Annotated in this window: 52 protein-coding genes (2 of these 52 only partly in view); 14 read left to right on the top strand and 38 right to left on the bottom strand. The window is 59.6% G+C overall.

Going from position 1 to position 57,671, the window contains the following annotated elements; genetic code table 11:
* From K7A42_RS07530 to K7A42_RS07515, 4 genes are all read right to left on the bottom strand, one after another.
* Window positions 1–371 carry the 5' portion of a general stress protein gene (locus K7A42_RS07530; RefSeq protein ID WP_006700454.1) on the bottom strand. 232 nt of this gene lie to the left of the window's left edge, so the window shows 371 of its 603 coding nt (coding positions 1–371); the start codon lies at window positions 369–371; its stop codon lies beyond the left edge, outside the window.
* Window positions 372–410: 39 nt separating this feature from the next.
* Window positions 411–728: a PepSY domain-containing protein gene (locus tag K7A42_RS07525; RefSeq protein ID WP_112552834.1), complete on the bottom strand. Its 318-nt coding sequence runs from the start codon at window positions 726–728 to the stop codon at window positions 411–413.
* Between the two features lie 197 nt (window positions 729–925).
* Window positions 926–1,543: a flavodoxin family protein gene (locus K7A42_RS07520; RefSeq protein WP_112552934.1), complete on the bottom strand. Its 618-nt coding sequence runs from the start codon at window positions 1,541–1,543 to the stop codon at window positions 926–928.
* Window positions 1,544–1,624: 81 nt separating this feature from the next.
* Window positions 1,625–2,032, bottom strand: coding sequence for a low affinity iron permease family protein (locus K7A42_RS07515; RefSeq protein WP_034497847.1), 408 nt, complete (start codon window positions 2,030–2,032; stop codon window positions 1,625–1,627).
* A 244-nt stretch (window positions 2,033–2,276) separates the two neighbouring features.
* Between K7A42_RS07515 and K7A42_RS07510 the strand changes: the two genes are divergently transcribed.
* The 7 genes from K7A42_RS07510 to K7A42_RS07480 all read left to right on the top strand — a co-directional run bounded on the left by K7A42_RS07510 (window position 2,277) and on the right by K7A42_RS07480 (window position 8,261).
* Window positions 2,277–2,480 (top strand): CsbD family protein, encoded by a 204-nt coding sequence (locus K7A42_RS07510; RefSeq protein ID WP_004444538.1) that lies wholly within the window; start codon window positions 2,277–2,279, stop codon window positions 2,478–2,480.
* A gap of 234 nt (window positions 2,481–2,714) precedes the next feature.
* Window positions 2,715–3,866, top strand: coding sequence for an extracellular solute-binding protein (locus tag K7A42_RS07505; RefSeq protein ID WP_034497849.1), 1,152 nt, complete (start codon window positions 2,715–2,717; stop codon window positions 3,864–3,866).
* 32 nt (window positions 3,867–3,898) lie between these two features.
* Window positions 3,899–4,747 carry an ABC transporter permease gene (locus K7A42_RS07500; RefSeq protein WP_004444540.1) on the top strand — a complete coding sequence of 283 codons (849 nt, stop codon included), beginning with the start codon at window positions 3,899–3,901 and terminating at the stop codon, window positions 4,745–4,747.
* Window position 4,748: 1 nt separating this feature from the next.
* Window positions 4,749–5,573: an ABC transporter permease gene (locus K7A42_RS07495; protein WP_004444541.1), complete on the top strand. Its 825-nt coding sequence runs from the start codon at window positions 4,749–4,751 to the stop codon at window positions 5,571–5,573.
* 9 nt (window positions 5,574–5,582) lie between these two features.
* Window positions 5,583–6,617: an ABC transporter ATP-binding protein gene (locus tag K7A42_RS07490; protein WP_034497853.1), complete on the top strand. Its 1,035-nt coding sequence runs from the start codon at window positions 5,583–5,585 to the stop codon at window positions 6,615–6,617.
* Between the two features lies 1 nt (window position 6,618).
* Entirely contained in the window at window positions 6,619–7,455 is an 837-nt protein-coding gene (locus K7A42_RS07485; RefSeq protein WP_174150438.1) for a glycerophosphodiester phosphodiesterase, read from the top strand.
* Window positions 7,452–8,261, top strand: a complete 810-nt coding sequence (locus K7A42_RS07480) for an inositol monophosphatase family protein (RefSeq protein ID WP_034497857.1) — start codon at window positions 7,452–7,454, stop codon at window positions 8,259–8,261. Before K7A42_RS07485 ends, K7A42_RS07480 begins: the two co-directional genes overlap by 4 nt.
* Window positions 8,262–8,300: 39 nt before the next feature.
* Here K7A42_RS07480 and K7A42_RS07475 read toward each other — a convergent pair whose 3' ends face one another.
* From K7A42_RS07475 to K7A42_RS07420, 12 genes are all read right to left on the bottom strand, one after another.
* Window positions 8,301–10,112, bottom strand: a complete 1,812-nt coding sequence (locus K7A42_RS07475) for an ABC transporter ATP-binding protein (RefSeq protein ID WP_174150439.1) — start codon at window positions 10,110–10,112, stop codon at window positions 8,301–8,303.
* A 4-nt stretch (window positions 10,113–10,116) separates the two neighbouring features.
* Window positions 10,117–11,901, bottom strand: a complete 1,785-nt coding sequence (locus K7A42_RS07470) for a gamma-glutamyltransferase family protein (RefSeq protein WP_112552828.1) — start codon at window positions 11,899–11,901, stop codon at window positions 10,117–10,119.
* 21 nt (window positions 11,902–11,922) lie between these two features.
* Window positions 11,923–12,795: an ABC transporter permease gene (locus tag K7A42_RS07465; protein WP_162699385.1), complete on the bottom strand. Its 873-nt coding sequence runs from the start codon at window positions 12,793–12,795 to the stop codon at window positions 11,923–11,925.
* A 12-nt stretch (window positions 12,796–12,807) separates the two neighbouring features.
* Entirely contained in the window at window positions 12,808–13,755 is a 948-nt protein-coding gene (locus K7A42_RS07460) for an ABC transporter permease (RefSeq protein ID WP_034497866.1), read from the bottom strand.
* A 67-nt stretch (window positions 13,756–13,822) separates the two neighbouring features.
* Entirely contained in the window at window positions 13,823–15,331 is a 1,509-nt protein-coding gene (locus K7A42_RS07455; protein ID WP_034497869.1) for an ABC transporter substrate-binding protein, read from the bottom strand.
* A 77-nt stretch (window positions 15,332–15,408) separates the two neighbouring features.
* Window positions 15,409–16,170 carry a FadR/GntR family transcriptional regulator gene (locus tag K7A42_RS07450; protein ID WP_034497871.1) on the bottom strand — a complete coding sequence of 254 codons (762 nt, stop codon included), beginning with the start codon at window positions 16,168–16,170 and terminating at the stop codon, window positions 15,409–15,411.
* A gap of 153 nt (window positions 16,171–16,323) precedes the next feature.
* The gene (locus K7A42_RS07445; RefSeq protein ID WP_112552826.1) at window positions 16,324–17,211 is read right to left on the bottom strand and encodes an aldose 1-epimerase; all 888 of its coding nucleotides are present in this window, start codon (window positions 17,209–17,211) and stop codon (window positions 16,324–16,326) included.
* Window positions 17,198–18,385 carry a galactarate dehydratase gene (locus K7A42_RS07440; RefSeq protein ID WP_022563876.1) on the bottom strand — a complete coding sequence of 396 codons (1,188 nt, stop codon included), beginning with the start codon at window positions 18,383–18,385 and terminating at the stop codon, window positions 17,198–17,200. The genes K7A42_RS07445 and K7A42_RS07440 overlap by 14 nt, the downstream gene beginning before the upstream one ends.
* 42 nt (window positions 18,386–18,427) lie before the next feature.
* Window positions 18,428–20,152 (bottom strand): ABC transporter ATP-binding protein, encoded by a 1,725-nt coding sequence (locus K7A42_RS07435; protein ID WP_282455032.1) that lies wholly within the window; start codon window positions 20,150–20,152, stop codon window positions 18,428–18,430.
* An 8-nt stretch (window positions 20,153–20,160) separates the two neighbouring features.
* Complete coding sequence (locus K7A42_RS07430; protein WP_004444561.1) at window positions 20,161–21,285, bottom strand: ABC transporter permease; 1,125 nt, start codon at window positions 21,283–21,285, stop codon at window positions 20,161–20,163.
* 9 nt (window positions 21,286–21,294) lie between these two features.
* A complete protein-coding gene (locus tag K7A42_RS07425; RefSeq protein ID WP_003521681.1) occupies window positions 21,295–22,281 on the bottom strand; it encodes an ABC transporter permease in 987 nt (328 codons plus the stop codon).
* A gap of 121 nt (window positions 22,282–22,402) precedes the next feature.
* Window positions 22,403–24,352: an ABC transporter substrate-binding protein gene (locus K7A42_RS07420; protein WP_282455031.1), complete on the bottom strand. Its 1,950-nt coding sequence runs from the start codon at window positions 24,350–24,352 to the stop codon at window positions 22,403–22,405.
* Between the two features lie 301 nt (window positions 24,353–24,653).
* On the opposite strand from K7A42_RS07420, the gene K7A42_RS07415 reads away from it, so the two are divergent.
* From K7A42_RS07415 to K7A42_RS07405, 3 genes are read left to right on the top strand one after another with little or no spacing between them, the layout of a single operon-like run.
* The gene (locus tag K7A42_RS07415) at window positions 24,654–25,373 is read left to right on the top strand and encodes a FadR/GntR family transcriptional regulator (protein WP_003521683.1); all 720 of its coding nucleotides are present in this window, start codon (window positions 24,654–24,656) and stop codon (window positions 25,371–25,373) included.
* Window positions 25,374–25,431: 58 nt separating this feature from the next.
* Window positions 25,432–26,313, top strand: coding sequence for an SMP-30/gluconolactonase/LRE family protein (locus K7A42_RS07410; RefSeq protein WP_112552824.1), 882 nt, complete (start codon window positions 25,432–25,434; stop codon window positions 26,311–26,313).
* 31 nt (window positions 26,314–26,344) lie between these two features.
* The gene (locus K7A42_RS07405; protein WP_022563871.1) at window positions 26,345–27,241 is read left to right on the top strand and encodes a dihydrodipicolinate synthase family protein; all 897 of its coding nucleotides are present in this window, start codon (window positions 26,345–26,347) and stop codon (window positions 27,239–27,241) included.
* Window positions 27,242–27,376: 135 nt separating this feature from the next.
* Here K7A42_RS07405 and K7A42_RS07400 read toward each other — a convergent pair whose 3' ends face one another.
* From K7A42_RS07400 to K7A42_RS07365, 8 genes are all read right to left on the bottom strand, one after another.
* On the bottom strand, window positions 27,377–29,029 hold the full coding sequence (locus tag K7A42_RS07400; protein WP_174150440.1) for an OFA family MFS transporter: 1,653 nt from the start codon (window positions 29,027–29,029) through the stop codon (window positions 27,377–27,379).
* A gap of 115 nt (window positions 29,030–29,144) precedes the next feature.
* A complete protein-coding gene (locus tag K7A42_RS07395) occupies window positions 29,145–29,489 on the bottom strand; it encodes a formate dehydrogenase subunit delta (RefSeq protein WP_112552820.1) in 345 nt (114 codons plus the stop codon).
* A 63-nt stretch (window positions 29,490–29,552) separates the two neighbouring features.
* Window positions 29,553–32,435 carry a formate dehydrogenase subunit alpha gene (gene fdhF, locus K7A42_RS07390; RefSeq protein ID WP_174150441.1) on the bottom strand — a complete coding sequence of 961 codons (2,883 nt, stop codon included), beginning with the start codon at window positions 32,433–32,435 and terminating at the stop codon, window positions 29,553–29,555.
* 4 nt (window positions 32,436–32,439) lie between these two features.
* Window positions 32,440–33,996: a formate dehydrogenase beta subunit gene (locus tag K7A42_RS07385; RefSeq protein ID WP_174150442.1), complete on the bottom strand. Its 1,557-nt coding sequence runs from the start codon at window positions 33,994–33,996 to the stop codon at window positions 32,440–32,442.
* Window positions 33,993–34,472, bottom strand: a complete 480-nt coding sequence (locus K7A42_RS07380) for a formate dehydrogenase subunit gamma (RefSeq protein ID WP_112552814.1) — start codon at window positions 34,470–34,472, stop codon at window positions 33,993–33,995. Before K7A42_RS07380 ends, K7A42_RS07385 begins: the two co-directional genes overlap by 4 nt.
* 113 nt (window positions 34,473–34,585) lie before the next feature.
* A complete protein-coding gene (locus K7A42_RS07375; protein WP_006700319.1) occupies window positions 34,586–35,509 on the bottom strand; it encodes a LysR family transcriptional regulator in 924 nt (307 codons plus the stop codon).
* A 100-nt stretch (window positions 35,510–35,609) separates the two neighbouring features.
* Entirely contained in the window at window positions 35,610–36,332 is a 723-nt protein-coding gene (locus K7A42_RS07370) for an aspartate/glutamate racemase family protein (protein WP_112552812.1), read from the bottom strand.
* Window positions 36,333–36,353: 21 nt separating this feature from the next.
* Complete coding sequence (locus tag K7A42_RS07365) at window positions 36,354–36,983, bottom strand: flavin reductase family protein (protein ID WP_022563864.1); 630 nt, start codon at window positions 36,981–36,983, stop codon at window positions 36,354–36,356.
* 129 nt (window positions 36,984–37,112) lie between these two features.
* On the opposite strand from K7A42_RS07365, the gene K7A42_RS07360 reads away from it, so the two are divergent.
* On the top strand, window positions 37,113–37,790 hold the full coding sequence (locus K7A42_RS07360; RefSeq protein WP_006700316.1) for a GntR family transcriptional regulator: 678 nt from the start codon (window positions 37,113–37,115) through the stop codon (window positions 37,788–37,790).
* Window positions 37,791–37,799: 9 nt separating this feature from the next.
* Here K7A42_RS07360 and K7A42_RS07355 read toward each other — a convergent pair whose 3' ends face one another.
* The 7 genes from K7A42_RS07355 to K7A42_RS07325 form a co-directional block, all read right to left on the bottom strand.
* Window positions 37,800–38,822, bottom strand: coding sequence for an ABC transporter ATP-binding protein (locus K7A42_RS07355; protein WP_080823115.1), 1,023 nt, complete (start codon window positions 38,820–38,822; stop codon window positions 37,800–37,802).
* Window positions 38,819–39,802, bottom strand: a complete 984-nt coding sequence (locus tag K7A42_RS07350) for an ABC transporter ATP-binding protein (RefSeq protein ID WP_112552810.1) — start codon at window positions 39,800–39,802, stop codon at window positions 38,819–38,821. The genes K7A42_RS07355 and K7A42_RS07350 overlap by 4 nt, the downstream gene beginning before the upstream one ends.
* Window positions 39,795–41,288, bottom strand: a complete 1,494-nt coding sequence (locus tag K7A42_RS07345; RefSeq protein WP_111813770.1) for an amidohydrolase family protein — start codon at window positions 41,286–41,288, stop codon at window positions 39,795–39,797. The genes K7A42_RS07350 and K7A42_RS07345 overlap by 8 nt, the downstream gene beginning before the upstream one ends.
* Entirely contained in the window at window positions 41,288–42,481 is a 1,194-nt protein-coding gene (locus K7A42_RS07340) for an amidohydrolase family protein (protein WP_112552808.1), read from the bottom strand. Before K7A42_RS07340 ends, K7A42_RS07345 begins: the two co-directional genes overlap by 1 nt.
* A 5-nt stretch (window positions 42,482–42,486) precedes the next feature.
* Complete coding sequence (locus tag K7A42_RS07335) at window positions 42,487–43,434, bottom strand: ABC transporter permease (protein WP_004444582.1); 948 nt, start codon at window positions 43,432–43,434, stop codon at window positions 42,487–42,489.
* A gap of 18 nt (window positions 43,435–43,452) precedes the next feature.
* A complete protein-coding gene (locus K7A42_RS07330) occupies window positions 43,453–44,421 on the bottom strand; it encodes an ABC transporter permease (RefSeq protein ID WP_004444583.1) in 969 nt (322 codons plus the stop codon).
* Window positions 44,422–44,661: 240 nt separating this feature from the next.
* Entirely contained in the window at window positions 44,662–46,227 is a 1,566-nt protein-coding gene (locus K7A42_RS07325; protein ID WP_174150444.1) for an ABC transporter substrate-binding protein, read from the bottom strand.
* Window positions 46,228–46,386: 159 nt separating this feature from the next.
* Between K7A42_RS07325 and K7A42_RS07320 the strand changes: the two genes are divergently transcribed.
* The gene (locus K7A42_RS07320; protein ID WP_112552806.1) at window positions 46,387–47,922 is read left to right on the top strand and encodes an amidohydrolase family protein; all 1,536 of its coding nucleotides are present in this window, start codon (window positions 46,387–46,389) and stop codon (window positions 47,920–47,922) included.
* Between the two features lie 189 nt (window positions 47,923–48,111).
* On the opposite strand, the gene K7A42_RS07315 is transcribed toward K7A42_RS07320, so the two are convergent.
* The 7 genes from K7A42_RS07315 to K7A42_RS07285 all read right to left on the bottom strand — a co-directional run bounded on the left by K7A42_RS07315 (window position 48,112) and on the right by K7A42_RS07285 (window position 55,935).
* Window positions 48,112–49,176, bottom strand: coding sequence for a porin (locus K7A42_RS07315; RefSeq protein ID WP_044458912.1), 1,065 nt, complete (start codon window positions 49,174–49,176; stop codon window positions 48,112–48,114).
* 451 nt (window positions 49,177–49,627) lie between these two features.
* Window positions 49,628–51,802, bottom strand: coding sequence for a putative bifunctional diguanylate cyclase/phosphodiesterase (locus tag K7A42_RS07310; RefSeq protein WP_112552931.1), 2,175 nt, complete (start codon window positions 51,800–51,802; stop codon window positions 49,628–49,630).
* 231 nt (window positions 51,803–52,033) lie between these two features.
* Window positions 52,034–52,969 (bottom strand): 2-hydroxyacid dehydrogenase, encoded by a 936-nt coding sequence (locus tag K7A42_RS07305; protein ID WP_112552804.1) that lies wholly within the window; start codon window positions 52,967–52,969, stop codon window positions 52,034–52,036.
* Between the two features lie 23 nt (window positions 52,970–52,992).
* Entirely contained in the window at window positions 52,993–53,724 is a 732-nt protein-coding gene (locus tag K7A42_RS07300) for an amino acid ABC transporter ATP-binding protein (RefSeq protein ID WP_004444596.1), read from the bottom strand.
* Window positions 53,705–54,364, bottom strand: a complete 660-nt coding sequence (locus K7A42_RS07295) for an amino acid ABC transporter permease (RefSeq protein WP_003521700.1) — start codon at window positions 54,362–54,364, stop codon at window positions 53,705–53,707. Before K7A42_RS07295 ends, K7A42_RS07300 begins: the two co-directional genes overlap by 20 nt.
* Window positions 54,361–55,065, bottom strand: coding sequence for an amino acid ABC transporter permease (locus tag K7A42_RS07290; RefSeq protein WP_112552803.1), 705 nt, complete (start codon window positions 55,063–55,065; stop codon window positions 54,361–54,363). Before K7A42_RS07290 ends, K7A42_RS07295 begins: the two co-directional genes overlap by 4 nt.
* A 66-nt stretch (window positions 55,066–55,131) precedes the next feature.
* On the bottom strand, window positions 55,132–55,935 hold the full coding sequence (locus tag K7A42_RS07285) for a transporter substrate-binding domain-containing protein (protein ID WP_004444612.1): 804 nt from the start codon (window positions 55,933–55,935) through the stop codon (window positions 55,132–55,134).
* Window positions 55,936–56,230: 295 nt separating this feature from the next.
* On the opposite strand from K7A42_RS07285, the gene K7A42_RS07280 reads away from it, so the two are divergent.
* Complete coding sequence (locus K7A42_RS07280; protein WP_006700306.1) at window positions 56,231–56,551, top strand: hypothetical protein; 321 nt, start codon at window positions 56,231–56,233, stop codon at window positions 56,549–56,551.
* Between the two features lie 172 nt (window positions 56,552–56,723).
* Window positions 56,724–57,671 carry the 5' portion of a LacI family DNA-binding transcriptional regulator gene (locus K7A42_RS07275; RefSeq protein WP_112552801.1) on the top strand. The gene runs 75 nt beyond the window's last position, so 948 of the gene's 1,023 nt are visible here — the first part of the coding sequence; the start codon lies at window positions 56,724–56,726; its stop codon lies off the right edge, out of view.

Here is a 57,671-nt window from a genome sequence, read left to right as displayed (position 1 = left end):
TTGGCGTCCTCTTCCGAAACGCCTGAGCGGGTCATGGCTCCGATCAATCCGCCAGTGGCTCCTCCGGCAACAGCACCGCCTGCCGCACCGACGGCGGTGGCGGCCAGCCAGCCAGCGGCGACGACGGGTCCGACACCGGGTATAGCCATCATGCCGAGGCCCGTCAGCAGGCCGCCGGCGCCGCCGACAATGGCCCCGATGCCGGCACCGGTGCCGGCACCTTCAGCGGCTTTGCTGTCCTCGCCGTGGCGTCTGTCGGCGTTACTGGCCACAATGCTGATGTCGCTTGAGGGGATGCCCGCGCGCTCGAGTTCGCTGACGGCGTTACTTGCATCATCATAATCATCAAAAAGTGCAGTTACGGTTCTCATCATGTTTCTCCCAAAAATCCGTGCGCTTACGTTCTGCCCTCACCTGGCGACAACGTTGCCCTGGTAATCGAGTGCTATGGCCACGGTTTTTCCGTCTTTCATTCCCGATGCCATCCACACGCCCTTGTCATTCTTGGTGAGGCCTGTGATCCCGGTGTAACCGGACTCCTCCATCCGCTTCTTCGCCTGCGCCTCCGTGAAGCTGTTGGCGCCTTCCACCGGAGCCGTCGGATTTTTCGTGTCCGGCGTCACAACCGCCGGCGTATCACCACCGGGATTGGCTGTCGTAGCCTGCTGGGCAAAGGCCGATACAGCCCCGGCTCCAACAAACAACGCCATGAAAAAAGTCTTCTTCATTTGGGTCTTCCTCCCTTTTCACCATCAGCCATACTTCCCGTCGGAAACGGTGCCTTTCCGGCCCGGGAAAGGCGCCTTCCGAACAAAGCGGGAGGCGGAGAGTTCCAAAAAATAATGAGGGGGGGGTGCCGCTTGAACCGTCGCCTCCGCGCGGCGACCGAGGCGGTGCCTGTTCACCAGCCGGAACAAGACCCGCACTACTGATCGCTGCCGGGATACGGGGAATTCCTGAGAAGAGCCGCCAGGTGCGCGGTATTGCGCACCAGCATGCTGACCATGGTTTTGACGGCATCGGGCGTCTTCTCCAGATCGACGAAATTCGTCGACCCCATCGCTTCCCCGACCCAATAGGCAACCGCATTGGCAGGGATGGTGAAACCGACGTCATTCAGCGCCTGAAAGAGCTCCGCCGAGACATGATGGGCGCCGTCTTCATTTCCGACAACCGCGACAGCCGCAACCCGGCCATAAGAAACCATCCGACCCTCATCATCGGTTTCCTCCAGGAATGCATCCATGCGCTCCAGCGCTCTCTTGCAAACGCTCGAAGGTTGGCCAAGCCAGATCGGTGTTCCCATGAGCAGGATATCGGCCTTCAGTATTTTTTCCCGAATGGCCGGCCAGGCATCGCCGTCGCCCTCGTCTGAACTGACGCCCGGCTTGATATCGTGATCGGCGAGCCTGATCGTCTCGGCCTTGATATCCTGGCGGGCGAATTCCCGTAATATGAGGTCCAGCAGCTTCTCGGTGGAGGATGGTTCGGACGTGGCCGACGGTTTGAGCGTCGCGTTGAGAGCAAGAACGGTGAGTGGCATGGTAACTCCTTCTGCCATACGGTCTTTCCAGGATTTGGAAAGTGTTGTGAACAATGATCGGCCATCGATCAGGGCCGGTGACTAACGCCGGGAAAGCAGACGATCCATGGCGTGATGGGGCGGCGGCTTGTTGCTTTCCCGCCCGTTTTCTTTTTCGAGACGGGTCCGGATCTCCTCGATCTCGTCCTCCGTCAGATGCTCGATGCCGATGAAGTCGGCGCGCGCCTGCTCTACGGCCCGCAGCAACTCGTCCAGTTTCGCCTCCATCGCGGCGGAATCCCTGTTCTGGGAATTCTGTACGAGAAAAATCATCAGGAAGGTGACGATCGTCGTGCCGGTGTTGATGACGAGTTGCCAGACCTCCGAAAAGTCAAACAGGGGTCCGCTGATGCCCCAGATGAGGACGGTGGCGAGCGCCACGACAAAGGCGCTGGGCGAACCTGAGAAAGATGCGATACGGCTCGCAAAGCGAGTGAAGAACTTGTTCATGACACGCTGAACCCTGCGGCTCGACACGAAAGCAAAGCCCGGTAAGGACCGTGGCTTTCCAGTGAAGCTAACAATCGAGGGCAGCGATTGTTCCGTCATGTAGAAACGCACACGGAAAGGAATTCTGTGCCGCGCTTTATCTTCGCCCAATGTTTCAAGCCCGGGTGCGATGTTCACATTTTGCCGGAACCCGATCTGCCTTCGCACATTTACAGGTGCAGACCAAAAACAGTGGGAGGATCCAATGGATTGGAATCGTGTTGAAGGCAACTGGAAGCAGATGAAGGGCAAGGTCAAGGAGCAGTGGGGCAAACTCACCGACGACGACCTTGACGTCATCAACGGCAAGCGCGAACAGCTGGAAGGCAAGATTCAGGAGCGCTACGGTTACGAGAAGGACCGCACCCGAAAAGACATTGACGACTGGTATGGTCGCCAGACCTGGTAACGGAAACCCCGCTTCGGCGGGGTTTTTCTTTATGCTCCGTCGCGAATAGGCGCGATACGAGCGCGCGGCTCCGAGGCGTCGCGGGCGGACTGTCACGAAAGCGTTATGGAAAGACATTAGAACCGCCGCCGGCTGGTCCAAAAATGCACGGCTGTGCAACGACTGGCCTTCGCCTACCAGCCCCTCGGGCAGCGCTCGACAGTTCCACTCGCGCCGACAATATCGGAGACATAGATGAAACGCCGCACCTTTATGATGTCCGCCGCAGGCGCCGCCGCCGGTCTCGCCCTTGCACCGCGCATGAGCTTCGCCGCTGCGGGCACGATCGACTGGTACACCAGTTCGGATACAAACATCCTCGATTTCTGGTCCAACACGATCAAGCCCGCCTTTGAAGCCGCCAATCCTGGCCTGAAGCTCAATCTGGTCGACGCCGGCGACGGCGCCGGCATTATCGCCATCGGCGAGCGCGCCGTTGCCGCGAAGCAGACCGGTACCGATCCGCAGGCCGATTATTTCGAAACGGCCGATCCACTGCTGCCTGCCGGCGCCATCGAAGCCGGTATCTATGTGAACATGGCGAAGGCCGGCCTTTCCAACTATTCGCGTGTCAACCCGCTCGCTATCCAGAGCGAGTACAGCCTGCCCTATCGCGGCAGCCAGGTCCTGCTCGCCTATGACACGAGCAAGCTGAAGCCGGCGGATGCGCCGAAGACATGGGATCAGCTCGTCAGCTGGATCAAGGCCAATCCGGGTCAATTCGTTTACAACCGCCCCGACAAAGGCGGTTCGGGCGGCAATTTCGTTCGTCGCGCCATCCATCAGGCGAACGGCCTTGACCCCAAGGCATTCACTGTCGACAATTACACGCCGGAAGCAGGCGACAAGGCGCTCGGCAAGGCATGGGAACTGCTTAAGGACATCGCACCGTCGCTTTACGACAAGGGCGCCTACTCGTCCGGCAACACCCAGTCGTTGCAGCTTCTTTCCCAGGGCGTCGTCACCATGACCCCGGTCTGGTCCGACCAGGTGCTTCAGGCCATCGACCAGGGCGTTCTGCCGAAGGAAACCGGTCTGGTGCAGCTTCAGGATCTCGCGCTGTGCGGCAATTTTTCGCGTGCCGTCGTACTGGCGAACGGCGCCAATCGCGATGCCGCCCTGAAGCTCGCGAATTTCGTGCTGTCGGAAGAAATCCAGGGGGCAATCCTCACCGAACTTGGCGGCTTTCCTGGCGTTTCCTGGGACTTTGTGCCGGCAGAACTGCGCAAGCGTTTCGCCGACATCATCCCCCAGACTATTCCAACCTTCCCGGCCGGCAAATGGGAAACCGCCATCAATGATGGCTGGTATCGCAACGTCGCTCCCAACGTTGACCGCAAGTCGTGACCGAAGTCGCAGAAGGAGCGGCTCGCACGCTCATGGACAATACGTCAGGCAGGAGGCCAAGCGGCCTCCTGCTCGTTGCCATACCCGTATTCCTGATGATCTGGCTCGTTATATGGCCAGCGATCAACGCCATCGGCCGCACTGTCTGGCGCATCGACGCCAATGGTGAAACGCGTTTCGACCTTTCCAGCTACGCCTTTTTCTTCTCGGACCGCTACAGTCTCGACAATCTTGCCGTGACATTGTGGACGACGATGGTCTGCGCGATCCTCCTGCTGGTCATCTGCCTGCCTATCGCGCTTTACCTGCGCTTTTCGCAGGGCCGCCTCTCGGCCTACGTGCAGGCGCTGGCCATATTCCCGATGTTCGTGCCCTCCATCATCCTCGCCTTCGCCTTCATCCGCGTTCTCGGTCCGAACGGCATGGTTGACATATTGCTCAACGCCGTCGACCTGCCGAAAATCCGCACGCCCTATCTCACGCCCTGGGGACCCGTCATCGGTCTTGTCTGGGACAATATTCCGCTGACCGTGCTTATCCTGCTCGCGGGGCTGGGAAGCGTTGCCAACCAGTCGGTAGAGGCGGCGCGGGATGTCGGCGCAAACGCGCTGCAGGTTTTCTGTCACATCATCCTGCCACGCATTACCAATTCCATTCTCGTGGCGCTTTCCTTTTCGGTGCTCGGCATTTTTTCCTCCTTCACCCTTCCATATCTTCTCGGACCGGCCTCTCCCGAAATGCTTGGCCCTTTCATGCAGCGCACGCTGCGCGAAGTGCAGGATCCCATCGGCGCCATGACACAGGCCGTCATCGCTTTCGGTTTCTGCATTGCTTTCGGCCTGTTTTATGTGCGTTCGGTCGCGCGCAACCAGGGGAAATGACATGACGACGATGACGCGGGCTCGAGCCCGCATGGACTGGCCAGGCATTTTTTTTGCTACGCTTCTCACCATCGCCATCGTCGGGCCGCTGCTTGTTGTGGGCACATGGGCATTCACCGAGGTCTGGCGTTTCCCCAATGTCATCCCACAACAGTTCGGTTTCCGGTTCTGGGGCCAGACACTTGGCCGCGCTGACGTGTGGAACGCTTTGATGCTGAGCCTGCGGCTGACGACGGTTGTGACGCTGCTTTCGGCGGTGATCTGCCTTCCTGCCGCATACGCCTTCGCGCGTATGAGCTTTCCCGGCCGCAACCTCCTGTTCTTCTCCTTCCTCGCCGGCCACGCCTTTCCGAAATTCGGGCTTCTGGTGGCAATTGCCGCCATTTTCCTGCAGCTCAACCTCATCGGTACCTTCTGGGGCGTCGTTCTCATCCAGCTGGTCGGCACGCTGATGTTCATGATCTGGATTCCCGTGGCGGCCTTCCAGGCCGTCGATCGGCGCATGGAAGAAGCCGCCCGGGATGTCGGCGCCAGCCCGCTCAGGGTCTTCTGGTCAATTACCCTGCCACAGGCGGGACCGACTATTGCCGCCGCCGTTATGCTGAGCTTCGTTGGTACTTTTTATGAGACCGAAGGTGCATGGCTGATCGGGGCGCCCGGCATTCGCACGATGCCGGTCTTGATGATCAGCTACATCAACAACCAGATGGTCATCCAGTATGGTGCAGTTCTGTCCGTCCTGCTCTGGGTGCCATCCTTCATCGCCCTCATGTTCGCCCGCCGCGTCATCGGAGGCGGCGCATTTGCCCGCGGTTTCGGCGGTTAGGAAATCTACATGTCCGTACTCCACATTCGCCAGGTCACGAAAAGCTTTTCCGGTGGCACCAAGGCAGTCGACAGTTTCTCGCTCGATGTCGCTGATGGCGAACTCGTCTGCCTTCTCGGCCCCTCCGGTTCGGGAAAATCGACGCTGCTGCGCATGGTTGGCGGGTTCGAGCAACCGACAGGCGGGCAAATCACCATAGATGGCGAAGACGTCACCCGCCTGCCTCCGGAGCGGCGGCCGACCGGCATGGTATTCCAGAGCCACGCGCTCTGGAGCCACATGAATGTGTTCAAAAACCTTGCTTTCGGCCTCAAACTGCGCCGCATGCCGGCTGCCGTGATCAGGGAGAAAGTGGAGGCCGTGCTCGAACTCGTCGGTCTCTCCGGTTATGGCGAGCGAGCCACGAGCCAGCTTTCGGGCGGCCAGCAGCAGCGTGTGGCGCTTGCCCGCTCGCTGGTTCTGGAGCCGAAAATCCTGCTTCTCGACGAGCCCTTCGCCAGTCTCGACCAGCATCTGCGCGAAAGGCTGCGGGAAGAGGTTCGGGATATCCAGCAGCGTCTCGGCATCACCACGCTGTTTGTTACCCACGGCCAGGATGAAGCGCTTTCCATGGCAGACCGCATCGTCGTGATGGCGAATGGCAAGACCGAACAGATCGACCGGCCGAATGTGATCTACCGGGAGCCGAAGACCCCGTTCGTCGCCGGCTTCATCGGCACCATGAACCTGATTGAGGGCATGGTTTCAGGTGGGAACTTCATGCGCGCTGGCTTCACCTTTCCGCTTCCCGTCTCTGATGGCCCGACCATTCTCGCCGTTCGCCCGGAAGCCATCGATCTGGCGACCTCCGAAACACCGGAGGGGAGTGTGCACCGGGTGACGGATTATGGCACCCATGGCCTTGTCGACCTTGATCTGACCGATGGTACCAGGATCAAATCCATGGTCTCCCATCCGGATATGTTCCGGGCGGGACAGGGGGTACGGATTTCGCCCCGTTCCATCACGGCCTATCGCGACAACCGCCCGATCTACCGGAGCTGACATGACCCATCCGATAGTCATCGACCGCAACGGCCACAAAACCTGGCTCAAATGGCACCGCGGCCGCCGCCGTGCTTCCGATCCGGTCTTTACGGGGGAGCGCATCATCGAAGCGATGCGGCTCGGTGCAAGCATCGAAGTCGATCTCGTCATTCATGCCGATCACGGTTGCGCCGTTTTGCATGACCGGACGCTGGAGCGGGAAACCACTGGCACCGGCCGGGTACGAGATACATCCGCCGCAACCCTGCGACAGCTTCACCTGCGCGATAATGACGGCCAGCCAATCGCTTCGAAAGTGATGTTGCTCGAAGACCTTTGCGCCCTGCTTGCGGACGACACCGTTCATCCCGACGCCCTGCTACAGCTCGATTTCAAGGAAAACCGGCAGGCGCTTGCCCCACAGGTAGTCGCCGGCTTCGGGATAAGCGTTTCACCCATCGCAAAGTCGGTGATCCTGTCAGGCGGCGATTTCGACGCTATTACCGCGCTGGCTCGCTCGGCCCCCGGCCTTCGCACTGGCTATGACCCCTGCCATCGCGGCACCCTTGCAGAGTTGAAGGCAAGCGGAAACTATCTGGGCTTCATCGAAGACGCCCTTGCCACAGCACCCGATGCGGACATGATCTACCTCGCGTACGAGATCGTGCTTGCAGCTGCGGATGCTGGTGTCGATATCATCGCCCCGATCCATGCCGCGGGCCGCCGTGTGGATGTTTGGACGATCAACAGCGTCACGCCGCAATCCACTGATGCAGTCGAGCGGCTCTTGAGGCTGAAGGTGGACCAGATCACCACCGATGACCCGGAAGGGCTCGCAGAGGTTTTCAGAAAATGACAGTCAATTACAGCGCCATCCTCGAGCACATGGTCGCCACCGCCCGCGAAGCCGGCGCACTGACGCTCGACCATTTCCGGCGCTTTCGCGACATCGAGATTGGCGTCAAGGGGCCGGGAGACTTCGTTTCCGACGCCGACAGGGATTCCGAGACGCTGATCCGAAAGCGTCTGCTCGGCCAATATCCCTGGGGACTAACCGGCGAGGAATTTGCGCCTGTGGAAGGAGCCGATCAGGATCATCGCTGGCTGGTCGATCCAATCGACGGCACCACCAATTTCCTCTTCGGCCAACATTACACGATCACCATCGCGCTCAGGCGCGGCAACGAGACCATATGCGGACTGGTCTACAATCCCGTCTCCGACGAAATGTTTACGACGATCAAGGGCGACGGCGCCTATCTCAACGGCGAGCGCCTGCAGGTCAATGCCAGCACGGATGTTGCCTTGATGTGCGTCGGCACCGGCCTGCCGACGCCCAATCTCCAGCTTTATACCGGCGCCTATCAGCGCCTCGACGCAATCCGCGCCCCCATCGGCGCGGTCCGTGTGGTCGGTAGCGCCGCCAATTCATGCGCTTACGTGGCCTGCGGCCGGCTGACCGGTTATTATGAGGAAACCGGTTTCGTCGACACCGCAGCCGGCATCCTGCTGGTGCAGGAGGCGGGCGGAATCGTGACCGACTGGTGGGGTCGCGGTCCGGAATTCTACGAAAAGACGGGCACGCTGATCGTCGCCAATCCCGCGACCCATGCTTACTTGATGGAGCACCTGCGAGGCGTTCCGCTCAAGAACCCGGCATAAAAGCTTCTTCTTCGAATCATTGATACCGCAGCACCCGCCTCAGGCCACCTGCACCAGATGGCCGGGCGATACCGTCCTGTAGTTTCGCGCAGGTGTTTCATATCCCATAGCCCGTATCGGGCTCTTCAGCTCGTCATTGGATATGCCACGCCTTATCCCCCGCCTCGACGGATCGGGCACTGGCACAGCCGCCATTAGCTTTTTTGTGTAGGGATGCTGCGGATTGTCAAAAACAGCGGCCCGCGGGCCTATCTCGACGATCTCCCCCAAATACATCACCGCGACACGATGGCTGACACGCTCCACCACTGCCATGTCATGCGAGATGAACAGAAAGGCGAGGTTGAGGCTCTGTTGCAGGTCGAGCAGCAGGTTGCACACCTGCGCCTTGATCGAGACATCGAGCGCCGACACACTTTCGTCGGCGACGATAACCTTCGGATCGAGGGCGAGCGCACGGGCAATGGCGATGCGCTGGCGCTGGCCGCCCGAAAATTCATGGGGGTAGCGATTGGCCATGTCGGCTGAAAGCCCGACCTTTTCGAGAAGATCGGCGGTCTTTTCCTTCGCCTGTTTCGCGGTGCCCAATTTATGCTTGATGAAGGGTTCGGAAATTGCCGTACCCACCGTCATGCGCGGATTGAGCGAGGAGAACGGGTCCTGAAAGATCATCTGCACGGATTTGCGCATGTTGCGGAGCCCGACCGTATCGAGACGCATCACATCATAACCATCGAGTGACACATCGCCGGACGACGGCTCCACAAGCCGCATGATCGAGCGGCCGGTGGTGGATTTGCCGCAGCCGGATTCGCCCACAAGCGACAACGTTTCACCCTGAAAGAGATCGAAGGAGACGTTTTCAACGGCGTGAACCGCACCCGTCTGGCGCGCCAGCAGGCCGGACCGGATGGGAAAACGCGTCACGAGGTTCTTCACCGACAGGACCGGCGTCTGACCGCTCGCAACGGTCTCCGCCACCTCCTGAGGCTCGGCCGAAAGACCGGTCTTCATGTCGAGCACGGGAAAACGCGTCGGCCATTGCCGGTCACGCATCGAGCCGAGCTTCGGCACCGCCGAAAGCAGCGCCCGTGTATAGGGATGCTTGCCGCGTTTGAATATCTCCTCGGTCGGCCCGGTCTCGACCTCGTCGCCGCGATACATCACGATCGTCCGGTCGGCGATTTCGGCCACGACGCCCATGTCATGCGTGATGAAGAGCACCGACATGCCCTCCTCTTCCTGCAGCAGTTTTATCAGGTCGAGGATCTGGCCCTGGATGGTCACGTCGAGCGCCGTCGTCGGCTCGTCGGCGATCAGCAGTTTCGGTCGTGAGGCGAGCGCCATGGCGATCATCACGCGCTGGCGCATGCCGCCTGAAAACTGGTGCGGATATTCGTCGAAACGGCCCGCCGCGTTGGGAATTCGGACCTTTTGCAGAAGCCGCACCGTCTCGGCCCGCGCCTCGTGTTTCGAAAGCCCCTTATGGCGAATGAGAACTTCCGAAATCTGACGGCCGATGGTGAAGATCGGATTGAGCGACGTCATCGGCTCCTGAAAGATCATCGAGATATCGTTGCCGCGTACACCGCGCATTTCCTTTTCGGAAAGCGAAAGCAGATCGCGGCCGTTAAGGAGCACCTCGCCTTCTATCCGGCTGGAGGCCGGGGCAAGCAGGCGCATCAGCGACAGCGACGTCACGGATTTGCCGGAACCGGATTCCCCGACAATGGCGACGGTTTCACCGGGCGCGACATCAAAGGAGACATCACGCACGACACTCTTCCATGCGCCATCGACAAGGAAGGAGGTGGTGAGGTTGCGGACGGAGAGGACTGGTTTTGTCTCCATGGTTTCACCGTCCTACCGCATAGGCCTGCATCAACCGCGGTGTTGCGGCGGCGCGCAGCAGGCCGTCCGCATCGCGGCGCGCCGCGGTGAGCCGCCCCACCGACCAGGCATCGGCAACGGTAACCCGGTGGCCACGACGGCGAAGCTCGGCGAGCGTTGCCTCGCCCACTGTGCCCTCCACCATGATTTCACCCGGTGAACTGGTGCGCGGATAAAACGAACCCGGAAAATGCGAGGTATGGAACAAGGGCATGTCGATCGACGCCTGCAGGTTCTTGCCGTGGTGGGCATAACGCAGGAAGAAGGGCAGCTGCCACTGGTCCTGCTGGTCGCCACCCGGCGTACCGAAGACCATGGAAGGCCGGCCCTGATGCAGCGCAAGCGAGGGCGTCAATGTGGTGCGCGGGCGTTTACCCGGCGCAAGCGAGGTCGGCAGGCCTTCCTTCAGCCAGAACATCTGGGCGCGGGAATTGAGCGCGAAACCGAGGCCGGGCACTATGGGGGATGACTGCAGCCAGCCGCCCGATGGCGTGGTGGAAACCATGTTGCCCCAGCGGTCGATGACATCGATATGCACGGTGTCACCGCGCTTTTCGGTCAGATGCGACATGGTCGGCTCGTAGACGGTGCCCTTGCCGCTCATTTCCGCCAGCATCGCCATTGTCGCGTCCACCTGCTTTTCGTAACCCGGCACGATGCCTGGGCGCAGCTCCAGCGAGGCCTCGCTGCCAATCAGCGCGCGACGTCCGGCATTATAGCCTTCCGACAGGAGATATTCCGTCGGAATCTGCCCGAATTCCGGATCGCCGTAATAGACTTCGCGGTCAGCAAAGGCGAGCTTCATGGCTTCGACGATGGTGTGGATGAAATCGGGACCGGACGGGTCCATGGCCGCAATGTCGAAGCCCTTCAGCAGCGCAAGCGATTGCAGCAGAACCGGACCCTGCCCCCAGGCTGGCGTCTTGGCAATCGTCCAGTCGTGATAATCGAGCGTCTGCGGCGCTTCCACGGTAGCGCTCCACCCGGCCATATCCTGCGCGGTCAGCACACCCTTGTGCCTTGTGCCGCTGGCATCCATCACCTCTGAAGTGCTGACGTAACTGTCGATGGCTTCCGCAACGAAACCCCGGTAGAAGGCATCGCGCGCCGCCTCGATCTGGTTTTCGCGGCCAGAACGCGCTTCAGCTTCAGTGATGATCCGCTGATAGGTCGCCGCCAGAACAGGATTACGAAAATTGGCGTGGGGCTCCGGTGCGGCCCCGCCCGGCAGCCATGTTTCGTAGGAAGTCGGCCATTCCTTTTCGAAGAAATCGGCTAGCCCCTTGATGGTGGCAGAGACACGCGGCAGCGTCGGATGCCCTTGTTCGGCATAATAGATGGCCGGTTCCAGCACCTCACGAACGGTCATCGTGCCATAGTCGCGCAGCATCAGCATCCAGCCATCGAAGGCGCCGGGAATGACGGTGGCGAGCAGCCCGTCGCCCGGGATGAGTTTCAGACCTTCCGAAGTATAATGTTCAATCGTCGCACCGCTCGGAGCCGGGCCCTGGGCGCAGATGACCTCCACCTTGTCCTTCTGCTTCGAATAAAACACGGCGGGCATATCACCGCCCGGACCGCACAGATGCGGCTCGACGATCTGCAGCACGAAGCCGGTGGCGACGGCGGCGTCGAAGGCATTGCCGCCCTTCTCGAGGATTGCCATGCCAACCGCCGAGGCGATCCAGTGGGTTGAGGTGACGACGCCGAAGGTGCCAAGGATTTCAGGGCGTGTGGTGAAATCAGTCATTCCGATATTCCTTGTAAAAAATCATGCTTCGCGCGGATCGAGCGCATCGCGCAGGCCATCGCCCAGAAGATTGAAACCGATGACGACGAGGAAGATGGCAATGCCGGGCCACATCGTCATCCATGGCGCCTGGCTCAAGAAGTTCTTGGCGGTGTTCAGCATTGAACCCCAGGAAGGTGCGGGCGCCTGCTGGCCAAGGCCGAGGAAGGAAAGGCTCGCCTCCGCGATGATCGCGGTCGCCACCGTCAGCGTCGCCTGCACGATGATCGGGGCAAAGACATTCGGCAGGATGTAGCGGGTCATGATGTCGATGTGGTTGAGGCCGATAGACCTTGCACCCTCGACATAATCCTCCATCTTGACGGCCAGCACCTGCCCGCGCGTCAGCCGCACGAAGATCGGCATGGCGGAAAGGCCGATGGCGATCATCGCATTGGTAAGGCTCGGGCCGAGGAAGGCGGCAAGCGCAATCGCCATGATCAGGAACGGCATGGCCAGCAGCGCTTCGGTAATGCGGGAGATAACCATATCCACCCAGCCGCCAAAATAACCGGAGATCAATCCGAAGGGGACGCCGATCACCACGGCGATCATGACGGAGACGACGCCGGCCATCAGCGAAGCGCGGGCGCCATAGATCATGCGCGAGAGAATATCGCGGCCGAGATCATCCGTGCCGAGCCAATGGGCCGCCGACGGCGCCTTGCGGATGGCCGACCAGCTGGTCGCGACGGGGTCGGCAATCGGCAGTATCGGCGCGGCAATCGCCAGCACGGCGAAAAACACGACGATGATCAAGCCGGCGAGCGCCGACTTGTTGCGCTTCATCTTTTTCCAGGCGCGGCTTTCCTGCCGTGTCGCCGGTATCGAAAGGTTTTGATCCAGAACGGTCATGATATCAGGGCCTTAGATTGTCGCCCTGAGGCGGGGGTTGAGCAGGACATAGGCAATGTCGGCCAGCAGGTTCATGAGGATGAAACCGACGGCGGTGCAAAGCACGATGCCCTGCACGACGGCATAATCACGGGTGAAGACCGCATCCACGGTCATCTTGCCAAAGCCCGGGATCGTGAAAATTTGCTCCGTCAGAACCGCACCGGCCAGCAGTTCGCCGAAGAGCAGCGCCAAGAGCGTGATAACGGGCAGAAGCGCGTTGCGGAAACTGTGAGACAGGATGATTTCGCGCGGGGAAAGCCCCTTGGCGCGGGCGGTGCGGATGTAATCGGAGCTCAACACCGCCACCATCGCCGAACGTGTATGGCGCATCAGCGTCGCCGCCAGTGCATTGCCCAGCACGAAGGCGGGCATGATCATGGTTTCGATGGAGCGGACAGGGTCTACGAAGATCGATTCGTAACCCGATGCCGGCAGCCAGCCGAGTTTCACCGACACCAGCAGAATGAGCATGATGCCGAGCCAGAAATTCGGGATGGACAGGCCGGAAAGCGCCACGATATTGGCCGTGTAGTCAATCCACGTATTCTTCTTGACGGCGGCCAGAATGCCGATGGGAATGCCGATGATCATCGCAAAGAACATCGCCATGACAGCCAGCTGAATGGTCACCGGCAGCTTCTGGCCAATCAGTTCCAGAACCGGCTGGTTCGTGCGTAGCGAAATGCCGAAATCACCCGTCACCACGCCGCCGAGCCAGTTGAGATATTGCATCGGCACGGGGTCGTTGAGGCGATATTTTTCCCGCAGGAATTCAATCGTGGCGGGGTCGCGCTCTTCGCCAGCCATCGCCAGGATGGGATCGCCCGGCAGGAGTTTCTGCAGGGAAAAAACGAAAATGGAAATGATCAGAAGCGTCGGGATCGCGACCAGCAGTCGCTTGCCGATATAAACAGGCATGGCATTGCCCCCGTTTTGGTCCGGTCTTGGCGGCCGCACGGCAAGCCGTGCGGCCTATGCGAAGGGATCAGTCCTTGGAAACGCCGAGAAGACGGATCATGCCGTCAGGCGAAGGCGCCCAGCCCTTGACCTTTTTGGAGATGGCATAGGCATAAGGCTGGTGGCCGAGATAGATGATCGGCATGTCATCGTTGAGGATGACGCTTGCGGCGTCGTATTTTTCCTTGCGGACTGCGTCGTCGGTCGAAGCGCGGGCCTCGTTCAGCAGCTTGTCCACTTCAGCATTGCAATATTTCACATCGTTAATGCCGCCCTTGCAGGTGACGAACTGGTGCAGGTTGCCATCGGGATCGATACGTCCCGACCAGTCGGAGCGGCTGAGCTGATAATTGCCGGCAGTCTGTTCGGAAAGAAGCGTGGCAAATTCCGTGGCCTTCAGAGTGACGTTGAAGCCGGCCTCCGCCACCATGGACTGGATGACCTGCATCATCTGCGTCTGCGTGGTGTTGTTGGCATGCTGAAGCTCAACATCCAGGGTCTCGTAACCCGCCTCCTTCATCAACTGCTTGGCCTTGTCGATATCACGCGGCGGAACCGGCAGGTTCTGGTTGAACCAGGGGCTTGTGGGCGGATATGCCTGATTGCCGGCCTTGGAGGTGCCTTCAAAAACAATCTGGCCGATCGCTTCGCGATCGATCGCGTAGGAAAAGGCCTGACGCAGACGCTTGTCCTTGCCGAGCGGATTGTCAGCGCGTGCCCCATTGTTGATGTTGACATACATGGCCATGTAGCCCGGTCCGATGACATCGGCATAGTTCAATTTGGGATCATTCTTGACGGATTCCGCATCGGAAGCCGAAATGCGCTCGGCGATATCGAGATCGCCGGCACGAAGGTTCGCAAGCTTCACGGTCGTATCGGGGATCGGCAGATACACGACCTTGTCGACGAGGATTTTGTCCTTGTCCCAATAGTCAGCAAATTTTTCGAGTACGATGCGATCCTGCTGGATGCGCTCGACAAATTTGAACGGTCCGGCGCAGACTGGCTTGGAACCGAAATTAGCGCCCAATTCCTTCGCCGCTTTCGGTGCGACGATCATGCCGGCGCGGTCGGAAAGCTGTGCCAGCAGGGTAACGTCGGGCGTCTTCAGGGTGAATTTGACTTCCAGCGGCCCGGTCGCCTCGACTTTCTCGACAGACGACAACTCGCTCTTGCGGCGAGATTCCGGCAGCGTCATGTTGCGCTCGATGGTGGCGACAACCGCCGCCGCATCAAGTGTTTCGCCATCGTGGAACTTGACGCCATCGCGGATTTTCATGGTCAGAACCTTGCCGCCTTCGGACCAGGCCCATTCGGTGGCAAGCTGCGGCACGATCTTCATGTCCTGCGAGATATCAACCAGCTTGTCGCACATGGCGGTGTAAACGATGCGGCCGACAAAGGTGCGCGATTGCGCGGGGTCGAGCACATCGGCATCGTCATTGAGGCCGATGCGCAATTCGGACGATAGCGCCGGCGAGGCCAGAAATACGCTTGCCAACAGCGCCACAGTCAATGTCTGGATTTTCTTCATGTTCGTTCCTCTGGTCAGGTTATTTTGACTTTTTGTCATTGGCCGCCCGTAAGGGACGACAGTTTTCATCCGTGGCCTCAAGAGGCCTCAGTCATAGAACTAACAGCTTCGGCCGCATTGCCCTTCCCGACGCCTTCCTCCAGGAAGCCGAGAGACGTGGCGCGGATCAGCCTTTCCTGATGCATGAGAAGATGCTGACGCATGGCTTCACCGGCTCTGGCGGGATCACGGTCGGCGATGGCGTCGACAATGGCCATATGCTGTTCGAAAGACGCCCTGCCGTTTGCGCCGCTGCGCCGGGCAAGCTCCCGTATCGACTGCCAGGCATCATCCTGACGTACGCGGTTGATGACATCGAAGATGGACAGGAAAAGCTTGTTGCCAGCGCTCTGGGCAATCTGGCGATGGAGCGAGCCATCCCATAATTCCTTGGCATCGGCATCCGTGCTCTGGCCGGTTTTTTCGACAAGGGCGCGCATGCGCTCCACCTCGTCCGGCTTGGCGCGCATGGCCGCGAGCTGCGCCAGCTGCGGCTCGATGCGCAGGCGCACTTCCATGATTTCCATGAAATCCGTCCCGGCGACCAGTTCCGTGACCTGGGCGGACCAATCATCCGGTTTTTCACCCACAAAGGTTCCGGCCCCCTGCCGCCGCCATATGAGGCCTTCGGCTTCCAGAACCTCAAGGGCGCGACGAACCGCACGACGGCCGACATTGAAGGTTTCCGCGAAGGCCCGCTCCGTGGGCAGGCGACGGTCTTTCGCAAGATCCTGCGTCTGAACGTACTCCCGCAACTTCGCAAGCGCGTAGTTGGAGTTGTCGTTGGGGTTCACCGTCACGTCGCACCATTTACCGAACCAATCTTACATTGGTTCATTTGGTGAGAAATTTTCGCCGTCGTCAAGCTTATTTTTAAGCGGCAATAACTGACGCTCAAAATATGGGCATGTGGCGTTTTTGAAGGTGAACGGCGGGCGCTGGGCGATTGGGCGCTATAGACGCACCCGCCCCTCCTGAAGATCGATGGAGAGCCTGATGCGCCCCGACAGGCGCTCGCCGGGGCCGACGGTCATCAGACCCTGCCCTTCCCGCTGCGCCTGAGGCAGGCCAAGCGCTCCGGCGGCCATGGAAACGGGCTCAAGACAGAGATAACGTTCCATGCGGTGTACGGCGAGATGGCCGAAAACCGCATCGGCTTCGAGCCGTAGTGAAAACCTGTCGAAGTCGACCTGTGCGCTTGACCAATCGGTGAAATGCAATGTGTATCCCGCTGCGGCGGGAATGGCGGGTTTCGGGCGAGGTGCCGGCGGCTGGCCGGTTGGCACGTTCTGCGCGTCCAGCGGATATTGCAGTTTGGCGTCCGTCCGCGCATCGCAACCGAGCCCGGCCGCCAGATAGGGATGCCAGCCCAGCGACACCGGCGCAGGCACATTAGCGCGATTTGTTATCGACAATTCCACGGTCATGCTGTCGTCTTCCAGCAGGAAAGACTGCTCGGCGCGGAAGGAAAACGGCCACTCTCCGTCAGCCTCGTAGTCCAGTGCCAATGCGACCCGATCCGACGACAGGTCCGAAATCTCCCACGGCCGGCGGTGAGCCGGGCCATGCATGGCGTCAGGCGCAAGCGCCGGATGCGGCAGCAGGTCATGGCGGATACCCGTATGGACGAAGGACCCGCGATAGAGCCGGTTGTGATAGGGAAACAGCGGGTATGCGCCGGCCCTCGGCCAGTTGAACGGCTCGAAATCCTGCTCCGTTGTCGGCACCAGAATATCACCGTAGTCCGCGTGCCACAGATGGGTCATCCTACCACCCCAAGCAGGGCGCAGGCGGGCATAGAGCCGCCCGCAGGCAACCGTAACCATTTCAGGCGAAGGCATAGGAGCCGTCAGGCCGTTTCGGCACCCGTCTTTGCCAATGAACATAGCCATCTTCCTGCATGGCTTTTTCATCCATCTCGACACCCCAGCCCGGGCGGTCGGGCCTCAGCTCCAGATATCCGTCCTTCGGCAGATAGGGGTCGACGACATAGCGGGTTTCGTCCTCGCGTTTTTCGAGATCGGTGCCGCCATAGACGTAGCATTGCCCTTTCGGCAGCCGGTATTCGAGAATCCGGAAATTCTGCTGGGCAGCGGAAAAATGCACGTTGACGGCGGTGGCGAGCGGTCCCATCGGGTTATGCGGCGCGATGCTGACGAAGTGGGCTTCCGCGAGCGTGGCGATGCGGCGCATCTCCGAAATGCCGCCGACGACGCAGATATCGGGCTGGATGATATCCGCACCCTTTACCTGAAGAAGACGCAGGAACTCATTGCGATTATAAAGGCTTTCACCGGTTGCCAGCGTGCAGTTCAGCCCCTGTTTCAGGTCTCCCCACATCTCGATGTTTTCCGGGCGCAAAGGCTCTTCGAAGAAAAGCGGATCGTAAGGGGCAAGCGCATTGCCAAGCTGGCGGGCGGCCGCTGGCTCGAAAATCTTGGCATGGGCGTCAAAGGCGATGTCGTAGTCCGGCCGCACCGTTTCGCGAAGCGAACGGAAATACTCGGCGGAACTGCGCACCACCTCGCCCCAGCGATGGGCGTGGATATCGAGGCGCCACGGGCTGAGCTTGAAGGCCGTGAAGCCCCAATCCTCGTTGAGACGGTCGAATTCCTCCTTTGCCGCCGGCGCATCCGGAGCGGTGTAGACACCGGCATAGACCTTGATACGGTCGCGCACTTCGCCGCCCAGCAGCTTGTAGACCGGCACGCCCGCCGCCTTGGCCGCTAGGTCCCAGAGGCAATGATCGAGCGCCGAGATCGCCGACAGACCGAGCGCTCCAGGCGGAAAGCGGTTCTGCTGGAGCAGGAGATTATAGAGATACTCCACCCTTGTCGGATCCTGACCGGCGAGGAATCCGTAGAGGTAATCCAGCACCGGCGGCAGGGCGAGATCGGGGCCGTGATTGTAACATTCACCCCAGCCGGTCAAACCGTCATCGGTATCGAGAGCGACGATGACACGGGGGCGGTCCTTGTCGCGGGTGACGAATACCCGCATGCGATCGATTTTCATGCTTCAGTCTTCCTCATGAATTGCAGCGTGCGAGGCCCGGCATCATCGCGCGACGGCCCCGTTCTTGACTTCGGATGGTTCGACGTAGCGGAATCTGCGGGTACGGTCCCGGTCGCGTGGGTCCGGGCGCGGAATGGCGGAAAGAAGCGCCTGCGTATAGGGATGATCCGGCGCGTTGCAGACCTTTTCGGCGTCTCCCACTTCCACCAGCTTGCCGCGATACATCACACCTACGCGGTCACACATATAGCGGATGACGCCGATATCATGACTGATGAAGATATAGGCGAGCCCCAGCTCGTCCTGCAGCCGCATCAAAAGATCCAGCACCTGGAACCGCACCGAAACATCGAGCGCCGAAGTCGCCTCATCCGCCACAATGATACGCGGCTTCAGGGTTATGGCGCGGGCGATGCCGATGCGCTGGCGCTGGCCACCGGAAAAAGCGTGCGGGTAACGCTCACGTCCGGCCGGATCGAGACCCACCTGCTCCATCAGCGCGCAGACACGCTCATCCAACTCCCTGCCCCTGGCAATGCCGTTGACCAGCAACGGCTCGCCGATGACCTGTGCCACGGTCATGCGCGGATTGAGCGAGCCGAACGGGTCCTGGAAAACCATGCGCAGCTCACGCCGTGCGGCTTTCAGCTCGGCGCCTTCTATCCTGGCCAGATCGACCACGCTGCCATCTGCCCGGCGATAGAGCATCGCGCCGCCGGTCGGATCGTAAAGGCGCATGATGGAGCGGCCCATGGTGGTCTTGCCGGAGCCGCTTTCGCCGACGATGCCGAGCGTCTCGCCCGGCAATAGTTTGATCGACACGCCATCCAGCGCCTTCATCTCGCCGAAATGCATGGAAAGGTCATTCACTTCGAGCACCGGCGCGGCCTTGAGATCGAGCGGAGGTCGCGCAAGCCGGATTTCAGCCTTCCGCTCCAGCTTCAGCACGGAGCCGATCAACATGCGGGTATAGGGGTCCTGCGGATTGTGGAATATCTCATCCACGGTTCCATATTCCTTGGCGACCCCATGGTGCATGACCAGCACGTCGTCGGCAATCTGCGCCACCACACCCATATCGTGGGTGATGAACAGCACCGCCATGCCATGCGCCTTTTGCAGCCGCGATATTAGGTCGAGGATTTCGGCCTGTGTCGTCACATCGAGCGCCGTCGTCGGTTCGTCGGCGATCAGAAGCTGCGGTTTGCAGGCCAGCGCCATGGCGATCATCGCACGCTGGCGCATGCCTCCCGAATATTGGAAGGCGTAGCGATCCAGCGCCTTTTCGGGGTTGGGGATTTCCACCTGGCGCAACAGTTCGATGGCCTCGGCGCGCGCCTCACCCTTGCTCATCTTGAGATGCAGCCGCAGGACCTCGGTGATCTGGTCACCAACGGTATGCACGGGTGAAAGCGACGACATCGGCTCCTGAAAGATCATCGCGATATCAGCGCCGCGCACCGAGCGGATGGCACGGCTGCGCGGATCGAGCTTTGCCAGATCCAGAGAGGTGCCGTCGGCGCGGTTGAGGATGATCGACCCGGACGCAATGCGACCGGGACTGTCGATGATCTGCAGGATGGAGCGGGCGGTGACGGATTTGCCGGATCCGCTTTCGCCGACGACGCAGAGGGTCTTGCCGGGATCGATTGAGAAAGACAGGTCGTTGACGGCCCGGAAAACGCCGTTTCTGACCGGAAATTCAGTGACCAGATTGCGGACTTCAAGCAGCGGTTTGGCTGGCTTCATGGAAAGAATGTCGCTCATCCGGGGCCTCACTTGTTATAGGGGTCGGCTGCGTCGCGCAGGCCGTCGCCGAGCAGATTGAGAGCCATGACGGCAATAACGACAGCCACACCGGGCAGGAACAGCCAGGGTGCGGTTGCAATCGAGCGGATATTCTGCGCCTCGCGAAGCAAAACGCCCCAGGAAATCGTCGGCGGCTGCAGACCTAGACCGAGGAAGGACAGCGATGTTTCCGCAAGGATCATCGCCGGAACCGCAAGCGTGACCGAAGCGATAATATGGCTCGAAAAGCTCGGCAACATATGGCGGAAGATGATGCGCCCTTCCGGCACGCCATCCAGCCGGGCCGCGGCCACGAACTCTTCGGTCCTGAGCGACAGGAACCGGCCGCGCACGACACGGGCGAGCTGCGCCCACCCGGTCAGGGACAGGATGATGGTAATCATCATATATTGCAGCGTGGCAGGCCAGCCCTGCGGAAGGGCGGCGGCCAGCGCCAGCCAGATGGGAATGGTGGGGAGCGACAGCACGAAGTCGATCACACGCTGCATGACGAAATCGATGCGGCCGCCGTAATAACCGGATATGCCACCGAGAACGACGCCGAGCAGCAGCGAGAAGAACACGCCAACAAGACCGATGGACAGGGAGACCTGCGCGCCCTGCACAACGCGACTGAAGACATCGCGCCCGAGACGATCCGCGCCGAAGAGGAACAACGGCCGCGTTTTGTCGGTGGATGCCAGCAGATGGAGGTCCGTGGTGAACAGGCCGAACACGGAATATTCGTAACCGCGACCGAAAAGCTGAACCGGGATTTTCTTCGCCGTATCCTCGACGAAGACCGCCGCAAGCGTCTCCGGATTGCGGGTCAGCTTCAGCGGATAATAGTGCAGCCCGAGCGAGAAACCCTCGGTCGTATCGATGAAGTGGACGCGCTGCGGCGGATGGAAGGTGGCGCGGGCATTCTGAAGCACCGGATCGTTAATGGCGAAGAAGCCCGGCACCAGCGCGACGATATACATGGCGATGGTGATGAACAGGGCGGCCATGGCCAGCTTGTGGCGTTTGAACGCCCACCAGATGAGCTGCCACTGCGAAGCGACGGCGGCGCGGTCCTGCCGGGCATTGGTGGTCATGGTAATATCGCTCATGGTGCCCTCCTATTCGAGCCGGATGCGCGGATCGACCAGCGCAAGCAGGATGTCGCTGATCAGCGAACCGATCAGCGTCAGCGCGCAGATCAGCAGCACGAAAGCGCCGGCGAGATACATGTCCTGCGCCATCAGCGACTGCAAAAGCAGCGGCGCGGCCGTCGGCAGATTGAGCACGATGGCGACAACCACGGAGCCCGAAATGAGATTGGGCAACAGCCATGCGATGGTAGAGATGAAGGGATTGAGCGCAATTCTGAGCGGATATTTCGTCAGCAGCTTGAACTCGGACAATCCCTTCGCCCGCGCCGTGGTTACATAGGGCTTGGGCAATTCATCCAGCATATTGGCGCGCATGACGCGGATGAGGCTTGCGGTGGAAGACACGGCAAGGATGGCGACCGGCAGCCAGATATGGGCCATCAGGTCCATCATCTTGGCGATGCTCCACGAGGCGGTCTCATATTCCGCGGAAAACAGCCCGCCAACATCGGCCCCGAACTCTACCGCCGCGACATACATCAGCACCAGCGCCAGCAGGAACGAGGGTATGGAAAGGCCGAAAAAAGAAAAGGCAGTGAAGAGATAGTCGCCTATCGAATATTTGCGCACGGCGGAGAAGACGCCAATGGGAAGCGCGATGGCCCAGGTTGCAAGAAGACTTGCGATGGCCAGAACCAGCGTCAGTGCCATGCGCTCCCAGATAAGTCCTGAAACCGGCTGCTGCCACTCGAACGAAATGCCGAAATCGCCGCGGCTGACGATGCCCCATATCCATTTCAGATATTGCACGATCATCGGGTCATCGAGGCCGAAACGTTCGCGCAGCTGCGCCGCCGTATTGTGGTCGATGACCTCGTTGGAGGCGGCCAGTGTGGCGATATAGGTCGTCACATAGTCGCCGGGCGGCAGCTGGATCAGGACAAAAGCAAGGAAACTGACGGCAAACAGGGACGGTATCATCCACAGCAGGCGTTTTACGATGAAAAGCAGCATGTCGTTCTCGCAATCACATTGTGTCGCACGCGCCGCCTTCCACTCAGGAGACGGGCTGTGGGTGGTCGAAACAACCTGAGAGGCGTCGCCGCGTTGCGGCAGCGACGCCCATGTGGCGTTATCAGCTTGTGAAGGTGAACTGTTGCGGCAGCGCCGGGCCGGGATTGGGCCAGGTCCAGCTGTCGGGTTCCGTTTCCGGCACGTTGCGCAGATTGTTGCGGATGATGCCGAAACCGCCCACCGCAAGGCAGAGGCCGATCGTTTCGAACTCTTCCGCCGCAATTTCGAAGATCTGCTTCATCTTCTCGCCGCGCTTGGCAAGGTCGGCCGTGGAGCGCGCCTCATCGAAAAGCTTGAAGCGCTTCTTCTGGCTTTCCGGCGGCTCCTCGCCCTTCTGGCCGTTGGATGTATACCAGAGCGCCCACGGAATGGCGTAACGCGACCCCTGCGGATGGAAGGCGAAGAAATCGCGCGGGTCGAGCATCGGATCGAGACCGCCGGGACCGGGCCAGACGGCGGCATCATGGGCGTTGTCATCGCCGCGTGTATAATAGAGCGCGCGTTCGATGGTATTGACCTTGATGTCGACGCCGATCTGCGCCCATTGCGCCTTCACCAGCTCTAGCGCATCGACCAGATCGGGATAGAGCGTCGGGATAACATCGATGGAGAAGAAGATCGGCTGGCCATCGGGACGAAGCCGCATGCCGTTGCCGTTCTTCTTGTCGTAACCGGCCCTATCGAGAAGGTCGTTCGCCTTGTCGGCGTCATATTCGGTGAATTGCCGTGCCAGCTTTTCATTGTACCAGGGATGTGTCGGGCGTGGCCCGGCCTGGTACCCTTCGCTTTGGCCGAAATAAACGATGTCGATGATTTCCTGCCGGTTGAGCGCAATGGACAATGCCTGACGGAAAGACTTGTCTGCAAACATCTTGCGCATTGCCGGGTCTTTGTGGGTGATGTTCAGGTAAATCTGGCACTGCTGCGCGGCAGACGGCACCAAAGTCAGCAGGCGGTAGTCACCCTTTTTCATGTTCTGCGACAGGGTCGGCTTGTTGGCGAGAACGCTGATATGGCGCTCCTGAATGTCGATCTTGCCGGAAATGACGTTCAGCATCAGCGATTCGACATCCTGCGAAATGCCGAAATTGATTTCGTTGATATAGGGTAACTGGTTACCTTCGGTATCGACCTGCCAGAAGTATGGGTTGCGGGTCATGACCACCCGTGTCGCACCGCCGGAGTAAGGCTCCTTCACCACCCATGGATCAAGCGTCGGCTTGTCGACATTCGACCAGCGGGAGGGAATTTCGATATCCCCGCATTTGGCGCGGAACAGTTCGGTCCAGCTGGAGACGCCCGCCGCCTTCACATCAGCATCAAGCGCCGTGTTGTATTTCGGCAGGAACTTGCTGCAATAGTGTTTGGGAAACAGCGTCGGATGCTGGCCGAGCGGCGTGGCGAGGTTTTCGAGATAAAGCGCATTCGGCGCGGCGAATTTGAGCTTTACCGTGAAATCGTCGACTTTTTCGACATCAACCGCCTTGCCGGCCACGGAAAGCTGCGCCGGCGTGGCACTGTAAAGCTCCTTGTTCTTGATGCAGTCCTCGATGGCGAACACCACGTCATCTGCGGTGAAGGGGTGGCCGTCCGACCATTTTGCGCCCTCCAGCAAATGGAAGGTGAATTGCGAGGCATCGTCGTTGACCTCCCATTTCACCGCAAGGTTCGGCAGAACCTCGGTGAAATCCATGTTCCAGCGAACAAGGCCCTGATTGCCGACCATGCGCAGGATGCCGTTATGGTCCGACGAACCGCGCAGGCCACGGCGCAATGTGCCGCCATAGGTGCCGATTTTCTCGTGCGGCGTCACCACCATCGGATTTTTCGGCAGGCGTTCGGCCAAGGGCGGCAATTTGCCGTCCTTTACCAGCGCCTCCAGTTCCGGCGCCTGCTTGCCGGCAGCAGCCCGCGCCGAGGCTCCCATGACGGAAAGTGCGGCCACGCCGCCAACACCCGCCATAAAGGTTCGGCGCGTTACGCCCAGTGAAAATGCTTCGCCATCGCGCATCGACAATCCTCCCAAAAAATCACCGGCAGCGAGACGGCTTTCACCGAACCGCGACGGCCCTCCCGGCCAGCCAGCAAGCCGATCCTCCATCGGCAGGGGCAGACCATATGGGCGTTTTCAGATGATTACAAGTATTGACAGATTTTTACATCTTTTTTATCTGTAGGCCGGCTTTCAGGATCAGGCTTGAAGAAAAAATCGGCAGGACAGCCCCCTCGCGCACAAAAACTCCGGTATCTCTGTTGCGATTAAAATGCAGGAAACCCATTAACTTCAGCGATTTGCAACGAAAGGGCTGCTGATGGACAATCACACTGCATCTGCCGCCGCTCGAGGCGAAACTCGGCTGAGCGACATCATCTACGAAAAAATCGTCGGCATGATTTCGGACGGGCGGTTTCCTGTGAACGAGCGGCTGCCATCGGAACAGAATCTGGCGTCGCTGTTCGGTGCATCGCGACCGGTTGTGCGGGAAGCGCTGGAGCGGCTTCGGAACGACGAGCTTATCGTTTCGCAAAAGGGATCCGGCTCCTATGTACGTCAGCAGCCGGATTCTTCCGTGTTGCAACAGGTGCCGGTCGGCTCGCTGGCCGACGTGCAGCGTTTTTTTGAGTTCAGGGCCGGATTGGAGGCTTCCGCGGCTGAGCTTGCGGCGCGCAACTGGCAGGCCGCTGACAGGGTGCGGATCGAGCAGGCGATTGCCGCGCTGGAACAATGTCTCGAGCGCAACGATCTCGGTGCTGAGGAAGATTTCGCCCTGCACGAAGCCATCGCGAAGGCGAGCCACAACCAGTTCCACATCACGGTGCGGATCTGGTTCAAGCCGCATTTCGCAATCGGCCAGTCGGTGACACGCAGCCTCAGCCTCAAGCGGACGCCGCAGCATGTGCGCGAAGTCCAGAACGAGCACACGGCAATCGTGGAAGCGATTTTTGCGCGACGGGAGCAGGCTGCGCATGACGCGATGAAAGACCACATATTGAAGGCGCGCGCCCGCATGTTTCAGGGCGTTGGCAGTTAGGCCGCATCCTGCACTGTCGAAAATAGAATCATAAAGGGCGGATGAGGGAGAGGAACCAGTGAGCCAGCCGCATATCATAGAACCGAAGCTCCGTTCCTTGATCGATACCCCGTTGAAGGTCGGCGAATCGCCTGCCTGGGACGAGCGAACCGGCGATCTGTGGTTCGTCGATATTCTCGCGCCCGCCATTTTCCGCCTGCATCCCGGCGGAAAACTCGACAGATACGAGATGCCCGCCCAGGTCGGCTGTCTCGGCCTTTGCGACAATGGCTTGATAGTGGCGGGCCTCAGGACCGGCGTGCATCTTCTCGATCCCGCGAGCGGCAAGCTCGATCTTCTCTGCGATCCGGACGGCGGGCGGCCCGACAGCCGCCTCAACGACGGAAAAGTCGGCCCGGACGGCCATTTCTGGGTGGGGACCCGCGATGAGGCCGCGATACAGACGGGCAATGCACGCCTCTATCGCGTTGCCCCGGATGGTGGCATCGAACGCATCATCGATGGCGACATGTTCACTTCGAACGGACTTGCCTGGAGCCCGGACGGCAGACGCATGTACCATTCCGACAGCAGCGGCCTCATGCTTCAGGCGTTCGATTTCGACGCTGCGACCGGCAGGATCGGCCCGGCCGAACGTCTGCACGATTTCGCGCCGGATGAAGGCAGGCCGGACGGTGCGGCGACCGATTGCGAAGGCTGTTACTGGAGCGCCGGCGTTCAGGCGGGACGTCTCAACCGCTTTTCACCGGACGGCGAATTGTTCGAGGTCTACAGGCTGCCGTTCAAGGGACCGACCATGCCCTGTTTCGGCGGTCCCGATCTCAAGACGATCTACCTTACAAGTCTCGTCACCGAGACGGACGGAATAATCACAGCAGGTACGGTTGTTGCATTCGATGCCCCGGTAGCCGGCACGCCCGTTCACAAATTCTCCATCTGAAGATGACTTTTGATCTTAAGGAACACAGTTGATGACGACATTCGATTTTCGCCAGGCCCTGAAGGGCATCTCCGGCGTTCCGGTAACGGCTTACGATGCAAGCGGCGAAGTGGAGACCGGTGTTACCGCCGAGATTTACGCACGCGTTGCAAAGGCTGGAATCCATAATATCGTCGCGGCAGGCAATACCGGCGAATTCTACGCCTTGACGCCTGCAGAAATTCTGAAGGTCTATGAGGCCGCGATAGAAGGTGTCGGCGGGAAAGCCCCGGTCACGGCGGCTATTGGACGCTCTCAGCGCGAAGCGCTCTCCTTGGCGCGTCAGGCAAAAGAAATGGGCGCATCCGCCGTCATGTCGCATCAGCCAGTCGATCCTTTCGCGGCCCCGCAATCGCAAATCGACTACTTTACCGGCCTCGCTGAAGGCAGCGAACTGCCGCTGGTCGCTTATGTCCGGGCGGACGGCTTTTCGGTCGATGACATGGTACGGCTTGCGAGCCACCCGAATGTCGCCGGCATCAAGTTCGCGACGACCGACATCATGCTTCTGTCGCGCGCGATTGCCGCTTCCGATCCGGACGGCGCTCTATATGTCTGCGGACTGGCTGAAAGCTGGGCGGCTGCCTTCGCGGCGGTTGGTGCGCGCGGCTTCACCTCCGGCCTCGTTAACGTGGCGCCGCAATTTTCGCTGCAGGTTCATGAGGCACTGACCTCAGGCGATTTTACGGCTGCACGGAAGATTGTTCAAAAGATCGAATTGTTCGAGCGGCTGCGCACACGATATCGCAACGGCGCCAATGTGACCGTTGTGAAGGAAGCCATGGACATACTCGGGTTCAAAGTTGGCCCGGTGCGCGCACCGGGACTGGCGCGTCTGGATAAAGAGGACCGTGCGACCCTTGAGGGACTGCTTGCCAGCTGGTCTTGATGGCGCCGAACCGTCCAGCTGCAAATTACGCAAATGACGGGGCGCGGTTCATCTGACGTGATCCGAACCGCGCCGCCTCGCCTTGATCGATCATGTGCCGGCCAAGAGCCGGCACATGAGTTTTTGGCGGAACGCCTAGCCGAATAGCGCCAGACTGCTTTTTACCGTGACCCACACGCCCCAGAGAAGCGGAATACCAACCGCAGCCCAGGCAAGAGCGGCCTTGGCGTCCAGTCCACCGCGACCGATCCCGAAGGAGCCTGTCGGCCCGGCATTCGCGGCCGCGGTCTTCGCCTGAAGCGCCGCCACCTCCGAATCCGACATGAACCACTTGTCCGAGAGCGGCCGCACGAAGGCGTTGGCCACGAGGCCGATCGCCAGCATGCCTGCCAGAATATACATGGTGCTTGTGTAGAGTGCGGGTCCGGGTGCCACGCCCGCCGCGATCTGCGCCTCGCGGATGTAATTGACGACCACGGGACCGGCGATGCCGGCAGTCGCCCATGCCGTCAGGAGACGGCCGTGGATTGCGCCGACGAACTGCGTGCCGAAGATGTCCGCAAGATAGGCCGGGATGGTGGCGAAACCGCCGCCATACATGGACAGGATGATACCGAAGGCGAGAACGAAAAGCGCCTTGTTGCCCATCGTCGCGAGCGTCGGCGCCAGCGCGTAAAGAATGATGCCGAGAATGAAGAAGCAGAAATAAGTGTTCTTGCGGCCGATCTTGTCTGACATGGAGGCCCAGAAAAAGCGGCCGCCAATGTTAAAGAGCGAAAGAAGGCCGGTGAAGCCGGCAGCAATCGCCGCAATCTGCGCCTTCTGGCCGGCATCGAGATCAGCAAAACCGACACCCGGAAGGCCGATCAGAGAACCCGCAAAAATTTCCTGCAGCATTGGAGAGGCCATGCCGATGACACCGATGCCGGCCGAAACATTCAGGCAGAGCACCGCCCAGATCAGCCAGAACTGTTTCGTCTTATGCGCGTCGCGCAGATGGACGTGTCGCGTGGTGATCATCGCGCTTTTGGCCGCCGGTGCCGTCCATCCTTCCGGGCGCCAGCCCGCAGGCGGAATGCGATAACCGAAGGCGCCCGCCATCATGAAGACGAAGTATATCAACGCCATGACGACGAAGGTCTGCCAGACGCCGACAGACGTCTCGGTCTTGAAGCTGTTCATCAGCAGGTTGGCAAGTGGCGCGCCAATCATGGCACCGCCGCCAAACCCCATGATGGCCATGCCCGTGGCCATGCCGCGACGATCGGGGAACCATTTGATCAGGGTGGACACCGGCGAGATGTAGCCGAGGCCAAGCCCGACGCCACCGATGACGCCGGCACCCAGCCACATCAGCCAGAGTTGATGGGTGACGACGCCGGCGGCTGCCACCAGAATGCCGCCGCACCAGCAGCAGGCGGAAACGAAGCCCGCCTTGCGGGGTCCCACCCGTTCCAGCCAGCCGCCCCAGATAGCCGCCGAGCAGCCGAGAAGCACGAAGAAAAGCGTATAGATCCATCCAAGATCAGCCACACGCCAATTGCATTCGGTGGTAAACAGTGCGCCGACCAGCGTGAGCCTGGAGCAGCTCGGATCCGTCGCTGGCAACGCTTTCGACAGCGGCAGCCAAAATACGCTAAAGCCATAGGCCATGCCTATGCACAAATGAATGGCAAGCGCTGCCGGCGGCACCAGCCAGCGATTGAAACCCGGTCTTGCGATTATTCGTTCGCGGTCCAAAAACCCGGCTTGCGCCGCCTCTCCCGCCGTTGCGCCTGCTACTGCCATTGACACTACCTCCCTCGTGAATGTCTGGACATTTTTCATTCGCCCCGCCAGGCGAATAGCGATGCCGCCGAACGTCCTCCCATGCGGCGGCAAGCTTCATTCATCTCCGCACGCGTCAGACGCGCCTTGTTTCGGGCACGCTCGGCTCCGAAAGGGATTCTCCCGCAATCGGTCCCTTGCCGCCCGGTGCGCCCTTCGCGTCTTCGCCGAGCCCGACGGCATCGGCCGCTGGCGCGTCTGGCCTTCTGATCTCTCTGGATGCGGCAATCACGAGTGGCCGAAAATCACCGAGACCGGCGTCCACCATCTCAAAGAAGCGCCGCCGCATGCGCGGTTCCCAGAACTTGTTGATATGGGTGGCAACACCATCGATACGGATATCTTCCGGCTGTGACAGAAAAAACGTCGCAATCTGGTTCGCCATCCTCACCAGCTTTTCGTCCGTGTGATTGAGTAACATGATCTACTCCCCGCGCCAGTTCACGTCCCATGATAAAAAGGCCGGGACAAGCCCGGCCCCCGATTATTCCGCAGCTTCCAGCTTGCCGGCGATGCGGCGGGACTGACGCGAAAGCGCATCATATTCTTCCTGCCATTCCGTCGGCCCGTTGGAGGGAGAGACCTGAACCGCCGTCACCTTGTATTCCGGGCAGTTGGTCGCCCAGTCGGAAAAGTCTGTCGTGATGACGTTCGCCTGCGTGCCGGGATGGTGGAAGGTCGTATAGACCACGCCCGGCGCCACACGATCCGTAATCAGCGCTCGCAGCGTCGTATCGCCGGAGCGGCTCGCAAGCTTGATCCAGTCGCCATCCTTGACGCCGCGCTGTTCGGCGTCATGCGGATGGATTTCCAGACGATCCTCCTCGTGCCAGACGACGTTTTCGGTGCGCCGTGTCTGCGCCCCGACATTGTATTGCGACAGGATGCGGCCGGTGGTGAGCAGCAGCGGGAAACGCGGACCGGTGCGTTCGTCCGTCGCCACGTATTCGGTGCGGATGAACTTGCCCTTGCCGCGCACGAAGCCGTCCACATGCATGATCGGCGAACCCTCTGGGAATTTTTCGTTGCAGGGCCACTGCACCGAGCCCTTCTCTTCGAGGTAAGCATAGGAAACGCTGGCAAAGCTCGGCGTCGTTGCCGCGATTTCGTCCATGATCTCGGAGGGATGGGTGTAGTTCCACGTAAGGCCCATGGCCTGCGCCAGCTTCTGGGTTACTTCCCAGTCGGCATAACCGTTTTTCGGCGACATAACCTTGCGCACGCGGTTGATGCGGCGCTCGGCATTGGTAAAGGTGCCGTCTTTTTCGAGGAAAGTGGAACCCGGCAGGAACACATGCGCATAATTCGCCGTCTCGTTCAGGAAGAGATCGTGCACCACGACACATTCCATGGCGGCAAGGCCGGCGGAAACGTGCTTGGTATCGGGGTCCGACTGGAGAATGTCCTCGCCCTGAATATAGATGCCCTTGAAACTGCCATCGACAGCGGCATCCAGCATGTTGGGGATACGCAGCCCCGGTTCGTTGTTGAGCTTCACGCCCCAGAGTTTCTCGAACACATCGCGTGTCGCATCATCGGAGATATGGCGATAGCCCGGCAGTTCGTGCGGGAAAGACCCCATATCGCAGGAGCCCTGCACATTGTTCTGACCGCGCAGCGGATTGACGCCCACCCCGGGACGGCCGATGTTGCCGGTCGCCATGGCAAGATTGGCAATCGCCATGACGGTCGTTGAACCCTGGCTGTGTTCTGTGACACCCAGACCATAATAGATCGCGCCATTGCCGCCCTTGGCATAAAGCCGGGCCGCGCCGCGCAGATCTTCAGCCGGTACGCCCGTGAAACGTTCCGTCTCTTCCGGACTATGCTGCGGCTCGGCAACGAAGGCAGCCCAATCCTCGAACTCCGACCAGTCGCAGCGCTCGCGAATGAATGCCTCATTGAACAAACCTTCCGTGACGATCACATGGGCAAGCGCCGTCAGCACCGCAACGTTGGTTCCCGGCAGCAGCGGCAGGTGGAAAGCCGCCTCCACATGTGGCGTGCGGACAAGATCGATACGGCGGGGATCGATGACGATCAGCTTTGCGCCCTGACGTAGCCGTTTCTTCAGCCGTGAACCGAAAACAGGATGGCCGTCGGTCGGATTGGCGCCGATGACAAGCACGACATCGGAATGCTCCACGCTGTCGAAATTCTGCGTGCCGGCAGATGTGCCGAAGGCCTGGCCAAGACCATAACCCGTGGGCGAATGGCAGACGCGGGCGCAGGTATCAACGTTATTGTTGCCGAAACCGGCGCGAATGAGTTTCTGGACGAGGAATGTTTCCTCATTCGTACAGCGGGACGAGGTGATGCCGCCAATGGACTCTTTCCCATAGGTGCCCTGGATGCGCCGGAACTCGGACGCAACGTGGGAGAAGGCTTCCTCCCAGGTGACTTCCCGCCACGGATCGCTGATCTTTTCGCGAATCATCGGGTTGAGGATACGATCTCTGTGGGTCGCATATCCGTAAGCGAAGCGGCCCTTGACGCAGGAATGGCCACGGTTTGCCTGTCCATCCTTCCACGGCACCATGCGCACCAGCTCTTCACCACGCATTTCCGCCTTGAAGGAGCAACCGACGCCGCAATAGGCGCAGGTGGTGACCATCGAATGTTCCGGCTGGCCAATCTCGATCACCGATTTTTCGGTGAGCGTCGCGGTCGGACAGGCCTGCACGCAGGCACCGCAGGACACGCAGTCGGAATCGAGGAATGCCTCGTGCGCGCCGGGCGATACCCTGCTTTCAAAACCGCGGCCTTCGATCGTGAGCGCGAAGGTGCCCTGCACTTCCTCGCAGGCGCGCACGCAACGGGAACAGACGATGCATTTGGAAGGATCATAGGTGAAATAGGGATTGCTTTCGTCCTTCGGCATAAAGCGGGCATTAAGATCGCCCTCCCCGGTGCGGGCCTTGACGTGATTGTCGCCGTCGTAACCATAACGCACATCGCGAAGGCCCACCGCGCCCGCCATATCCTGCAACTCGCAATCGCCATTGGCGGCGCAGGTCAGGCAGTCGAGCGGGTGATCGGAGATGTAAAGCTCCATCACGCCCTTGCGGATCTGCTTCAGCCGCTCCGTCTGCGTATGCACGACGAGACCGGCGGCAACAGGCGTGGTGCAGGAGGCAGGAGTGCCATTGCGGCCCTCCACCTCAATCAGACAGAGCCGACAGGAGCCAAAGGCATCCACCATGTCGGTGGCACAGAGTTTCGGCACATCGATGCCCGCTTCACGCGAGGCGCGCATGATCGAGGTTCCAGCGGGAACAGTCACCTGGCGACCGTCGATTGTGAGCGTTACCATGTCCGTAGCGTTGGACTTGGGGGTGCCGTAGTCGAATTCAGTTACAAGGGCCATGGTCTTACTCCGCCGCTTCAACACGTGGGATGGGGGCAAAATCAGCAGGGAAATGCCGGAGCGCGCTCATGACGGGATAGGGCGTGAAACCGCCGAGCGCACAGAGCGAACCGAATTTCATGGTTTCGCAGAGGTCTTCCAGCAACGCCGTGTTTTTCTCCCGCTCGATTCCGAGCGCGATCTTGTCAACCGTCTCGACACCACGCGTGGAGCCGATGCGACAGGGTGTGCACTTGCCGCAACTTTCGACGGCGCAGAACTCCAGCGCAAACCGGGCCTGATGCAGCATGTCTGCCGTATCATCGAACACCACGATGCCCGCATGGCCTATCAGGCCACCAGCCGCCGTAAACGCTTCGTAGTCAAAGACCGTGTCGAACAGCGACACCGGGAAATAAGCGCCGAGCGGACCTCCCACCTGCACCGCCTTGACAGGCCGGCCGCTGATCGTGCCGCCGCCGATATCGTTCACAAGCTGCCCGAGCGTCAGACCGAAGGCGGTTTCGTAAAGCCCACCATGCTTGAGGTTGCCAGCAAGCTGGATCGGGATGGTGCCGTGCGAGCGGCCGACGCCGAAATCGCGATAAAAAGCTGCGCCACGATCCATGATGACCGGAATGGAAGCGAGCGAAATCACGTTGTTCACGACGGTCGGCTTGCCGAACAGGCCCTGCAGGGCTGGTAACGGCGGCTTGGCGCGCACCGTTCCGCGTTTGCCTTCGAGGCTATTGAGAAGCGAGGTCTCCTCGCCACAGACATAGGCGCCGGCGCCCATGCGCACTTCCATGTCGAAAGCGCGGCCTGACCCGAGGACGGAGGACCCAAGAATACCCGCACGCCTTGCGATTTCGATCGCCTTTTCCATGACCCTGATGGCGTAGGGATATTCCGAGCGGGTATAGATGAAGCCCTTGGTCGCGCCGACGGCGAGGCCGGCAATCGCCATGCCTTCGATCAGCACGAAGGGGTCGCCTTCCATGATCATCCGGTCGGCGAAAGTGCCGCTGTCGCCCTCATCCGCATTGCAGACAATGTATTTCTGGTCCGCCACCGCATCGGCAACGGTCTTCCATTTGATGCCGGTGGGGAAACCAGCGCCGCCGCGTCCGCGCAGGCCGCTCTGGGTCACCTCCGCGACGATATCCAACGGGGTCATCGCAACAGCTTTTTCAAGACCCTTCATTCCCTGATAGGTGCGGTAATCCTCTAGCGACAATGGATCGGTGACGCCACATCGGGCAAATGTCAGACGCGTCTGGCTCTTCAGGAACGGAATGTCCTTTGTCAGCCCGAGACAGAGGCGATGGGTCCTACCTTTCAGAAAATCTGCGTCAAAAAGCGAGGCGACGTCGCTTGCCTTAACGGGGCCGTAGGCGATACGGCCATGCTCGGTGCGCACTTCGACCAGCACTTCCAGCCAGAGCATGCCACGCGAGCCGTTGCGGACAATCTCGACCTCAAGGTTACGGCCAGCGGCCTCGCGGGCGATGGCATCGGCAACACGGTTTGCGCCAACGGCAAGAGCGGCGGAATCGGCGGGAACAAAAACGGTGACACTCATCGGCGTGCCTCCGCCAGAATCTCGACAAGACAGTCCTCATCAAGACGGGCATGGACTTCGCCATCCAGCATCAGGGCCGGTGCCTGAGCGCAGAGCCCGAGACAGAAGACCGGCTCAAGCGTGACGGAACCGTCAGGCGCGGTTTCGTGCCAGTCGAGGCCGAGGCGGGACTTGATGGTTTCCGCAAGAGACTCGCCACCCATCGACTGGCAAGCCTCGGCGCGACAGAGCTTTAAGACATGGCGACCATGCGGATGATCACGGAAATCGGGGTAGAAGGTGACGACGCCATGAACCTCGGCGCGCGATATGTTCAGCGCGGATGCGATGATCTGCTTGGCGCTTTCCGGGATATAGCCGAATTCTTCCTGCATTGCGTGCAGGATGGGTAGCAAAGGCCCCTCCAGATGGAGAAATTCATCAATGATGGCGGAAACACGCGCCGCCTCATCTACGGCAACCGCTCGAATATTCATAAGCCAGTCCTCCCAAACCGACAGGGGCAGGGATGACGAGCGGGATATAGTCAATCCTTTCGCAGCCCTGCGGTGCTTGCAAGATGTCGAGATCGGCGGGATCAGGTCAATAATCAGTTTCCGTCATTTGATAGGAAATTCCTATCAAATGCCTTCTCGGCGGCCCTTTGGCGAGCCTCGTGAAGCAGCGCGGAGACAAGCGGAGTGTGTGGTTCCCGGTGCGTGGCAATCAGGCCCACGAGGTGTTCGGGGTCCGGATCAGTAATCGGGATTATCCTGATCTGCTTAGGAAAACCAAACGATTCCGCGAGGTTACGCGGCATTATTGAAGCCCATTGTCCGGTGCGGATATGAGAAAAAAGCACAATCATCGAGTTGGATTCGAGAGTCGGCTTGGCTTCCACGCCAGCCTCGGCCATGTGCCGGTTGATGATGCGCCTGTTCTGCATGTCCGGAGTTAATAGACAAAGCCTAAGACTGGAAACCTGTTGCCAGGTAACGCTTTCCTGATCAGCAAGTGGCGTTCCGGCAGCCGCGATGAGGTGATAACGCTCGGAATAGAGCGGCACGGTGGTCACGCGTCCGAGCGGCTCATTGTCGAGGTAACTGATTCCCGCGTCGATCTCGAGGTTTTCAATCTGGCTCAAAACCTGCAGCGAGGTGCGGGACGTGACGGAAAAAGTCACATCGGGATGGCGCGCCTGGAAGGATTCGGTCAATCGCGGCACCATTGCAAGCGCGGTCGGAATGACGGCCAGACGTATATGTCCGGCCAGGCCCCTACGGGCGGCGCGCATTTCCTCACGCATGGTGCGTGTATCGCCAACGATACGACGCGCCCATTCCAGCACACGCTGGCCTTCCGGCGTCAGCCCCTGATACCGCGCTGAACGCACCACGAGAACGACGCCCAACTGATCCTCCAACTGCCGGATTGCCGCCGACAGGCTGGGCTGGGAGACACCACATTCCTCCGCCGCCCGGCCGAAATGTTCAGCCCGCGCCAATGCAATGAAAAATTCCAGCTTGTCGATCATACGCTCTCCCCCGCGGCGCGCCCGGTTGACCGGTGTGCGCGGGAGAACACTAGAACGTGGCGCGAGCGCCCGCAAATGGCCGCGGGCATTTTCCTGCAAGCTAGGCGCAGGCGACGAGGGCCGGCCCCTTCACCCGCGGATAGTCGTAAGCATTGACCTTCGAGGTATTGTAACCGGCGCCAACAAGAGCTTCGGCAAGCTTGATCGCTGCCGTCACACCATCGATGACCGGAACACCTGTGGCGTCGCGCAGCCGGTCGCAGAGCGAGGACATGCCCGCGCAGCCGAGAATGATCGCTTCTGCCGCATCCTCCCGCTTGGCGACCTCGATTTCGCGCCGAAGCAGCGCTTCCGCAACCTCTGGATCCTCCTCAAGACCAAGAACCGGCAGGTTGATTGCCCGGACCTTCCGGCAATGCCGTTGCGCGCCGTAATCCTCCACCAGATCTTCGATGATCGCGATGGAACGCGGCAGCGTCGTGATGATCGAGAAGCGGCGGCTGATCGTCATCGCCACCTGCACGGCGGCCTGGCAGATGCCGATGACGGGTCCTCGCGCCACTTCGCGTGCGGCGTGAAGGCCCGGATCGTCGAAACAGGCGATCACATAGGCATCCACGCCCTGCGCCTCACCCTTGCGGATTTCCGCGAGCAGCCCGGGAAGGGCCATGGCCTCATCCGCCTGCCCTTCGATGCTGACGGGGGTATCGTCAGGATTTGCCGCGGAGACGTGGGTCTCCTTCTGCTTGACCCTTAGCGCGCTATCGAGAGCCTGCGCGGTCATGGAGGCGGTGGAATTGGGGTTTATCAAACGAATATGCATCGCACGCATCCTGATGAGCTGTCACTTGCCGTCAGGCGCGGTGAAATCGGTGATTGGTGGCGCCTTCAAAACAAACTGGCGGTCCGAGGTAATGTAGTTGTCGGCGTGAAGCCGGGCGATCGGCTGGTAGCGATCGGCATCGACATAACGTCCCTCCTCATCGAGGCATTCGTTATGGACATGCATATGAACCACTTCGCCCAGCACCAGCGTGCGGCGGGGGTAATCGATCAGTCGCTCCACCCGGCACTCGAAGGCGCAGGGCGATTGCGCGGCATAACTCGCATCGATCTTGCTGCAGGGCATGGCCGTAAGCTTGGCCATCGACATCTCGTCAACTTCATTGTCGAAGCCGAGACCGCAGATCAGCATCTGCTCCGAAAGCGACATATCGACCATATTGACGACGAACTCGCCAGTGCGGCGGATATTCACCATCGTATCCTTTTCCTCGCCGCTCACCTTCGGCTGAATGCCGAGGACCACGATGGGCGGATCATGCGAAAAGACGTTGAAGAAGCTCATCGGCGCTGCATTGTTATGGCCCGCTTCCGAGCGGGTCGTCACGAGTGCGATCGGCCGCGGACCGATAAAATTCGTCAGAAGGCGGTAGCGGCTCTGGGGCTCAAGCGCGCTGAAATCGAATTCCATGATCGGCATCCTAATTTAGTCTACAATTATCTCTCATATTGTTGACAATGTTGCAACCAAAATCCCGTTGATACGGTTGACTTTTTCATTCACATCACGCTTCTCTAGGGCGATTGGGGAGTATGTCGAATGAGCGAGCAGGCCGGCCCGTCCACGCAGCAGATTGTCGAGAAAGTATGGCTTTCGATCGCCGAACGCCGGCTGCGTCCGGGTGTGCAGCTGAAAGAAGAGCAACTGGCGACAATCTTTGGCGTCAGCCGTGCCAGAATCCGCCAGGCCTTGTCCGTTCTCGAACGTGACGGACTGGTGACCATCGTTCCCAATCGCGGTGCTTTCGTCTCCAAACCGTCGGTCGAGGAAGCCCGCGACGTCTTCTTCGTGCGCCGTACCGTCGAGCAATGCGTTGTCGAAAGACTTTGCAAATCCGCCACCAAGACCGATCTCAAAAAGCTACGCGACCACGTGGCCAAAGAGCGCGTGGCCAATGCCAAAAACGTCACGACCGACATCATCAAGCTTTCCGGCGGGTTCCACCTTCTGCTTGCGGAAACGCTCGGTTCCGACTTTCTCTTTACCACCATGCGCGACCTCATTTCCCGCTCGTCGCTGATAACAGCCGTTTACCGTAACACGGATCGCTTCAACTGCGGCCCGGACGAACATGCGGAAATCGTCGATGCGATCGCCAACAATGATCCGTCGCGGGCCATCCACCTGATGACCCACCACCTCGAGCATGTGGAAGCGGAGCTCGATCTCAGCGAAATCCGCGACCTTTCCCACGACCTGCGCGCCGCGCTCGGCTGATTTTTCCGCTCAGGCGCGATGTCGCTCGCCCGCCCATTGCCTGTCATCTTCGACCAGATGACAGGCGACCCGCGTGCCGTTGGCAAGGCTCTTCACCTTAGGCACTTCTGCCGAACATTGCGCCGTTGCGAGCGGACAACGCGGGTGAAACGCGCAACCCGAAGGCGGCTTCAGAGGGCTTGGCACTTCACCGGCAACAATCTCCCGGTCCCGCTGCGGCGCCTTGATATTAGGGATCGTCTGGAGAAGCAGCCGGGTATAGGGATGGCGCGGATTGGCGAAAAGCTCTTCCGTATCCCCCTCCTCCACAATCCGCCCGAGATACATCACCGCAATGCGGTCCGACATGTGACGAACAACGCTCATGTCGTGGCTGATGAAGAGATAGGTGAGGCCGAGTTCATCCTGCAGGCGGCGCATGAGGTTCAGCACCTGCGCCTGCACCGAAACGTCGAGCGCCGATGTCGGCTCATCGCAGACGAGGAATTCCGGTTCGCTTGCCAATGCACGGGCAATGGAGATGCGCTGGCGTTGGCCGCCGGAAAATTCATGCGGAAACTTTTCGCCGTCAGAGGCTGAAAGGCCCACGGTTTTGAGAAGCTCCTCCACCCTATCCATCGTCTCAGCCTTGGTCGCGCGCAGCTTCAATTCGCGGATCGGTTCGGCGATGATGTTCTTCACCCGCCAGCGCGGATTGAGCGAGGCATAGGGATCCTGAAAGATCATCTGTGCCGACAGCGGTTTACCCTTGCCGCCTGCCGCGAAACGAAACTCGCCGGCACTTGGCCGAAAAAGTCCCGTTACCAGGCGGGCGACAGTCGATTTGCCACAACCGCTTTCACCGACGATACTGAGACAGCCGCCGGCCGGAACGGAAAAATCGATATCGTTGACGGCCTGCACGAACTGCCGTGGTTTGCGCTCGATGATGCGATTGAGCAGCGGGGCCGAAACGTCGAAGGTTTTCGTCAGGCCCTTCACCGTCAAGGCCGGCTTGCTCAATGCTGCCTTTTGAGATGCGGATTGTGTCATGCTGTGCCTCCTGCATTCAGCCAGCACGCACTGGCGCCGTTGCCGACGGTTTCGAGTTCAGGCCTTTCCCGCCGACAGCGTGGCCCGGCGAGTCCACAGCGTGGATTAAACGCGCATCCGGGCGGGATCGCGTCGAGACGCGGCATTGCGCCGTCGATCTGGTTCAGCCGCTCCACCCGTGCGCCAAGTGACGGGATGGAGGCCATCAAGCCCTGCGTATAGGGGTGGCGCGGTTCGTGCAGCACCTGCTCGACCGGGCCCACCTCGATCAGCCGGCCGGCATAAAGCACCGCCACACGGTCGGCAGCCTCGGCAATGACGCCCATGTCGTGGGTGACGAGCATGACCGCCGTCTGCTTTTCCTTGCACAGCCGCCGCAGCAGGGAAATGATCTGCGCCTGGATCGAGACATCGAGCGCCGTCGTCGGCTCATCGGCAATGATGAGTTTCGGAGAGGCGGCGAGCGCCAGCGCAATGACGACACGCTGGCGCATGCCGCCAGAAAACTGGTGCGGATAATGATCGACACGATCCGCAGGTGATGGAATGCCGACATCCTTCAACAGTTGAACGGCCCGTGCGCGTGCATCCGCTTTCGACAGCGGCAGGTGCTGGCGGATCGTCTCGACAAGCTGCGCACCGACCGTAAAGAGTGGATTGAGCGAGGTGAGCGGGTCCTGAAAGATCGCACCGATCTCACGACCGCGAATGCTTTCCATCGCCCGGTCATCCAGTTGATCGATACGGCGCGACCCGAGCCATATTTCGCCATCGGCAATGTGGCCGGGCTTCTCGAGCAGGCCCTGTATGGCAAGGCCCGTCATGGATTTTCCAGCACCGGATTCACCGACAACACCCAGAATTTCACCGGGCCGGATCGAAAGGCTGATATCGGAAAGCGCAGTAACGGTGCCTCGACGGCCGGGAAACTCGACCTTGAGATTGCGGACATCGATAACCGATTGGTTCATGTCAACCATGCTGGGCGACCTCCACCGGATAGCTCGGAGGGAAGATTTCGGAGACGGGCGGATTTGCCCAGCTCCGTTCGGGATATTTTGCAATCAGGCGATCGAACTGCGCCTGCGCCTGTTCACGGGCACGCCGCATGTCGATACGGGCGACCTGCCTTTCACGCATGGAAAGACGGCCGTCGACAAAAACGGCCCGCGTGACCTTGCCCGAACCACCGGTCACCAGCGTGGTGATCGGATCGATGCTCGGCGCCATGACGGTATCGTCGAGGTCAAAGACAGCAATGTCTGCCCTTGCGCCCGGGGAAAGATGGCCAAGGTCAGACCGGCCAAGCGCGCGCGCGCCGCCAAGTGTGGCCGCATCGAAGAGATCGGCACAGCGGATCTGGTCCGGAGCACCGTCATTGATGCGGCAGGTGATCAGCCCTACGAGCAAATTCATCAGCATGTCCGCCGGGGCCGTATCCGTTCCCATCGCGATATTGATGCCGCGTTTGCGGCAGGAGGAGAAGGATGAGAGCGTGCTGCCACCACGGCTCGAAACCAGCGGACAGTGGACGATGGAGACGCCGTTTTCCGCATAGAGCGCCAGATCTTCTTCCGTCGCATTGGTGGCGTGCGGCGCAATTAGCCTTTCGCTGAGCAGCCCGGCCTTGGCGAGCCAGACTGGCGCGGTCGAACCGTGGAGCTTGCGAACCGTATCGACCTCCATGACGCCCTGCGCCATATGGAGACGGAACTTGCAGCCGAGTTCGCGGGCCGCTGCGTCGGTGCGCTCTATGAGCGCCAGGGTGGAGGTTTCCACGCGGTCCGGCGCGAGCATGCCGCGCACCAGATCGCCGTGCCTTCCACTCTGCTTTTCGATGAAGGCGATTGCGTCGGCGAGGCCCTGAAAACCGCGCTCCTCATCAAAAACAGGCACCATGCGGCCCGGTTCTTCCAGCACCATGCCGCCTGAACGGAAGGCGGGGCTGAGATAAACGCGCAAACCAAGTTCCCCGGCGGCATCGGCGGCCGCCTCGAATTCCGCCACGGTCTCCCCCCATTCGCGATAAAACAGCGATGCGATGGGGGCTGCCGTGGTGATGCCATTGAGGAGCAACTGCCCGAAGGCGAAACGCTTCTGGAAGGCAAGCTCTTCCGGGGAATACATTTCGTAGGGACCAGCCTCGACATAGGAGCGCGGCCAGACACGACCCTTCGCCCAGCCCGGATGATGATCAATGCCGAGGATCGTCGTATCGAGATCGGAAAGCGCATCGAGATCGATCAGGCCGGGGCTGACGAGCGCATTGCCAAAATCGATACGCCGGGCGATCTCGCCGGGAAATTCATGCCCGACAAAGATGATTTCGCCGTTTTCAAAGACAACGTCACCGTTTTTGAGGAGCCGGTGCGATCCGTCTCTGTGCCCGACAACCCAGCTGGCTGTGAGCAACGTCCGCCCTTGCGGCCTTTCGCCAAGTTGCAACGTATTGAGAACGTCGCTCATCACGGCGCCTCCACGATGGCTTTGCCATCTCTCGCGGTAACCCGGCCGCCTTTGACGACTAGCGGCCGCGGCGCGATATCGACAACAGCATGCGCCAGCGTTTCACCGGTCAGCAGCGTGAAGTCGGCAGCACAGCCGATCTCCACGCCGTAATCCTCAAGACCCATGACATCGGCGCCACCCTTGGAAACGACATGCAGCACATGCGCAAGTTCGATATCCGAACGCAGACCGTTTTTCATGCCGATGATCTTGGCGCGATCCAGCATGTCCGGCTGTCCCCACGGACCCCATGTGTCGCGGATGCCATCACAGCCGCCGCCAACGCGCACACCCGCCTCCTTGAGGCGCATGATCGACGGCACGCTTGCCGATGGCGCACCCGTGGTCAAGATGGCGACATCAAGCCGCGCAATCTCGTCGATCAGCCTACCGACACGCAGATAGTCGTTCATGCCAAGGGCAAAGGCGTGGCTGATGGCAACGTTGCCCTGCATGCCGTTCGCCCGGATGCGCTCGAAGATGAGCTCCATCGTGAAGGCGCCGAGGTCGGCGGCTTCGTGCAGATGGATATCGATCGGCACGCCGTGTTTCGTCGCCAGTTGAAAAAGAATGTCCAGCTGGCCCTTTGGATCGCGGTCAATTCCGCATGGATCGATGCCGCCAAGCACCTCGCAGCCTTGCTTCAACGCCTCATCGAGAAGCTCCACCGTGCCGGGCATGACCATGACGCCGGATTGCGGGAAGGCGACGACCTCGATGTCGATGATGCCAGCAAGCTTTTCCCGTGTTTCCCAGATGCCCTCGACCAGCGTCAGCCCGTGGGTCGGGTCGATATCGACATGGCTGCGAATATGGGTGCCGCCATTGGCCACAAGCCCGATGGCATGGCGCATGGACTGGCGATGCGGATCGATGCCGATCTGAACGCGGTTTTCCCGCTCGAAATCGATCCGTTCGCGCAGGATGGCAGCACGATTGTTGACATGCCAGGGCATGCCCCACGTCGTCTTGTCCAGATGCGTATGGGCATCGATAAGACCGGGAACGGCAATTGCTCCCTTGCCATCCTCAACCGGCATGCCGGGTTCGACGTCAAATGTTCCGAAACCTGAAATCTTGCCGTTCCTGATCAAAATATCGCAGGCCTCGCCCGCCATGGGCCGTACGTTGCGCAGAAGAAGATCGTGCATGGAGTTCACCTCAGTTTCGGGTTGAGCGCATCGCGCAGCCAGTCACCCAGAAGGTTGACGGTGACGACGAGCAGGCAGAGTTGGAAGACAGGGAACAGCACGATCCACCAGGAGCCGGAAAACAGGAACTGGTTGCCGATACGGATCAGCGTGCCGAGCGACGGCTGGCTAGGCGGCATGCCAATGCCAAGGAAGGACAGCGTCGCTTCCGTCAGGATCGCCATGCCGAAATTCAGCGTCGCGGCAACCATGATCGGCGTTAACGTATTGGGCAGGATATGCGCCGCCATGATGCGGCGGGCGGGCACGCCGATCAGCTTTGCGGCCTGAACATAGTCCTTGCCGGTTTCAACGATGGCCTGGGCGCGCACCGTGCGGGCATATTGCACCCAGGCGGAAAGGGCGATGGCGAGAATAAGCACGGCGGAAGCACCGACCTCACGCAGATTGTCAGGTAGCATCTGGCGGACGACCGTCGATACGAGGATGGCAACCAGAATGGTCGGGATCGAGAGCGTGATGTCACCGATGCGCATCAGGAGGCCATCGGCAAAACCGCCGAAGTACCCCGCCACCAGACCTGCCGTCATACCGATGACGAGCGAAAGCAGCACGGAGGCAACACCGATGACGATGGAGATGCGTGTGCCGTAGAGAATGGCCGAGAGCATGTCGCGTCCCTGCGTATCTGTTCCAAGCAGAAACGGCCATTCGCCGCCCTCCTGCCAGATCGGCGGAAGCTCGGCCTTCCACATGTCCAGCGATGCACCGTCATAGGGATTCTGGGGCGCAATCCACGGCGCGAAGACAGCTGCGAGGATCAGGATTGCGAGAATGAGCGCGCTGATCTTGGCCGATTTACTGCGGCTGAACGACCAGTAGAGGTCGCTATCGCGCATGCGGCTGAAAAGTGACCGACGGGCGGTTTTTTCCGTTTGCGAAAGGTCTGTCATGAAACTGGCTCCCTTCGGTCAGCGCGCGGTGCGCAGACGCGGATCGATGACGGCATAGGCGATATCGACGAACGTGTTGAGGACAACGAAGATGAAGGAGATGATGCAGAGATAGGCCGCCATGACGGGGATATCGAGGAAGGTAACCGCCTGAATGAACAGCATGCCCATGCCCGGCCACTGAAACACCGTTTCCGTGATGAGCGCGAAGGCGATGAGCGAACCCACATTCATCGTCGTCAGTGTCACCACCGGCATCAGACAGTTGCGCAGCGCATGACGGAAGTAGATCCGCCAGCGCGGAATGCCGCGGGCCCGTGCGAACTTCACGAAATCGGACCGCAGAACTTCAAGCATTTCAGCCCGCACCAGACGCATGACGAGGGTGATCTGATAAAGCGAAAGCGCGATAGCCGGGAGAATGAGCGCAGCACGCCCGGACGAGGTCAAAAGCCCGGTTGACCACCAGCCGAGCTGAACGACATCGCCACGGCCAAATGCCGGTGCCCAGCCGAGGGAAACGGAAAAGACAAGAATGAGAAGAATGCCGACAACGAAGCTTGGCAGGGACACCCCGACGATCGACAGGAACTGCAGACCTTCCGTGTACCACTTCCCGCGCCGGATCGCCGTCAGAACACCCAGAGGCAGGCCGACGACCAGAGAGATCACGGTGGCAACCAGCACCAGCTCAAGGGTCGCGGGGAACCTTTCCGCGATCAGCGGCAGCACCTGCTGGCCGTTGCGGTAGGAAACGCCGAAATTGCCCTCCGCCGCGTCTTTGACGAACCGCAGATATTGGGTCGGCAGGCTGTCATTGAGGCCGAGCCTCTCACGCAGGGCTGCACGATCCTCCTGCGAGGTCTGTTCGCCGACCATCAGCTCGACGGGATCACCCGCCAGCCGAAAGATGAGAAAGGCGATAAGCGCAACGGAAAGCATGACCAGCACGGCATTTCCCAAACGCTTGATGATGAATACCAGCATTGTTACCTCTCGGACGCGAGCCTGAGCCGCGCAGGCTTTCAGGTTCGATCATTCTCTTCCAGAGATGGGCAAAGGTTACGCGGCGTGTAGGAACCACGAACACAGTGCAACTTTGTCGACAATTTTTGACACGGTTTCGTCGGCTTCACATCCAGTCAAATGAACTGGTGCGTGCTCGAATGTCCGCTGAAACAGGTGAGGCGCTCGGTCCAGTGACCGGCGCCTCGCTTGCTGTCCGTCTTATTTGTCGAGCTGGGTCAGCCAATGGCGTGGCTTGTTGTCGGCGCGGAAGTCGACGCTTTTGACCTTGGCCAGCATAGCCCACGCAATCGGCTGCTGATGCAGCGGAACGAGCATGGTCTCGTCCTTGGCGATTTTCAGCGCAGCTTCTTCGAGCGCCAGGCGTTTCGTATTGTCCTGCTCCTGCGCCGCCTGCGCAACAAGCTTGTCGATCTCGGGATTGGACCAGCCGCCATAGTTGGAGACGCCCATCGCGCCCTTGCGGGTCGAGAGGATCTGCGACAGCATCGAGAAGGCGTCAAGAGTCGGCTCGTTTGCCCAGCTGAGGTTGAAGACGTCAGCCTTGCCGCCATTGCGCTTAGGTGACTGCACGGAACGTGGCGCAATATCGATGGTCGGCTGGAAACCGCCACGCTTCAACATGTTGGCAACGCCCGAGCAGATATCCTCTTCGTTGACGCTCTCGTCATTCATGCAGGTATAGGTGAAGGCAAGGTTCTTCATGCCCGCATCGGCAAGCAGCTTCTGCGCCTTGGCCGGATCGGCCGGCTCGAACGTGTCCAGCGATTTGGCATAACCAGCGATCTCAGGTGCGATCAGCGAGCCGGATGGTCTTGCAAGACCACGCATGACTTTTTTGTTGATCAGGTCACGATCGATGGAGGCTTCGAAGGCCTGACGAACGCGCAGATCATTAAAGGGGTTCGGCTGACCGTTTTCCAGTTTTTCGCGGCGGTTGAAGCCAATGAAAAGCGTGCGGAGCTCGGTGCGCTTCTTGACCGTGATATTGGGCGAGGATTCCAGACGCGGCAAATCCTGGATCGGGGCGGAGTCGATCAGGTCGATTTCACCTGACAGCAGTGCCGCGACGCGTGTTGCCGCAGATGCGATCGGCACGAATTCGATGCGGTCGAGATTGTGCTTCTTCTGGTCCCACCAGCCTTCATTGGCAACGAGAACAGTCTTGCTGTCGGGAACGCGGCTTTCGAGCTTGAACGGGCCTGTGCCATTGGTGTGCATGGTGGTGTAGCCATCGACCTTCGAGGCGAAGTCGGTAGGCTTCTCGCTATTGTTATCTTTCAACCACTTGGCGTTGAAAATGAAGATATTGGTTATGTCGTTCAGAAAGAGAGAAGTCGGTGCGTTGACATCGAGGTCCACCGTGTAGGCGTCAACTTTTTTGACGCCAGCGTAAATCGGGATATTGCCCCGCAGCGGCGACGTCGCGTCCGAAGCGCGCGTGAAGGATGCGACGACATCATCGGCGGTGAAGTCTGCACCATCATGAAATTTCACGCCCTTGCGAAGGTTAAAGCGCCAGGTCTTTCCATCAATCAGCTTCCACTCGGTGGCGAGTGCCGGCTCGATCTGGAAGTCCGGTCCGTAGCGGACGAGACCTTCGTAGATATGATTGAGAAAAGCGAGGTTGGATGTGGACGGGACCGAATAGGGATCGAGCGAATAGAGATCGGCGCGACCGCCCCAGCGAAGGGTCTCCGCGCTGGCGGGAACGGCAATGGCGGCAGCAGCCATGGCCGCCAGGACAAAACTTCTGATACGGGACATTTGATCCCCCCTTTTTATTGATCGTTGGAAACCGGCACGGGTCCGGTCAGGCAGAAGGAGTATTGTTTCGCTGAGGCTTATTGTCAATAATATTGTTGACAATTATCGTACTCAAAATCGCAAGTTTTTGAATACGAGTTTAAGCGAGGAGGAGAGAATATGACAGGCTTTCTGCTGCGGCACGGAACGATCGTTACGGTCGACAAGGAGCGGCGCATTATTGAGAGCGGGGCACTGGCGATAGAAGGCGACAGAATTGTCGACATCGGCACTGTGGATGAACTTGACCCCCGCCACAGTGATAAGGCGGTTATCGACTGCAGGGGAAAGCTTCTCATTCCTGGCCTGATCGATGCCCATGGCCACGCGGGCCACGCCCTTCTTCGCAGCATCGCAGCGGACACCAATGCGATGTGGATGAAAATCATCACCCCGACCTATTACCACTACGTCACCCGCGACTACTGGTATGCCGACGGGCTGATTTCCGGCATTGAACGGCTGCGCGCCGGGGTGACGACCGGGGCCAGCATCATCACTTCGATGCCACGCGCGGATGACCCCGTCTTCGCCATCAACCACGCCCGCGCCTATAGCGAACTCGGCCTTCGCGAAATCATCTGCGTCGGGCCGTCAGGCCTCCCATGGCCTCATCCGGTCACACGGTGGGAGAGCGGTCTACCGGAACGTCGCGACGTTAGCTTCGACGAGATGATGGATGGCAGCGAAGCGGTGATCGAAGCATTGCACGGCAGCGCCGATGGCCGCATCAGCGTTTTCCTGACGCCTTTCACCATCGCACCGTCGGTCGAACCCTCCAATGCATCTACGCCGGACCAGGCGGTGAAACTGACAGAGGGTGACAGAATGCAGGCCCGCCGGATACGCGAGATGGCGCGCAAGACCGGTGTCAGGCTTCATTCCGACGCTTTTGCCGGGCAAATCCGCATGGCGTTTCAGGACAAGGAAAATGCCCTGCTTGGCCCTGACATTCACCTTCAGCATTGCTGGGGTATCTCCCACGACGAAATAGACATACTGGCCGAGACAGGCACACGCGTGACCCATGCGCCGCCGGGCCGCGCAACTCCCATCATGGAAATGATGTCAAAAGGGATTCGTGTCGCCATCACCACCGATGGCGCAGCTCCAAGCCGCCATTTCGACATGTTGCAGACGGCTCGCCTCGCGCAATTTACGCAACATCTCCTGCACAATCACGACCGCTACCTGCTTCCGCCGGGCAAGATCTTAGAGATGATCACGATCGATGCCGCCCACGCTATCGGCATGGAGGACGAGATCGGTTCGCTCGAGATCCGCAAGAAGGCTGACGTCGTCATCATCGACATGCGGAAGCCGCATCTCATGCCCATGTGGATGCCGGTCCACCGTCTGGTACATCAGGTTCTTGGCAGCGATGTAGATACCGTCTTCGTGGACGGTAGATTGCTGATGGAAAATGGCCGGGTACTGACATCAGATGTAGACGCCGCCATTTCCTTCGGTCAACAGGAAGCCATGGCACTGGCAGAACGGGCGGGTCTGAAAGCACACATGCACGATCCGGGCTGGGGCTGCCTGCTGCGCACGTTCGACGAACCCGTGCTCCCTCCCCGTCCGCCGGCGGATGCGAGATTCCGCGCCGCTGACCAAGGGCCTGTTCAGGATCACAAATCGACGCGGGATCACTAATCGACTGGGGTCGGCAAGGTCCCCTGGCACTTCTTGCCAAGATCACGACAAAGACTCCCCGGCCAGGAGAGGACCGGGGAGCAAACCTGACATCATGTCAGGAACTTTGACTGGAGCTAGCACTCACCCGTTCAAGAAACGGGGTGGATCTGAGTTGTCTAACCCGGTTATGCTTTTTGTCAGGCTCTGTTAGAACGAACGCTCAAGACGAACGAAACCGGTCCAGCTGTCGCCACCACCGTTTACGCCCTTCTTGCCATCGACGTCCTGATAGGTAACCGCAACCTTGGTGGAGAGACCAGAGGTGATCTTGTAACCAGCAGCGACGCCAGCGCGCCATGCATCGCGGCTGCCAACGAAGTCGTTGTTAGCGCCGATGTCGATCGTGCCGAAATACTGGAAGCCGGGGGTGATGGTCAGCTTGTCAGTTGCCTTGATGGCGTATTCAGCAGCAACAGTCCACTCGGACTCTTCGTAGTAGTAGTTGGCGCCGGAAGCCCAAGCACCGGAGATGCCGAGCGTGCCGGGACCGATGTCAGCAGTGATGATTGCACGGATTGCACCGTTTTCCTGGTTCGTGTCGTAACCGCCAAGCAGGTTGGCCTTAACGCCGCCGATCTTTGCGCCGATGATGGCGCTGATGCCAACATCGTTCGTGTTGGTCTGGAACTTGCCGCCCTTCGTAACGCCGAGTTCGGAAGTGCCCTTACGCGAACCTTCGAGCTCTTCAACAGCGGCACCGACGTAGAATGAGCCGGCGTCGTAGGTGTAACGGATAGCGTTCAGACGGGTGCGGTTGGAGCTGAGCTGGTCATACTCACCGGAGAGACCGTCGTCCCACCAGTTGTAGTAGAAACCGACTTTCAGGCCGCTGAGTTCGATGAAAGCCTGATCAAGAACGAAGTTGCGGTCAGTATCGTTGTCGGCCTGACCGCGCAGACCGATGTAGCCACGCAGGGCGCCGAGTTCTGTGTCGGTGCGGGTGTCAATGTTGAACTGGGCGCGGGTGAAAGAGTCCCAGTCAGATGTACCGGACTGGTTGCGACCGAAGTCGGTCTGGAAACGAACGTAACCGTCGAACTTCAGGCAGGTTTCGGTGCCGGGGATGTAAAAGAAGCCGGTGCCGAAAGCATCGCAGACGCGAACATATTCCATGGGCTCGGGCTCAGCGGCGACGATGGCGTCAGCGGCCTGTGCGCCGGATACTGCTGCGAGAGCCGCAGCGGAGCCGATCAAAAGGCTCTTGATGTTCATTTGTAATCTCCAGTCAAAAATTTTTCAACGAATGCGCAAATTTGTGGGCTGGTCTTTTCCCTGCCGCCCGCTTCCCTGCGCTGATCAGCAAATGACAGAAATCGCGGGGGAGTCGCAATTCAAATCTCCAGATTTAAAATACAACACGATGACGCAATCATACTAAGTAGTAAAATTACAACAATTATAAAGTTTAAAATATAAAAATACACTTATATACACTTACAAAATAAGCTTTATTGTATATTTAATTTCCCATAATATTCTAATATGACGAAATTAGTAACAATATTGCTGCGGCATGAGCCCAACAGCTCACCTTGAATAACAACGGTGATGTGACAATGGCCGAGGCTGGTGCAGTGAGTGCGCGAGGCGGCGATACCCGACCCGAACTCGCGCGTGGTGCTGCAATTCCGTTCGGATAACGCAGCGGGCGGTGGATCGGCGCTTACAGCGGTTGGCTGGAAGAACCGGTTGCAAACGTGGACATCGCCTTCAGCATGCCCTCGATCTCGCCAGCCGCCACGGGGCGGCCAAAATAATAACCTTGCCCGTAGGGACAACCGGCAGCCCGCAAAAAATCAGCCTGCTCGGCCGTTTCCACGCCTTCGGCAATGACATCGATGCCCAGTGAACCGGCAAGCTGGATCATGATCGAAACAATGGCGCTGTCTTTGGTTTTTGCCGGCAGATGCGTGAGGAACGACCGGTCGATCTTCATGCACGAGAGAGGGAATGTCTTGAGCATGCCAAGACAGGAATAGCCGATGCCGAAGTCATCCAGTGCCAGGCTGACGCCCATCTGCTTGATGGCGCGCATGATGCGCACTGACGTGTCGACATCCTGAATGATGAGCGTCTCGGTAATCTCGATTTCCAGCAGCGAAGGTGCAAGGCCGGTTTCCTTCAGCACCGAACTGATCTGGTCCGCCAAGCCGGCCTGGAACTGCCGGGGGGAGATATTGACTGCCATTTTGACAGGCGACAATCCAGCAGCCATCCAGTCTCGCGCCTGACGGCACGCTTTTTTCAGAATGCTCTCCCCAAGCTCCACGATGAGGCCGGTTTCTTCCGCAAGGCCGATGAATTCCGCAGGCCCAAGCAGTCCCTCCGCCGGGTGCTGCCAGCGCACCAGCGCCTCCACCCCACTGATTCCGCCGGTAAGTAGATCGACCTGCGGCTGGAAATGCAGGATGAATTCATCCCGTTCCACGGCCCTGCGCAATTCCTCGATACGCGTGACCTTCTTTCTCAAATCGTCTGCCATGCGCGGCGAGAATGTGGCGATACCGTCCCGACCATTATGTTTCGCTTGATACATGGCAAGATCGGCAGCGGCGACGATCTCCGCCGTGGTTTCCCCATGTTCCGGAAAAAACGCCACGCCGATGCTGGAAGTCGCCTTGATATCATAATTGCCGATGCGCAGCGGCTGTGAGACCGCAGCCTGGATGCCCCGAAGCCGGGATTCAAAACCGTCACGCTGCTTCTGCAGAATGACGACGAACTCATCCCCACCCACCCGCAACACGAGATCGTTTCGACCCAGGGTCCCTGCGATGCGCGCCGCCGTCTTCGAAAGCAGCGCATCGCCGACGCTGTGGCCCAGCGTGTCGTTGATCTGCTTGAAATTGTCGAGGTCGAGAAAGCAGACGGCGATCGTCCGCCTGGCTTTTGCCGCGGCCGCAAGAACTTCCGGCAGTCGTGTATCGAGAAAACGGCGATTGGGGAGCCGGGTCAGCATGTCGTGATCAGCCAGAAAGGCGATATGTTCGGCCGCACGTTTGCGGTCGATCGCGAGCCCCGCCATGCGTGCAGCCGCACCGATAAATTCCACCAGTGCCGGATCTGGCTGGCGGGCCGCGAGCATGCACCAGACAAAACCGTGCGCCTTGCCGTCGCTGGCGGGAATATCGAAGCTGAAGGCCGTGTTATCGGCAGGGGAAGTGATGATGTCAGGATCGCTGACCGAGGAAATCAGCGCCGTCAGCCCCGCATGCGGAGCGAGTGCCGGCGATGCATAAACCGAAGGTTCACCCGTAGCGGCGTCGAACACCCGTACGGCACAGGCAAGCCCCGTGGCGAGATTTTCAATCGCCTTGACGAATTCCTCGAGGAAATCCTCGATACGCGCCGCCGCGACAATCATTTCGAGAATGCGCGCCTGCGTCTGCAGCAGTCTTTCGGAAGCCTTTTTCTGGGTTATGTCCCTAGAAGCGCCGACCACCCCGATGATGTTGCCGGACTTGTCCCGCAGCGGCACGCGCGACATCATCAGCCAGCGGTCGATATCGCCACGCATGGCCCGCTCTTCGTAACCGAGATCCGGTTCTCCCGTGCGCATCACCCGTGCCTCGGTGTCGGGAATGCCCGCCCGCCGTGCTGCTTCGCCGTGAATATCGTAATCGGTGAGGCCAATCAGCTCCTCCACCGTGTCAAAACCATTTTCCTTGACGATTGCGCGGTTCGCAAACAGGAACCGACCTTCCAGATCCTTGGCATAGATAAAATCCGGCACGTGGTCGATCATCGCTTCCAACAACACATGCCGGTCGGATGGATTACTATTTTCATCTGTTGGGGTAGAGGCAGATGGCCCTGTTTCGCGCTTTTTCCGCGATATCCGGTTCTGCACGGGTGTCTTCGGGCCCTTGGAACGCACCTATCCGCCTCATCACTTTATAAGAGAGCAGAATAGTAGGATTATACATATTATATAAATATGAACGAGGGGCGGAGATAGGGTGGCCGGTGGCCGTCTGTACGCTTGCGGCGATGAAATAGCGCCTGTCTCAGGGAAAACGGCGCGGATAGAAGCCGCGCCGCCAGAATTCCGGCATCCAGCAAGGCCCCCTCACGCCACCGGCGTCGGCAGCTCCCTGCCGGCAAAATGCGCGTCGAGATTGGCAAGAACGAGGTCTGCCATGGCCCGTCGCGTCTGATGCGTGCCGCTGCCGATATGTGGGGCGAGCGTGACGGTTTCGAAAGCAAACAGCGCTTCCGGCACACGCGGTTCATCCTCGAAGACATCAAGCGCAGCACCTGCGATCACGCCATTCGAAAGTGCCTCAATGAGCGCCTTCTCATCCACCAACGAGCCGCGAGCCACGTTGACAAGCACACCCTGCGGGCCAAGCGCGTTCAGAACCTCGGCACTGACGATATGACGCGTTTCGGCGGTGGCCGCTGCGGCGATGATCAACACGTCACAATTAGCGGCCAGAGCTTCGATGCTGTCATAATAATCATAGGCGACATCGCGACGATTTCTCGTGGTGTAGGAGATATGCGCATCGAAACCTTCGAGCCTCCTGGCAATCGCCTGACCGATGCGGCCGAAACCGAATATGCCATAGCGACGACCGGCCACGCGGGTGGAAAGGCCCATGTCGCCCTTCAGCCATTGCCCGGTGCGGACATATTGGTCTGCCTGCGGCAGCCTGCGTGCCTGCGCCAGAATAAGGCCCAGAGCAAGATCCGCGACATCGGCCGTCAACACGTCAGGCGTATTGGAAACACGAAAGCCGCGCCGCTTCGCTTCAGCCAGATCAACCTTGTCGAAGCCGACGCCGTTGATGGCAACGATTTCAAGCTTTGGTAACGCTGCACCAATATCCGCCGGCAGGCCGATATGACCGCCGGTGACGACGCCGCGGATCGCGCCGCCTTTTTCAGCAAGGAAGGCGGCCCTGTCTGACACTTCGAACAGGCGATGCACGGTGAAGCGCTGCGCAAGTTCTTCCTCCAGTGCCGGAATGAGCGGGCACAGTTGCACGATTTCAGTGGTCATGGATTTTCCTTTGTGCCGGTGAACTACTTTACATCGGCCTTGACGAATTGCCGGAGTTCCGGCGTTTGCGGATTGGCGAAGAGTTCGGACGAGCGGCCCTGCTCCCAGATCTTGCCCTTGTGCATGAAGATCGTTTCGGTCGCCACGCGCCGCGCAAAAGCCATCTCATGCGTCACGAGGATCATGGTCATGCCGTCTCTGGCGAGGTTTTCCATGACAGTCAGCACTTCCTCGGTGAGTTCCGGATCGAGCGCAGACGTCACCTCGTCGAACAGCATTACCTTCGGCCGCATGGCAAGCGAGCGCGCAATCGCCACACGCTGCTGCTGGCCGCCGGACAGCTGGTCCGGATAGGAATCGAATTTCTCCGAAAGACCGACGAGCTGCAGAACCTCACGGGCGATATCCTTGGTTTCCGATTTTGCCACGTCCTTGACGATGCGCGGCGCAAGCATGATGTTTTCGCCGACCGTCAGATGCGGGAACAGATTATAGCTCTGAAACACGATGCCGACATCGGTGCGCAGCTTCCGCAGGGCCTTGGCGTCTTCACCAATCGCATGACCGGCAATTTCGATGCGCCCGGAATTGATCTTTTCCAGCCCGTTCATGCAACGCAAAAGCGTGCTCTTGCCCGAGCCCGAGCGGCCGATGAGGGCGAAGACTTCACCACGGCCGACCGTCAGCGACACGCCTTTGAGGACTTCCAGAGCGCCAAAGCTCTTGTGAACGTTTTCAACGATTACTTCCGGCATGAAGCCTCCTTTCCAGCCAACGCGACAGCTGGGATAACGGGTAGCAGACGATGAAATAAAGTACGGCCACCGCCACGAAGACGCGGAACGGCTGGAACGTGGCATTGTTGATGAGCTGCCCCGCTCTCGCAAGTTCGACGAAACCGATGATCGATGCGATGGACGTGTTCTTGACTACCTGGACGGCAAAACCGACGGTCGGCGGTAGCGAAATTCGGATCGCCTGCGGCAGGATGACGTAGCGATATTGCTGGGCGCGGGTGAGAGCGAGCGATTCCGACGCTTCCCATTGCTGCTTCGGCACCGCCTGGATGCAACCGCGCCAGATTTCCGCAAGATAACCCGATGTATAGATGGTCATCGAGGCACCGGCGGCAAAAAGTGGCGGCAGTTCCAGCCCGGCAAGGCTGAGACCGTAATAGGACAGGAACAGGATCATCAGCACCGGAATGCCCTGGATCACCTGAATATAGGTGCCGGCGGCAATGCGCAGCGCCTTGAAATTCGAGGTGCGGGCGAGCGCCACGAAGAAGCCGACGATGCCGCCGCCGATTAGTGCAATGATCGTCAGAAGCACGGTCCATTGCAGGGCGGTCAGAAGGAAGCCGAATTCGTTCCAGCCGAAAGTTCTAAGGGTCATGACTGCACCTCCGGCAAAGCGGTCATCGTCTTGCGGGCTACGCGGCGACCGAACAGCCACATGCCCACAAGGGCAAGGATGAGCCGCAGGCTGAGCGCCAGCGCCAGATAGATGAGCGTGACGACGATGTAGACCTCGAAGGAGCGATAGGTCTGCGATTCCACGAAGGCTGCGGCCGCCGCAAGCTCATGGGTGGAGATGGCCGAGCATATGCTCGATGCGAGCATCATCAGCACGAACTGGCTGCAGAGCGATGGATAGACCTTGGCGATGGCGGGCACGATAATGACGTGACGATAAATCTGGTACTTGGTGAAGCCCAGAGCCTCACCCGCCTCGATCTGCGACTTGTGCACCGCCCCGATGCCGGCGCGGATGATCTCCGTCGAATAGGCGGCAAGATTGATCGTCATGCCGATCAGCGCCGCCGTATCCGCCCCGACGCGAAAGCCGAGACCCGGCAGGCCGAAATAGACGATGAACAGCTGCACGAGGAACGGCGTGTTGCGGATGACTTCGACATAAGCATCCACGATGATGCGGACGATGCCACCATTGATGGAGCGCAATGAAGCGAGAAGAATGCCGAAAGCGCAGCCGAGCACGATGGAGAGGACCGACAGCTTGATGGTCAGCCATATGCCGTTCAGAATTTCATTCTGATATTGGGCGAGCGCGCCGAATTGGAAGGTATAGGACATGCGTCACTCCGTTGACATTTCCCGGCCCGCCGAACGTATTCCCGGCGGGCGCGTTGAAAGGCTCAATCAGAAGCTTGGCAATTGCGGCAGCGGGCGACCGGTCCACTTGACCGAGATGCGGTCGAGATCGCCGGACATCTTCATCAGGTAAATGGAGGTGTTCAGCCACTGGCGCAGCTCGAAATCCTCAAGCTTGGTCGCCATGGAATTGCCCTGCTGGAAGAAGGTGAATCCGACCTGGAGACCGGCTTCCGGGCGCTGCTTGATGATTGCTTCACCAACCGTGGACGGCAGGGCGACGGCATCCACCTGACCCGCAAGCAAAGCTTGGGCGCTGGTGGAATCGTCTTCGTAAACGACGATTTCGAGACCTTCGACGTTAGCCTTGCGCAGCGCGGTTTCCTGTGAGGAACCGCGGTTGACCGACACGCGCTTGCCCTTGAGGCTGTCGAGATTTTCGAATTTCTGGTCCTTGCCGGAGATGATATCCATGTTGAAGGCGCTGTATGGCTGCGTGAACATCACAGTCTTGGCGCGTTCGCCGGTCGGCGCGAGCGTCGCAACGAGGAAATCGACCTTGCCGGTCTGAAGGGCCGGAATACGCGCTGGAGGCGTCAGCGGCACCAGTTCCACCGGCAGCGACAGGTAGGAACCGATGAGATTGGCAACATCGACGTCATAACCGGAAGGGTTGCCCTTTTCATCCACCATGCCCATCGGCGGCGCGCCCGTGAGGACACCGATCTTGACCTTGCCGCGCGCCGTGATCTCGCTGAGCGAGACGGCATGGGCGGACGTTGTAGCCGCAAGCGAAGCTGCGGCAACGCCAACAGCAACGGTCATGTTTTTCAGAAATCTGGATATGCTCATGGTTTCTCCTCCAACCCAAATAGTAGCTGCCCAATGCAGAACAGCGGCCTTCGCAAACCGAAAAATGTTCTCGATAACATTTCTAGGCGCTTGACTGAAAACTCCTCTCAAGAAACTGTGAAAACACAGAACCAGATGAATTTCTTATGAAACTCAATCAGTTAGGATGATTATCGATTTTCCTCTCTTCGACATCGCTTCACGTTCTTGGCAGGATCAATAATGCATGTTATCGGTATCATTGCAAGTCCGATCTACAGAACTGTTTCGGTCGGCATTCATTTCGGGAGGAAACATGTACACACGCTCGGCAATTTTCGAAGGCAGGATTCACGCAGGCCGGGAGGAGGAGTTTTTTCGCATCGTCGAGGAAAAATTACTGCCTGTCTGGAAGCGCATGCCGAATGCGCAGGCGGTGCGAGTGATGCGTACGGAGCGCACGGACCCGGACGCGGCCCAGATCATCATGGTGCAGGAAATCGACTATCCGTCGATGGAGGCCGTGGAGGAAGCGCTGGTGTCTCCGGTCCGGCTGGAAGGCCGGGTACTGACGGATGAGATGATGAGCATGTGTGACGGGCGTTTCTACCATCTGGTCTATAGCCGCGTCGCGTAAATCCGGTGCACGTCGCATTGATCTGCAATCATACGGCGTGTTTTCCCTTGGTATCTTCGTGTATGTCTTGTCGTGAACCGGTCTTCATTCAGCCGGATTGTAACTGGGGAGACATGCTTTGGTGGAGCGCACGCCTTTGGCCGCAGCGTTAGTCACGTCAAAAAAAGCAACCATGAGCGACGTTTCAAAACTTGCGGGCGTCTCCAAGATGACCGTCTCGCGGGTGCTGGCCGATCCCGCTCTGGTGTCCGAGGAGACGCGCCAGAGGGTGATGAAGGCCATTGAGAAGCTTGGTTATGTGCCTGACCGAATCGCCGGTTCGCTTTCCTCTCGCCGCACCAATTTCATCACCGCCATCCTGCCGACTCTCACCAACTCAAACTTCGCCGACAGCGCTCAAGGCCTCGCCAATGCGCTACGCGCCGCCGATTACCAATTGCTGATCGGTTACACCATGTACGACCTGCAGGAAGAAGAGCGCGTCATCCGCACCATGATGGAGCGCCGTCCCGACGCGATTGTCGTCGCCGGCACGGTTCATACCAAGATGGCAAGCGAAGTGTTGATGCGCGCCGGTATCCCGATCGTTGAAATATGGGACGTACCCGAACATCCGATCGACCATGCGGTCGGCTTTTCCAATTACGAAGTGGGAAGAACCGCCGCCAAACACCTGATATCGCTTGGATTCACGCGCATAGGCGCACTTGGCTCCCGAGCCGATGGCGACGTTAAGGACTGGCGCGGCGAAAGCCGCCTGCTCGGTTTCGGGGCTGCCCTGCGCGAAGCCGGCATCGCCGATGATCTCATCATCCGCGAGGGCAGCGCGCCGGTCTCATACGATCACGGCGCGAAAACGCTGGGCTCCCTGTTGGCCAAGGCGCCCGATGTCGAAGCCATCTTCGCCGTGTCGGATATTTCCGCTGTCGGTGCGCTGATGGAATGTCATCGCAGCGGCATTCATGTACCAGATCAGATTTCCATTCTCGGCTTCGGTGATTTTGATATTGGCAGACAATGCTATCCGGCGATTTCAACGATACGGGTCGACGCGCAGATGATCGGCCGCAAGGCGGGCGAGTTGCTGCTTTCGATATTGGAGGCAGAAAAGGATGCCGCT

This window comes from Agrobacterium sp. InxBP2 (assembly GCF_026191755.1).
GTDB classification, from domain to species: Bacteria; Pseudomonadota; Alphaproteobacteria; order Rhizobiales; family Rhizobiaceae; genus Agrobacterium; species Agrobacterium pusense.
Note: the sequence above shows the minus strand (reverse complement) of the source record. Positions and strands in the feature narration are given on the sequence as shown.

Excerpts from the sequence above, each read along its gene's own strand:
- K7A42_RS07280 (WP_006700306.1), top strand. The coding sequence starts at position 56,231 with ATGTACACACGCTCGGCAATTTTCGAAGGCAGGATTCACGCAGGCCGG.
- K7A42_RS07505 (WP_034497849.1), top strand. The coding sequence starts at position 2,715 with ATGAAACGCCGCACCTTTATGATGTCCGCCGCAGGCGCCGCCGCCGGT.
- K7A42_RS07525 (WP_112552834.1), bottom strand. The coding sequence starts at position 728 with ATGAAGAAGACTTTTTTCATGGCGTTGTTTGTTGGAGCCGGGGCTGTA.
- K7A42_RS07500 (WP_004444540.1), top strand. The coding sequence starts at position 3,899 with ATGGACAATACGTCAGGCAGGAGGCCAAGCGGCCTCCTGCTCGTTGCC.
- K7A42_RS07420 (WP_282455031.1), bottom strand. The coding sequence starts at position 24,352 with ATGCGCGATGGCGAAGCATTTTCACTGGGCGTAACGCGCCGAACCTTT.
- K7A42_RS07430 (WP_004444561.1), bottom strand. The coding sequence starts at position 21,285 with ATGAGCGATATTACCATGACCACCAATGCCCGGCAGGACCGCGCCGCC.
- K7A42_RS07495 (WP_004444541.1), top strand. The coding sequence starts at position 4,749 with ATGACGACGATGACGCGGGCTCGAGCCCGCATGGACTGGCCAGGCATT.
- K7A42_RS07400 (WP_174150440.1), bottom strand. The coding sequence starts at position 29,029 with ATGGCAGTAGCAGGCGCAACGGCGGGAGAGGCGGCGCAAGCCGGGTTT.
- K7A42_RS07380 (WP_112552814.1), bottom strand. The coding sequence starts at position 34,472 with ATGAATATTCGAGCGGTTGCCGTAGATGAGGCGGCGCGTGTTTCCGCC.
- K7A42_RS07510 (WP_004444538.1), top strand. The coding sequence starts at position 2,277 with ATGGATTGGAATCGTGTTGAAGGCAACTGGAAGCAGATGAAGGGCAAG.
- K7A42_RS07415 (WP_003521683.1), top strand. The coding sequence starts at position 24,654 with ATGGACAATCACACTGCATCTGCCGCCGCTCGAGGCGAAACTCGGCTG.
- K7A42_RS07360 (WP_006700316.1), top strand. The coding sequence starts at position 37,113 with ATGAGCGAGCAGGCCGGCCCGTCCACGCAGCAGATTGTCGAGAAAGTA.
- K7A42_RS07375 (WP_006700319.1), bottom strand. The coding sequence starts at position 35,509 with ATGATCGACAAGCTGGAATTTTTCATTGCATTGGCGCGGGCTGAACAT.
- K7A42_RS07445 (WP_112552826.1), bottom strand. The coding sequence starts at position 17,211 with ATGCCTTCGCCTGAAATGGTTACGGTTGCCTGCGGGCGGCTCTATGCC.
- K7A42_RS07485 (WP_174150438.1), top strand. The coding sequence starts at position 6,619 with ATGACCCATCCGATAGTCATCGACCGCAACGGCCACAAAACCTGGCTC.
- K7A42_RS07475 (WP_174150439.1), bottom strand. The coding sequence starts at position 10,112 with ATGGAGACAAAACCAGTCCTCTCCGTCCGCAACCTCACCACCTCCTTC.
- K7A42_RS07325 (WP_174150444.1), bottom strand. The coding sequence starts at position 46,227 with ATGTCCCGTATCAGAAGTTTTGTCCTGGCGGCCATGGCTGCTGCCGCC.
- K7A42_RS07455 (WP_034497869.1), bottom strand. The coding sequence starts at position 15,331 with ATGAAGAAAATCCAGACATTGACTGTGGCGCTGTTGGCAAGCGTATTT.
- K7A42_RS07345 (WP_111813770.1), bottom strand. The coding sequence starts at position 41,288 with ATGAGCGACGTTCTCAATACGTTGCAACTTGGCGAAAGGCCGCAAGGG.
- K7A42_RS07460 (WP_034497866.1), bottom strand. The coding sequence starts at position 13,755 with ATGCCTGTTTATATCGGCAAGCGACTGCTGGTCGCGATCCCGACGCTT.
- K7A42_RS07335 (WP_004444582.1), bottom strand. The coding sequence starts at position 43,434 with ATGACAGACCTTTCGCAAACGGAAAAAACCGCCCGTCGGTCACTTTTC.
- K7A42_RS07425 (WP_003521681.1), bottom strand. The coding sequence starts at position 22,281 with ATGCTGCTTTTCATCGTAAAACGCCTGCTGTGGATGATACCGTCCCTG.
- K7A42_RS07405 (WP_022563871.1), top strand. The coding sequence starts at position 26,345 with ATGACGACATTCGATTTTCGCCAGGCCCTGAAGGGCATCTCCGGCGTT.
- K7A42_RS07300 (WP_004444596.1), bottom strand. The coding sequence starts at position 53,724 with ATGCCGGAAGTAATCGTTGAAAACGTTCACAAGAGCTTTGGCGCTCTG.
- K7A42_RS07435 (WP_282455032.1), bottom strand. The coding sequence starts at position 20,152 with ATGAGCGACATTCTTTCCATGAAGCCAGCCAAACCGCTGCTTGAAGTC.
- K7A42_RS07290 (WP_112552803.1), bottom strand. The coding sequence starts at position 55,065 with ATGTCCTATACCTTCCAATTCGGCGCGCTCGCCCAATATCAGAATGAA.
- K7A42_RS07330 (WP_004444583.1), bottom strand. The coding sequence starts at position 44,421 with ATGCTGGTATTCATCATCAAGCGTTTGGGAAATGCCGTGCTGGTCATG.
- K7A42_RS07520 (WP_112552934.1), bottom strand. The coding sequence starts at position 1,543 with ATGCCACTCACCGTTCTTGCTCTCAACGCGACGCTCAAACCGTCGGCC.
- K7A42_RS07395 (WP_112552820.1), bottom strand. The coding sequence starts at position 29,489 with ATGTTACTCAATCACACGGACGAAAAGCTGGTGAGGATGGCGAACCAG.
- K7A42_RS07350 (WP_112552810.1), bottom strand. The coding sequence starts at position 39,802 with ATGGTTGACATGAACCAATCGGTTATCGATGTCCGCAATCTCAAGGTC.
- K7A42_RS07490 (WP_034497853.1), top strand. The coding sequence starts at position 5,583 with ATGTCCGTACTCCACATTCGCCAGGTCACGAAAAGCTTTTCCGGTGGC.
- K7A42_RS07480 (WP_034497857.1), top strand. The coding sequence starts at position 7,452 with ATGACAGTCAATTACAGCGCCATCCTCGAGCACATGGTCGCCACCGCC.
- K7A42_RS07285 (WP_004444612.1), bottom strand. The coding sequence starts at position 55,935 with ATGAGCATATCCAGATTTCTGAAAAACATGACCGTTGCTGTTGGCGTT.
- K7A42_RS07440 (WP_022563876.1), bottom strand. The coding sequence starts at position 18,385 with ATGAAAATCGATCGCATGCGGGTATTCGTCACCCGCGACAAGGACCGC.
- K7A42_RS07515 (WP_034497847.1), bottom strand. The coding sequence starts at position 2,032 with ATGAACAAGTTCTTCACTCGCTTTGCGAGCCGTATCGCATCTTTCTCA.
- K7A42_RS07365 (WP_022563864.1), bottom strand. The coding sequence starts at position 36,983 with ATGGAATTCGATTTCAGCGCGCTTGAGCCCCAGAGCCGCTACCGCCTT.
- K7A42_RS07295 (WP_003521700.1), bottom strand. The coding sequence starts at position 54,364 with ATGACCCTTAGAACTTTCGGCTGGAACGAATTCGGCTTCCTTCTGACC.
- K7A42_RS07340 (WP_112552808.1), bottom strand. The coding sequence starts at position 42,481 with ATGCACGATCTTCTTCTGCGCAACGTACGGCCCATGGCGGGCGAGGCC.
- K7A42_RS07370 (WP_112552812.1), bottom strand. The coding sequence starts at position 36,332 with ATGCATATTCGTTTGATAAACCCCAATTCCACCGCCTCCATGACCGCG.
- K7A42_RS07355 (WP_080823115.1), bottom strand. The coding sequence starts at position 38,822 with ATGACACAATCCGCATCTCAAAAGGCAGCATTGAGCAAGCCGGCCTTG.
- K7A42_RS07315 (WP_044458912.1), bottom strand. The coding sequence starts at position 49,176 with ATGAACATCAAGAGCCTTTTGATCGGCTCCGCTGCGGCTCTCGCAGCA.
- K7A42_RS07470 (WP_112552828.1), bottom strand. The coding sequence starts at position 11,901 with ATGACTGATTTCACCACACGCCCTGAAATCCTTGGCACCTTCGGCGTC.
- K7A42_RS07385 (WP_174150442.1), bottom strand. The coding sequence starts at position 33,996 with ATGAGTGTCACCGTTTTTGTTCCCGCCGATTCCGCCGCTCTTGCCGTT.
- K7A42_RS07465 (WP_162699385.1), bottom strand. The coding sequence starts at position 12,795 with ATGACCGTTCTGGATCAAAACCTTTCGATACCGGCGACACGGCAGGAA.
- K7A42_RS07320 (WP_112552806.1), top strand. The coding sequence starts at position 46,387 with ATGACAGGCTTTCTGCTGCGGCACGGAACGATCGTTACGGTCGACAAG.
- fdhF (WP_174150441.1), bottom strand. The coding sequence starts at position 32,435 with ATGGCCCTTGTAACTGAATTCGACTACGGCACCCCCAAGTCCAACGCT.
- K7A42_RS07305 (WP_112552804.1), bottom strand. The coding sequence starts at position 52,969 with ATGACCACTGAAATCGTGCAACTGTGCCCGCTCATTCCGGCACTGGAG.